We start from the raw sequence: 56,210 nt of genomic DNA on the forward strand, positions 1-56,210 counted from the left end.
GTAATTAAATATCTCCTTTCAGACTTTTATTTCTAAATGCAATACGAAATATTAAGATCTATTTTTAAATAGCTTCTCAGAAAAAAAAGTATTTTTATACGATTATAACTATGGATTTGAACTAAAGGACTTAATAGAAAGCGATAAATCAATTAAAGTATTAACTGAGAATAACGAAAAAATCGCTTATTATTATTTTGATAATGCATGGATTCATTTTTTTTATTTAAATAAAAATGGAACAATTTCATTGAGATTAAACTACGTAAATGATCATCTTGAGTTATACTATAAACTTATTGAAATTGCGAAAAAATTAGATCTCTGTTTAATTGGTGAAGAAGTATTATTATTCGTACCTGATTATGGTATTTTATATGATCCGGAAGACCCTGAAGAATCAATTTCATACGAAATTTTGGTTGATGAGTTGGAGGAGAAGTTAAACAATGGTTACAATTCAATTGTTGAAATTATAAATTCAATTATTGAAGATAAAAAAGCTGAAGAGTTAAATACTAATCAGTTTAAAGGTAGAATTGAAAATTTTAATTCAAGTTACACACCGAAAACTAAAAAAGATGAAATGAATTATACAAAACATATTGTCATTTTTGGAATTGTATTACTCATTACATATTTCTTTGTAATATAATTTGTCACTATAAAACACTATACTATAATTAGGTCTAAGCTTGGTCCTCAGACCCAAAAATTAAGCCCAAGTTGAACAAAGGTGTTGATAATCATGCATTGCTAATTTGGAAATTATGAGGAACTTTTCGATTACTCGGAAGGTTTTTTGTTGTAGATTTTTTCTCCATTAACATCAAAAAACACTAGCAAAAGCTTATCGAAGAATTCAATCGGTAAGCCTTATGAGGGAAAGCTATAGAGAAATAATCAATTTTATGAAGAGTTATATTTTTATTAAAACCCATTAATTTCTCCGATTAATCCCTATTTAATATAAAATTAAGGCCCGTAAATAATTTTGATACCAAACAAAATAGGAAATGAATTGAATTAATAATTCGATCGAAAACTATACGAAATGAGTATGAACTATTTACTACTTAATTTACAAACTAGAAGGGTTAAACTTCTCTTTTTATGCTGTGTATTGATCACCAATATTGGTTTTGGTCAAAACATTTTCCAACATCTATCCACTCATGATACATCAACAATTAAAGTGGATGAAACCAATTTTGTAACAGAATGGATCGATTTGTCTGGAAACGAAAACCATGCTATACCGTATTTCGGTAGTGCCATTTACCCTTCCGCTAACGCCTCTTTTTCCAATCAATATGGGATTGATTTTGGAGCCTACGTTAATCCTGAAATTGATAAAGACCGTTCGGGTTTACAATTACTACCCGTTGAAAAGGGAGCGGAACTTTTTGATTTTATAGGAGCTGCAAGTGCCAAAACAGGTTTTAGTGTTTTGGTCTCTTTTGAAGTCAACAAATACCACAACAATTGGAGTGATTTGATCGGTAATACTTCCAATAATAGCAATAATGGTTTTGGAATCCGTTACGGTGAGCAAGGAGAATTTCAGATTTATTTAGGTGGTCAGACTTTGAATGTACCAGGTGCAAAAGCATTACTCAACCATTCGGTAGTGGTGGCTTGTAATTATGACGCAGAGAGTGGAATACTTACTTTCTGGGATTCCCAAAACCTACTGTCTCACACGTTGACTGTACCAAAAGATAACTTCAATTTTGATCATTTATACTTGGGTACATTTACCAATGGCAACCGACAAGTCAATGGAATGGTGGGAGAAGTGAAAATTTTTGACGAAGCACTTTCTACTGAAGAATTTATATACGAATACACTAAAATGCGTGACCTATGGCATCGTTTTATCTTGCCTGTGGAAGTTATTGGTGCAGAAAACTTGGTGGAACTGCGTTCTTTTACACTCACTCAAAATGAAGTGGACGCCACGCAAAAGTTATGGATGCAGATCAATAATTTGAGCTATGAAAATAAAGTTTCCATCAAAGTAAATGATAGAGCATGGTACGACTTGAATCATGCATCTGTAGAAATGCCAATTCAAGAGAAGGCAAGAGGAGGCATGCAACATGGTGGTTACAATACCATCAGAGTGGCCATTCCAGCGGTAGGCTTCAAGGCAGGTGTCAATACAGTGTATTTTAGGTTTAATCATTCCGATGCGATTTCAAATGGCTTTCGTGTAGTGAAATTCAATTTATTAGATGAGTTTAAAGAAAATATTCTTTCAGAGGATTTCTTTTATGATGATGACCCTGAATTGTGGGTAGGGCCGTATACTGATGATAAATCTATCAAAGAAGGTGAAGAATTATGGAGGGAAGGAGCTTTGTGGTCCAATTACTTAAAAGAAGATACAAAAGGTTTTTGGTACGGTTACGAGTTGTTGCCACATGCTCCAATTCAAGCCAAATGTGCAGATTGCCATACACAAGATGGTAGAGATTTAGAGCTGTTTTCTTATTCCAATAAATCGATTATTGAGCGATCAGTTTTTCATAATTTAACGGAAGATGAAGGACGAAAAGTAGCATCTTATATCCGATCATTAAAAGATAAATACGAAAATGTAAACCGTCATGGACGACCTTGGAATCCGCCGTATCAGCCTGGACCAGCCTTGAAAGACAAACCCATTGAATATTGGGCGGCAGGAGCTGGACTAGAAGCGGTATTAGAAAAAGACGAAGACATGCTACCTTATATGTTTCCGAATGGCGTAAATGAGGAGACAGTTAAGGACTATTTTGACCAAGATAAAGGAGAAGACCGTACAGTTTTACCTTTAGCACTTCAGTTTCCGGATTGGAAGCATTGGCTTCCAATGGTACACCCTAAAGATGCTTTCACAAAAGGGACTTTTTATGAAGAAACTTATAAAGATAGAACGCCATATAAAAACAGTCAGGAAAGTCTGCTAAACCCTGAAAAAGGAATTGAAATCATCAGAGATAAAATTGCCGAATTACCAAAAAAAAGTGATGGTGTTACAGTGGATATGAATGTGCTTACGGAAGAACAATTGGCTGATTTTCGTTATGCTCACGAAGTTTTTCGTTATAATTTCCGTTTCTTCCAATCACAAGGGGGCGGACAAACTAAACACTGGCGATCAACAAAAGGAAATGGATTAGACGCCTTAGATGATAATGTGGCACAAGAGTTTGCAGGTACAAGTTTAGCCCGTTTGATGGCGGTTAAAAACTTTGAAATCATGCAGGAATTCAATCTACAAGATCAAGCAGAAGATTATATTTTAGGAGAAGATCACCCAACATCAAGACAGTGGTTTCATGGACTTTCAAAACACGTTTTTGAGGTGCCCGCACATATTACAGGCTGTGTAGATGGGAACTGTCAAACGTTTGGTGATCAACCCGAAGAAACGGGACAATATGAATCGACAGTTTGGTATCATCTTCAAGCCGTTCTGGCAGGGGGTGAAGGACAACAATGGTGGAATGGTCCGGTGGATTATAACTATCAACCTATGTTCATACTTCGCAGTTCTCAGTCCTCTAATTTATATCAACCTTTAAGATACTATCACTCGTTGAGTACTTTGTACAAAACAAAAACGTGGTCAGGTGATCTTACACCTAACGATGGGATGGGCTTTAGAATCAGAGTACAGGGGCCTTGGTATTTCTTTGGAAAAGAAGGAGATGGTGGAAAGAATAACTTCCATGGTTTTGAATCGGGATTTTGGCCTGGTTTACTGGATGATATTCAGCCGGGTATGACTAAACTCTTTTTAGATGCCCAATTGAGAGAATTTTTAAAAGCCGTTAGAAAACATGATATCGCAACTTGGGATCGATGGGAAGAAGGAATGAACGGTTCGAATGTGTTGGACCCTATCGAAAAGTCTGAAGTTTGGGATGTCACCTTATCCAATGATGAACTCTCTGATGGTAGTGAAGACGAAATAGGTGCTCCACTTTGGGCAGATCATATGTATTGGGTGATTGGGGAGTCGATCAAGTTTGGGGTAGATTGTGAAATCATCAGAGATTTAATCGCATGGAGTGAAGAAGCTTGGCCAAATATTGATTGGTCATTTGAAATTAAGCCTCAATTGAAATTAAAACTCAATGATAATGCAACTTTTTTCAGTGAGGTACAATACATAGAAGCTATTGTTTCCACCGAAGGAGAAACAGCCTCACAATTTGAGTGGTGGATCAATGGAGAAATTATATCTGAGACGACTTCAAAGTTAGAAACTACACTATTATCTCCAGGAGATGTCGTAGTTTGTAAGGCTATATCTTCTTCAGAATGTCTTGATTTTTATACTGCTTCAGATACATTGGGATTGCCGGGTGATTTAAATATTCAGATGAGAATCAATGAGGAAGAGTGGCAAACTCCTCAAGATATTTGGGCTTGTGAAGGAGATCAATTAGAGATGAAAATCGGACTTGAAATTGCTCCAATCATGTGGTTAGATGCTGCAGCAATAGAGGAGTTAAAGGAAGGAGATAGAATTACAACATGGAAAGACCAATCTCAAAATGGCAATGATGCTATTGCTATCAATAGTAGTATTGCCCCTGTTTACAGCAGCAACGCCATGAATGGTTTGCCTGCTCTGGCTTTTGGAAAAGAAGAAAACGAAACCAACAGCCTACGATTATTCCCATCGAGTAAAACGACTTTCTTGGAAGAGGATTTTACGGTCATAATGGTCCATCAAATTGATCCTGTAAGTGTGTGGACCAATACTATTTGTAATAAAAACAGTACTGATGGAGATGGTATTTATTTTAGAGTTTCCGATTCTGGCAAATTTGCCATTGGCGGAGGAAGCAAAACACTTTCAAGCTCAGCTTATGGTTTACCTTACAGCAGCATCAGTACTTTTACCCGAAAAGAGGACGTTATGGCAATGTATACAAATGGGGCAAAAGAATTTGATTTACAGTTGGAAGCCAATGAGAAATTGAGCAATAATGACGATTTATTTTTAGGGCAATACAGTAGTTCTCCGAATCAAAATAGACACCACAAAGGGTATATTGCTGAGATCATTGTTTTTGATAAAAAGTTGTCTCAAAGCGAACAAGAATTAATCGAGGGCTATTTGGCCCATAAGTGGGGATTGGTGGAGCAGCTTACTTCCGTAAGTAACTTCAAGTTTTCGTCTCCTCTTGAAATGACAGTTCAATCCCCTACAGGACAAGATTATTTTTTCAATCAGTTAAAGAGAACATTTTCTTATCCATTAAACAACGAAGAAAGCTTTGGAACATTTAAAATGATTTCAGAATTCAGTAGTAATGAAGGAGTTGATTTCAATATCAATTGGTCAAATAATTATTTTGAACAATACGAAGCCTCTTATAAAATAGATGCTGATTTGGTACAATTAGGAAATACAATTGAGGTGACTGAGGGAAGTGATATTACTTTAATGCCAAATAGTAGTACATCGGAAGATTATTTTTGGACCTCTCCTTCAGGGGTTCGTTACCCGAGTAATGAAAACCCAGTTTGGACTGCATCTTTAGAACACGAAAATAATGGCATTTGGACATTAGAGGTTCTAGGTGATTTTTGTGAAAATGTAGAGAATACTGTTCAAATCACAGTCACTACAGTAGAGAAAATAGATGATAATAACGGTAATGTAACTGCTGTAGATATTGACGAAACAAATATCACAGTGTATCCTAATCCATCTGATCAAGCGTTTACCGTCAAATCTTCAGCATTAAACATCAAAAAAATTCAAGTAAATAACTATCTTGGATTACCACTCAAAACATTTGATGTCAATAATAAGTCCATAACCATAGACTTAAAGGAATTGAATAGTGGTATTTTCTTGCTGAAGATAGAGTTGGATAATGGTACAATTCTGTATCATAAAATCATTAAACAGTAATAATTTTTCATAGACCAAGCCCTCATTTTTCTTAATAGAAGGCTATTAAGGTACAATTAATATATAATTAGCCTACTTCTTACACTTTTGTAAAGGCATCAAGCACTTCTTCAATGTGCAAGGAAAACATTGAAGAAGTGTTGCTTTCAAAAACGATTTTTTAAAGAATAATTAGAGATGAAAAGAATTATAATAACGATCTTAACTTACCTCGTTGGTGTTACGTTTGTAAGTGCTTCTTCCAATCCCGAAGAAAATAAAAGCAACGCAAAGAAAAAGAAACCCAACATTGTCATTTTCTTTACGGATGATTTGGGCTACGGAGACTTATCAGTCAACGGAGGTTTAACGCCAACACCCAACATTGATAAAATATTTAATACAGGTACCACTTTCACCAATTACAATACACATTGTGTTTGCTCTCCTTCAAGAGCAGGAATGTTGACGGCGAAGCATTATGTGAAGACCAACTCAGGCCCTAAAACAGGCGGAGAATTGTCTACAGATGAAGTGACAATGCCGGAGACTTTACAGGAAAATGGCTATGTTACTGGTGCATTTGGTAAATGGCATAATGGAGCACCCACTTCTTATGGCGGAAATGAGAAGAAAGGAAGCAAGAAATTTCAATTAGGAGCAGGTGTAAATGCTCATGGTTTTGACCGTTTCGTAGGTTACTACGGAGGTGGTGGTAATTACTTCACACGTATGTCGAATGTATATGCACAAGTATCATGGTACCATGACAAAACCAACCGTCCGGATGAAAAGGGCTATACTACGGATCTGATTACAAAATATGCTTTAGAGTTTATTGAGAAGAATAAAGACGAACAATTCTTATGTTATATTCCTCACGAAGCCATGCACAATCCTTTAAACGCAAAGTACGAGGACATATTAAGAGTACCCGAAGCAGTGAAGCAAGGAACAGCTTTATTGTCAGAAGAAAAGTATAAAAACTATTTTAAAGGAAGTAAGGCTTGGATGAAAATGTCCGATGAGCAAAAACAAATTGTACGTTCAGCTATGTTGCTCAGTTTGGATGATGCCGTAGGAGAAGTAGTGGCTTACCTTGAAAAAGAAGGTCTATTGGACAATACGATTGTTATTTTCACCTCTGATAACGGAGCTACTCCAGAGGGAAATAACTTACCATTTAGAGGTCATAAACATACAATTTATGAAGGTGGTATCCACGTACCTATGGGTATGATGTGGGAAAATGGAGGAATGAACAAAGGTGAAAAATATACGGGAGATTTCAATTATCTTGATATTTATCCTACACTTACGGCAATGGTTGGAGCGAAGCGTGATCAATCAGTAGAGATTGATGGACGAGATTTGTCGAAAGAAATCATGGGAAATAAAGCACATGATAATATGGTGCAACAGTGGGTTTGGACTGGTGAAGGGGCCGTAAAAGAAGGTAATTGGAAATTGATTTATAATCCATTGGAAATCCAACTATACGATTTAAGTACTGACTTAAAAGAAGAAAATAATCTTGCAGAGAAGCACCCTGAGAAAGTTGAAAAAATGAAGCAGTTGCACCTCGACTTTTTGAGAGCAAACAATATTAATCCTTCTTACTTACCTCCTTCATACCTTCCTAGTGCATCACAAAAAGCTGCTCCACAAGGTGAAGTATTAGAGTTTTACGTAGATCAGGCAGTGCCAATTAAAAGCGGAAAAGATGTGATGCGTTTTGCATTTGCCAACGGTTATGACAAAATGAAATATACTATTGAGCCAGGAGATGTTGTGGAATACGATATTATGGTGGCAGAAGATGGACTCAATGAAGGCTTCTTCTATTCACCAACCAGCACATGGAAATTGCTTTTTGCAAAATCAGGCTATGACCAATATGGAAGATACCAAAAGAAAGGACCGGGAGTAAAAGAAGGAAAAGGTGTTTGGGAGCATAGAGTAGTAGGAATCGGTGAAGCAACACCTCAGAAATTGTCCTACAACATGATGTCATTTATGGGAAGAAAAACAGGCGTTTACCATTTTTACATTGACAACCTTATTGCGAGAAAAGCAGATGGTACAGTAATAGAGCTTTGGACGAGTGGAAAACATACCATCAAAAGATGGAAAGAAGCTCCTTTTATGAAAAACTATAAAGAAAACATCTTTAAAAAAGTAGAAATCAAAACGGTAAAATTAGACCAGATCTAATAAGTTTTACATTCGCCCATGCTCAAAACATGGACGAATGATGAAGAAATACCCTTCACAAATATCGTATATTATATTGCTTAGAACAGTCAGGAACGGCTTCGAAACGGAGTCTGCCTTGGCTGTTTTTTTGGCATTTATTTGCAGACGTTTTTCGCTAAAGTTTTTTGAAGAGAAACAACATCTACTCCGCTGCTCAACTCATATTGAAGAGGTTCACCTTGACCCGATAACCAAATTTTAAGCTCAGCATCGGAATCAAAATTACCTGCAGTTTCTACCAAAAATTGAGTGATAGATTTATAAGGAATAGAATGATACTCTTTTTTCTTGCCTGTTAAACCTTGTACATCCAAGACGATTAGTCTTTTGTTGGTAAATACCCACTTGTCTCTAAAGATTTTGAAAGCCGCTTCTACGGTCTCCCCATCATATATTACATCTGCGAAGTCAGCTTCTAGATCTTCAGCATTAAGTTCAGAGGCGTTGCCTGTTAAATTGGAGAAAAATCCCATTGTATTTAATAGTTAAAATTTGCATTAAAAAAACAGATAGCAAAACACTACGATTTACGATCTGTATTTAAATATACTAAAAGTATGATATTATAAATTAAATGATCCAATGTTTTAACCTAGAAAACCAGTATGGTATTCTCCTGTTTTTCACAATTATCTACCAAAAACTAAAATTTAATTTCATCTCTTTTTTAGTCCTAACCCCCTTAATAAGGCAGGATTAAGGATTAATTAATGATTAATTAGTGTATACCATACATTTTTGTATCAAGTACTTCTACAAATACAAGGAGTCATTTTTTAATAGAAATTCAACAGAAGTAGTTGACTGATAGGGTTGATTTGGAAAGGAATGAAATAAGTGAATTGACCGACATCAAACACATAGAGCAATTTTTTTGAATCGTCAAATGATCAATTATTTCTGAGTAAAACAATATGTAATGATATGAAAAAACTTAGTACTTTACTCTTGGTTTTCTTTGTCATGATGCAAGCATCTTGGGCAAAAGATATTTATGTAAAGAGCACCGGAAACGATGATACGAATGACGGTAGTTCGGTAGAAACAGCAGTGCTTACGGTGAATAAAGCCTATGCTTTGGCAGAGTATGGAGATGTGATTATTATAGATGGAACAGTAGTAATTACGGAATCATTTGCCATCTCAAAAAGCATTACGCTAAAAGGTATCAATAACGGTACAATTGATGCTCAATCCACTACGAAGCATTTCAATATTGCCCTTTCTGATGTAGACGAAAGTCCTTATTTCAGAATGGAAAATATCAGCCTTATCAATGGTAATGGTGAGTACAACACACCCGGATCTTACAATATCGGTGGTGCCATCACTATAGCAGGTGGAACAGATGTACCAATAGAAATTGTGGATTGTGTTTTTGACAACAACTCTACACTGAATAATGGCGGTGCTGTAGCGGTAGACGGAGGTAAAGTAAACTTCATTGGTTGTCGCTTTACTAACAATAAGACATTGGGTGTATTGGATGATAGTAATATGGGTGGTGCCATTGCTTTGAGCCAAGATGCTGATGTGATGATCTCCAATTCTACATTCGAGAACAATACAAGTACGTGTGATGGTGGTGCTATTTTCTACAACTCCAACAATGCAATCATTAGTTTGAAAATCGCGAGATCTTATTTTTCTGGAAACACAGCTCAAAATAATGGTGGTGCCATTGGTTTTATTGCCAATAAAAATAACAGCTCTAGCGTTGAGATCATCAACTCTACTTTATATAACAACTCTGCTGATAATAATGGTGGAGCGATCAGTGTAGCTTCAAAAGGTGTGGGTACGTTGGTATTGACTAATACAACGGTATACAGCAACATTACAACGAAGAGTTTTGGTACAGCTGGTGGTATCAGAGTAAACGATGCAAACTTTGCAACAACACTCAATAACTCGTTGATTTTTGACAACTATTTCCCAAGTGGAGAAGATAAGATTGAATCAGATTTACAGGTGATTTCAGGAGTGACGGTCAATGCTTCAATTATTGGAGTGGTAAACGTTAATGAAGTAGATCTGTATACAATTGATGAAGTCTCGTTAGTAGGAAATAACAATAGCGGAAACAACATTAAAGATAAGGCAGAGCTCGCATTGATGCTTGATATGGAAAAAAAGGTAGTTACATTTGCGGATGATGCTGTAGCTGTTGGACTTGGTAAAGCAGAATACTTAACGGCAGATGCCAACGGTTATATTTTTGATCAATTAGGAAATATAAGACCTGTTTCAGATGGTAAAATTGATGTGGGAGCGTATCAAGTAAATGGAGTAAAGGTGACGGACCCTCTAGTGCCTGAAATTTCATCATCTAATATAACGGCGACTAGCTTTGATGTATCTTGGACAAGTGCTACAGATTTATTGAAGAACTATACGATCTATTTAGATGATGAATTTGAAGCAGAAACTTCAGAATTATCTTACCAGTTTTCAGGGTTAAATCCTTATCAAAATTATACTGTAAAAGTTGTAGCGACAGATGTTTTTGACAAAAGTACAGAAGCAACAAAGGAGGTAATGACAATTGACAATGTGAAACCAACTTTTACAGGTGAACTGTTATCGTCTGCCATTGGTGAAAATGCTTTTACAGTAACATGGCCTGTTGCAGTTGACAATGAATCAGGTTTGAAAGGCTATAAAGTGACATTGGGTGAGGAGAGTATGGAAGTGAGTGCTGCTACACAAATGTATACTTTCGAGGAATTAGAAGTGATGACAGGTTATATTGTAGTAGTAAGTGCTGTTGATAATTCAGGAAACGAAAGTGATGCACTTACATTGATGGTAACTACTATTGATGAGACTGCTCCTACTATTCCTACTGATGTTGCTGTAAACCAAATTGAATCCTACAGTGCAGTGGCTTCTTGGACAGCATCAATGGACAACCATTTAGTGGATCATTATATTATCAAATTGGGTGATCAAGATATTGTGACAGAGACAGCGGCCACAACATTTAAATTTGAGGAGTTGAGCCATTCTACAACGTATAAATTTACTGTAAGTGCCGTGGATGTCGCAGGTAATTTTTCTACTCCAAGTGAAGAAGTGACTTTCCAAACTATTATCCCAGTACCAAGTATTCCTGATGGAGTGAGTGTTGATGCTTCAGAAACATCAGCAGTAGTGACTTGGAATGCATCGAATCATATCTCAGCAGTAAGTTATGTAGTCCTGTTAGGTGAAGAAGAGTTCGAACCTACTTCTGAAACAACATTGACATTAACAGGATTGGATGAGAATACAGATTATGCAGTGAAAGTGAAAGCAATAGACGAAAGTGATGTTAGCTCTGAATATAGTGCTGAAGTTGCCTTTACTACATTATACTTTGCTCCAGATGTTCCTACAAGTGTTGCCGTAAGTCAAGTTGACAATACATCGGCAGTTGTGACTTGGGATGCCGTAGAACATGTAGTAGGTGTAAGCTATAGTGTGATGTTGGGAGATGAGGAATTCGAAACAACATCGACAACTTATACTTTGACAGACTTAACACCGAATACAGATTATGAGGTGAAAGTTAAAACAGTAGATGTGAATGATATGGCATCCGATTACAGTGATGCAACTTCTTTTACAACAACTTATGATGCACCAACTGCACCATCAAATATTTCGGTTAGTAATGTGATGAAGACTTCAGCAGTGCTATCATGGGATGCATTGGTTCATGAAGTAGGGGTAAGTTATACGGTGATGTTAGGAGATGATACATTTGAAACTTCTGCAACGACATTGACTTTATCAGACTTAACAGAAAACACGGCTTACGAAGTAAAAGTAAAATCAGTAGATATAAATGATAAGACCTCTGAATACAGTGATGCTGTGAGTTTTACAACTGACTATTCTGCACCTGCAGCCCCTCAGGATGTTACAGTAACTGAAATTGAAGAGACCACCGCAAAAGTAACTTGGACTGCTGTAGAACATTTCTTTGATGTAGTATACATTGTCATGCTAGGTGATGATGAGTTCGAAACTGAAAATACCACACTCACACTTTCCGATTTAACAGAGTATACTGATTATGCAGTAAGTGTGAAAGTGAAGGATGCGAATGATAAGTATTCTGAAATGAGTGAATCAAAAGCATTCAAAACTTCCTATTTTGCTCCAGAAATTCCATCAAATGTTGCCATTTCTAATGTAACAACAACTTCAGCGGAGGTATCATGGGACGCTGTAAATCATGTAGTCGGTGTCAGCTATAAAGTGATGCTAGGTGGTGAAATATTCGAAACTTCATCTACAACATTGACCTTATCTGACTTATCAGAAAATACCGCTTATGAGGTAAAAGTAATGACAGTAGATGAAAATGATATGACTTCTGATGAAAGTGATGCTGTGAGTTTCACTACAGATTACACTGCACCTGCTGCTCCTCAAAATGTAACGATTAGTGAAATCAAAGAAACTTTAGCAACAGTAACTTGGGAAACTGTAACTCATATTTTTGATGTAAAGTATATCGTTAAGTTAGGTGATGAAGAATTTGAAACTGAAAACACCACACTCACGCTTTCCGATTTAGCTGAGTATACTGATTATACAGTAAGTGTGAAAGTGAAGGATGCGAATGATAAGTATTCTGAAATGAGCGAATCAAAAGCATTTAAAACTTCTTATTTTGCCCCAGTAGCACCTTCAGATATCTTGGTTTCAGAGGTGACTCCAACATCAGCTACCGTATCTTGGACGGCAGTGTCACATGCTTTAGATGTCACTTATATTATCACGATTGGTGATAAAACGTTGACAACATCTTCGACTTCGTTCGTTTTAGAAGATTTATCTGAGGGTACATTGTATACTTTCACGGTGAAAACTATGAATAGCGAGGATGTGGGGTCAGAAGAAAGTGAGGAAAATTCTTTTACAACAGGAACTACCCCTCCAACAAGCGTTGATGGAGCATTAAGTGAATTTGTAAAAGCATTCCCAAATCCATCAAGTTCAGTGATGCAAATTCAATTACCTCAGGTGATGGAAGGAGAGTACTTTGTAAGCGACTTGAATGGTAAAAAAGTGCAAACAGGAAAAATTAATTCTAACCAATTCACTTTATCTCTTCCGTCAGGAATTTATATCCTGAATATCCTATCTAATGATCAATACCTTGTCAAAAAGGTCAGCTTTAGATAAAAATGAGTGAAGAAGGATAAAAAAGGGTTGAGGGGAAAAGGAATTAGAAATGTAGTAATCATTATGAAGACCTTTTAGTTCTCAACACTATCCATCTCAGTACAAAAAGTAATTATAGACTTCTGTAAAATATAATTATGGTTGGTGGTTCAAACTTAGTTTAAAGTGTAGCAATTACTTAATAGTACTTGAGTTAATAACATGGGTATTTTATCCTTCTTTCTCTTCATTCAAAATAATATTGTGGTGTGTGTAATTCTTTATGATAGTAATAAAAGCTATTCATTTTAAAAGAGCGATGTATCAATATCAGTTTTAAGCTCTATTTTTTACATAGTAATTGAGTATTTCAAGCGGTTATTTTGAAGACTTTATTACTAGGAATACCTGTTGAATGTTGATGAGAATCTAGTTGACAGTATACCGAATAGCTTACTATCATTTTTTTAGATTAAATGATATGAAGATTGACAAAAAAGTTATTGTTAATGGAATTCTATTTCTAACAATGCTTAGTTTTTTAAGCCTAAGCTTTCAAAATCAAAAAGAAGAAGACTTTGTAGATTATATTGACCCTACCATCGGAAATGTAGCTCCCTTTTTGGTACCTACGTATCCAACCTCCCATTTGCCTAACCAAATGCTCCGTACTTTTCCAATCAGAAAAGATTATTTATCAGACGAAATTAAAGCCTTTCCAATGCATGTTTTTATGCATAGAAATGCTGGTTTATTTCAAATTAAAGTAGGAAAATATACAGATGATTTTTCACTGCAAAATAAGGCAATGATTGTTGATCATGATTTAGAAAAATATCAGCCATGGCATTTCACATCTTATTTAATTGATGAAGATATCCGAGTAAGTTTTACACCCTCAAAAAAGTCAGGTATTTACAAGGTAGATTTTCCAAAGGGAAGTAATCAGTTGGTAATTAAAGGGAAAGGGGTTTTAAAAGTTGAGCAGATAGATGAAAATACTTACTACCTTCAAGAATCTATCACGAATAAACAAAGAGGAATTGGAGCTCAAAAATTGACAATGCAAGTGTATGCATACTTGAAAATTGTCAATCAAAAAAATCAACCCCAACCGCTCGAAAATATTGATACGGATGATGCTTTCTTATTGTTAAAATCAGAAAGCCCAAAAAAGAAAACGGTATACCTTAAATATGCTGTTTCTTATGTAAGTAAAGCTCAAGCCAAAGAAAACTTCGACCAAGAAATCAGTGCTAAAAGTTTTGATGAAGTGGTACAGGATGCTAAGTTGGAATGGCAGAAAGTCATCAACCAAATCAAGGTAAAAGGTGGAACGAAAGCCCAAAAAAGAACCTTTTATACTTCTCTTTACCGCACCTATGAAAGGATGGTGGACATCAATGAATATGGTACCTATTTTAATATCTACGATGGTAAATCACACTCTACTAATAGACCCTATTACGTTGACGATTGGGTGTGGGATACTTATAGAGCAACTCATCCTTTACGCACGATTCTAAATCCTAGACAGCAAGGTGATATGGTGAATTCCTATGTGAAAATGTATGAACACAGTGGTTGGATGCCTACTTTTCCTCAGGTTTTTGGTAATCACATGTGTATGAATTCCTATCATTCGTCATCCATTATTTTAGATGCGGTCAACAAAGGGATTGATAATTTTGATCATGAAAAAGCTTATGAAGGGATCAAGAAAAACCTTACTGAAGGTACTTTCTTACCTTGGAGGCAGGGACATCAGAAGGGGTATATTGATGATTTTTTCCTTACAAAAGGTTATTATCCAGCCTTGAAAATTGGAGAAAAAGATACCATTAAAAATGTAGATGATTTTGAAAAAAGACAACCTGTAGCAGTGACTTTGGGAGTGTCATTTGATTTTTGGGCTTTAGCAGGAATCGCAGAAAACTTGGGGAAAGAAAAAGAAGCTAAATACTTTTATGCTATATCAAAGAATTATAAGAATTTATGGAATGATCAATTGAAGCTCTTTATGCCCAAAGACAGTGATGGAAATTGGGTGAATATTGATCCTAAAAATGGAGGAGGACTAGGTTACAGAAATTATTTTGATGAAAATAATGCATGGACCTACGCTTGGGATGTACAACAGGATATTTCAGGTTTGATTGGTTTATTGGGAGGAAAAGAGAAAGCTGAAGCTCGCTTAGACCAACTATTCAGAGAGCCTTTAGGAATGCGAAAAGCCTCATTTTATCTCAACGGAGCCAACTCTACAGGAATGGTTGGTCAGTTTTCTATGGGAAATGAACCCTCTTTTCATATTCCTTACCTTTACAATCATTTCGGAGCCCCTTGGAAAACACAAAAGAAAACAAGGTTCCTGTTAGATACATGGTTCAAGGACAATATTTTTGGAATTCCTGGCGATGAAGATGGGGGAGGAATGACTGCTTTTGTGGTGATGACTTCTTTGGGCATTTACCCCGTTACACCAGGTTTACCATATTACGATATTACAAGCCCTATTTTCGAAAAATCATCCATAGAGCTACAAAATGGAAATACTTTTGTGATCATAGCCAAAGGAGCAAGTAAAGAAAATAAATACATTCAAAAAGCGTTTTTAAATGGAAAAGAGTTACGTAATCCTTTTATAAAACATGAAGATATAATGAAAGGAGGGAAATTGGAGTTGGTTTTAGATAAATTACCCAACAAAAAATGGGGTACCCAATGGAGTGGTTTGATGTAACGGAATCAGTACATTTCGGATGATCAGTGAGACATGAATGACACTTACGTTTAACATTCGTGCCAGTAGGATTTCTATCCAATTAGTTTGGTAATATGCCCTCGGCCTTGAAGGGGAAAGCGTTAAGAATTTCATGTATTGAGCCGTTAAAAATGATTTTGCTGTTTGAGCTTTAGCGAGTTTAAAATCATTTAGGCGAGAGAAATGGAATTTAGCTTTTGACTTCTAAGCCTAGATTTTTTGCTTCGTTTTTCATCAATGGAAAAATGAAGAAGAAGGAAGCTTGAAAGTAGATCCTATAAATGCTTACAGAAAGGCCTATTGAAAGTTGAAGATAATTTAGTTTACAATGCAGTACTATTCTAATCAATCTTATCATTGATTGACCACTTTTGAATTAAAAAATGCTTATTTTGATGTACATTACTTTTTTAATCAGAAATGCTCTCAAGCATATTTTTTAATAGAAATGGAGCGAATCAGCTTCAATTAACCCCAAATTAATGCTGTATTAGTGAAAATTTTGAGATGAAATTCAACTTTATACTCATTAATTGTACGTGATGAAATGAACTTAAAAACAGAAATTATTTTATGAAACGAAATATACTATTACTGTTCACTATGTTGCTCTCTTTCACGCATCTTTACGCTACAAAGGTCTACGTGAAGAGCGATGGAGATAACACAAACGACGGGACTACTTTAGCAACAGCGGTAGCGGATCTAAATACAGCCTATGATTTATCTTCCAATGAAGATTCTATTATTGTAGATGGAGCTTTGATGCATACACAAGCCTTTACCATAGAGAAAAATTTATATATCATTGGTCAAAATGATGCTGTTATAGATGCTGCCGGAGCCACGAAGTTTTTTAATTATAACAATACAGTAGAAGGGGCATTTCTCGAGGTGAAAAATATTACGTTCAGAAATGGTAATGGCCTTTTCATAGATCAAGAACAAGATGGAGGAGCAGTATTAATTGAAGGTACAGGAAGCGTAACAATAGAGCAATGTATTTTTGAGAATAACACCACGACAGCTGATGGTGGAGCGATTGCCGTAGCAATTGAAGGAAAAGCCAGTATTGTATCATGTCATCTAATAGGAAATGAAGGGTTTGGAGGAAAGAGTAACGGAGGTGCTTTGGTTGCCGGAAACGGTGGGAATACCTCCACTCTCAATATTTATGAGACACTTATCAAAGACAATAAATGTGATAGACACGGCGGAGCTATTTTCTTAAATGGCAAGGTCTTTTCTCATCTTAGAAATACTACAATTTATGGTAATAGAGCCGCTCTTCATGCCGGAGCTATTAATGTAGTTTCGGAAGAAATTTCATCAACACGTTTTGACAATGTAACGATTACCGCCAATGGCAACGTCAAATCAGTCACAAACGGAGGGGGTTTGAAGAGTACCAACTTCAACCATGATTTTATCATCAACAACTCTATAATTTTTGGAAATGTCAGTAAAGTGGATGCAGATGGAAATGGAGATCCGTCAGATATTAATTTTATAGATTATAATAAAGTAGAAATTAACTCCTCTATCATAGGGTATTTTGTGAGTGGAATGACAGAAGATGTTGTTACTGACAATAGAGTATTATATGGTGGGGAAGGATTAGATACTCCTCAATTACTATTAAATGAGATAGATGAGCGAGGTGTAGTCACTTTTGAAGCATCAAGTTTAGCGGCAGGTTATGGAGATCCATCATTATATTTACCTCACGAAGAACATGACTATATTATAGATCAGCTTGGAATGTTACGCTCAAAACTATCAACTTCCATTGACTTGGGTGCTTATCAACTCGATGGAAAGGTAAGTATTGAGCAAATCATGAATGACACAAATGCCCCAGAGGTCCCAGAGAATATACGTTTTAGTGAAGTCTTGGATATTGCATTGGAATTAGAATGGGATGCATCTATTGATGATGGAGGTATAGAATATTATACCGTTACAATTGACGATCAAGAACCAATCATTACCACTCTCACAAGCTATCGTTTTACAGGGTTACAGATGGACACGGAGTATAAATTCACCATTGTAGCTTACGATTATTCTGGTAAATCCTCGACTCCAGTTGAAATACTTCAAGCAACAGAAGGCCCCATTGTACCCCTTATTCCCTACAATCTAAAGGTCAATAATATCACTTCTACTTCTGCAACAATTTCATGGGAAATTGAAAAGCATAAAGGGCTAATTTATGAGATAAACGTATTTGGTCGTTGGTATCAAACGGAAGACTTGTCTTTTGACTTAGTGGGGTTATTACCTGAAAAAGAATACATCGTTGAGGTAAGGTCAATCACCAAAGAAGATCAGTTATCGTCAGAATACAGTGAGATTTTTACATTTACCACTTCATCAGGAATAATTGCTTCATTATCAGATGACGGTATTAGCATTAATGCCTACCCTAACCCTACATTTCAGACGATGAAAATTGAACTAGGCGTTAACGCCAACTCTTATGTAGTGTATAACCTGCTAGGTAATATTGTAAAGGAAAGCAAGGTGTTGGGTACATCTTTTGATCTGACCTTACCAAAGGGAATGTATGTTATTCAAGTCAATGCAGAAGGAAAGAGCCTTTCGAAGAAACTGATCTTCAACTAAAGAAACATTAAATCATCTGTACTATAATGCATAAGCCCCTGTAATAGTAAATAGCTATTATGGGGGTTCTTTTATGCCCTTAATAATGTAGATTCTTCTCCATATTTTGCATTCATAATGAGCCTTTCAATGGTCTCAATATCGCTCCACTCCCTAGAAGAGATCTTAAACTGTTTCTTCTTATCATCTGATTGGTAACATCTCAGAATCAAAGAATAATAAGTTCTACTCATTTTAACCTTATCGATATCAAAAGAATATTTTTGAGTCACGAATAATTTTTTCTTTTCAAAGATGAGTTGATCATTCTGAATTGAAATTTGACTCAAGTATATATATTTCTTTTTTATTAAATAAGAGGAAAGTAAAGAACCTCCAATAATACAAATTAAGAAATATGTAATTATTGAACTAAAAATTATATTAAAAACAAAAATTCCAACAATATTCATACCTGCAAGAAATGAACAAAGAAGATCTATGTTTTTAACATCATGGTTTGAATTTCGTTTGAAAACGTCCATAACTATTAAAAGTATATTTGTAGTAGAGTAAAAAATTCTGTTCTTTTATTTAGTGCTAACAGACTAAAAAGTAATCACTTTATGTCACCGTACTGATGGTCGCAAATTTACAAATAAAAAGATAATAACTTTAAATTGTACAATAATTAAATGCAATATTGCTATTTAATTTTTCAAAAATTAAGATTAACAATACGTACATCACTTTATTTGTATTATATAATTAAATCAACTACAGTGACCCTATCACTTTTACTTTATCACTATTATTTCAACTAGAGCGGTTCAACACCTTTTTTAGTTTAAATAGTATTTTGAAAACTCTTCATATTAAACATATTTTATAGATACATTAGCCTAACTTTATTTTATATTCATACTCTTACAATACATGCTGTCATCAGTCTAAATCATCATGCAAGAGAAAATTATATTTTTAAAAAAATAGGTGTAAAGCGAGTTCTTTACACCTATATTAAGGTAGTCACATCTAAACCTGTTTACAATTTAGTTGTTAAAATAAATCAGTCGAATTATAAGGCATAAACACCACAACGTTGTGATATACCATCACTTTTACTTTAATTATATGATAAATGTGAATTCGTTTTAGTCTTTGTTAATTGCTATTTTAATTACACAATCTAAAGGTCGTTTTTTTGTTTAACATTGTTAAGAACATAACAGTCAAATACTGTTACTTTTTGTTTTGTGACTTATTTTGAACAGTTATTGGCTGATTTGTACAATTTTTTATGCTTAAAAGGAGTAAATAGTTGTTTTTTGTCAAATATTGTTGGCTAATTTATTTCAAATAAAATTTGAGGGCGATTTTATATTTTTATAATAAAACGGTCTTTATTGTAATAATAGGCTACTCAATATAATGGATAAGTACAATTATTGTGTCACTTGTTCTCAAAAATGTTAAACTAAGTTTGCGAATTTTTATAGCATTTTTTGTCTGGGCAAAGCGAGTTTAAAATCTCTCTTTTATAATAGTGCAATTTGATATTTCAAAATATACACCCCAATACAAAATATTTGTATTAGAAACAGTGTGATAAAATCATTTGAATATTTTATATTAACGTTTTCAATTCTTTCATGGGCTTGAAAGAATAAATATATATTTCATTCAAACAAACATTTACCAAGTACTTTTTTCAACTACACTCTTTGTAGACTAAATGCTCTTCTTGTGAGTTCTTCTCTAAATTGAAGTAATTATGATAACTAACATCAAAGTAGGTAAACTATTCTTTTTCATATTATTTTATCTGTTCGTTATTAAAACTGTCTCTGCTCAAATTACGATTGATGGAACCGTAAAAGGAGAAGGAGGAGTATCGATTCCTGGTGTCAATATCAAGGTAAAGGGAGCACCCGAAGGAACAATATCTGGTTTTGATGGAAAATATAAAATTAAAGTGACGAATAGTAAAGACGTTCTGATCTATTCGTTCATTGGTTATAAAACACAAGAAATTCAGGTTGGAAACCAAACTACAATTAATGTACAGCTGCTTACTGACAATACCACATTGGAGGAAGTGGAAGTCGTAGCGATTGGGTATGGTGCAAAAGTCAAAAAGAAAGATCTTACCGGAGCTGTAGGTTCGGTACATGGTGAGGAAATCACTAAAAGTAAGGCGACTTCTTTTATGGAAGCAATGCAAGGAAGAGCCTCCGGAGTACAAATAGTCTCTCAATCGGGAGAACCGGGAGCAGGAGTGAATATAAATATCAGAGGAAAAAACTCCTTGAGTATGAACTCTCAACCATTGTATGTAGTGGATGGCGTACAGATTGAAGTCAACGATGGAGAAGTGGCTTCGGGTGATTTCGGTTCGACCCAATCTTACAATCCTTTGTCATCCATTAACCCAAGTGATATACTTTCAGTTGAAGTGTTGAAAGATGCATCTGCAACCGCAATTTATGGATCGAGGGGAGCAAATGGTGTTATGATCATCACTACCAAAAAAGGGCAAGAGGGTAAGTTTAATATCAATTTAGATGTATCACATGGCGTATCACATGCCTCCAAAAGGCTGAATGTTTTAGATGGAAATACTTATGCTGCTATGCGTTTTGAACGGAATCCTAATTCCACTTTATACGGAGAAGAGATTGATGGAATAAGAGTGCCGAGAACATTTCCCGACTCCATGATGGTCAATTGGCAAGATGAGGCATTTGTTCAAGCTCCTATTCAAAATTATAATATCTCTTTTAATGGAGGAGGAAAAGGATTTAATTATGCTTCCTCCTTTTCTTATTTAGACCAACAAGGAATTATTAAAGGGACAGGGTATGATAGAATTACAGGGCGTATTAATGTTCATCAAAAAGCCAATAAATCCGTGCAGTTAGGAGGGAATCTCCAATTTTCAAATTCCAATAATAATGGAGCCGCACTGAATGGAGGGAACGGTGATTTTAATGGAATCACACAAGCGATCGTTCTCTTAAATCCCATTTTAATTGACCCTAGTTTAGATCTTGAAGGATATGAAACGGGTGGCTTAACTTCTCCTTATACTATGCTGACCGATGCCTACAAAAACGTGGAAATGAACCGCTTTTTAGCCACGGCTTACATGCAACTGAATTTCACAAAGAAATTACGTTTAAGAGCGACTGTCGGTACCAATAGAGTACTCTCTGAAGGAAGGGAATTTTATGGTAAAAATACGAGTTGGGGTAGAGTGGCGAATGGAAAGGGAATCATAAGAAATAACAATGCAGCCTCTACTTTTCTCAGAAATATACTGACTTACAATAATAATTTTAGAAGGAAACATAACGTCAATGCACAAGCGGCATTTGATATAGAACAATACGAATTTAAAAGTAGCTTAATCAAAACTTCTGGCTATGTCAATGAAGTGGTAGGTGTAGATGACTTAGGTTTTGCCCAAAATGTAGAAACGCCGTATTCCAATAGACAAGTCAATACGAGAATGTCCGCTTTAGGAAGATTAAATTATACGTTCAATAAAAAATATCTTTTTACACTTTCTTATAGAGCAGACGGATCTTCAAAATTCTTGAATCATAAGTGGGGCTTTTTTCCTTCAGCAGCATTGGCTTGGCAATTGGGAGAGGAGGCATTTATGAAAAATATTAATACCGTTATCAGCACTGCCAAATTGAGAGTAAGTACAGGGGCAACAGGCAATGACCGTATTCCCACCGATGTCGCCTATAGTTATGCATCATCTGCAGACTATGGCAATGGAGGAACAATTGACAAAGGTTTTGCACCACTTTATGAGGCTTCTTCAGATCTCAAATGGGAAACAACTTGGCAGCATGACGTTGGGGTAGATTTGGGCTTTTTAGAAGATCGAATTAACATTACTGCAGATGTTTACTATAAGAAAACTTCAGATTTGTTGTTGTACGCTAATGTTACAGGTGTCAGTGGTCAAGCTAAGCAGTGGCAAAACATCGGTGCAGTGGAAAATAAAGGGCTTGAATTGTCTCTGAATACGATCAATATCGACAAGAAAAAATTCCAATGGAGTTCGAATATCAATATCACTTTTAACCAAAATAAAATATTGGACTTAGGTGGAGTTGATGAAATTCCTTTTCTTATTCCCGGAGGTTATATGACTGATATGGGAAGGTTGATTGTGGGCGAATCCATCGGTACAGCTTATGGTTATGTGTTTGATGGTGTTTATCAGACGGATGATTTTACTTCCGATGGAGCTTTAAAAGAAGGGGTGGTCAGTATGGCAGGAAGAAATGTTCAACCCGGAGATTTCAAATACAAAGATTTGGATGGTGATGGTGTGGTGAATTCCAGCAATGATAAAACAGTGATTTCCCAAAGTGTTCCCCAACATTATGGAGGTTTTTCAAATACTTTTAAGTACGGAGGATTTGACTTGAGCCTTCTTTTCCGATGGTCTTATGGAAATGATGTTTACAATGCAGGACGGTTTCGATATGAAGGTGGTTTAGGTGTACAACACATCAATAATGTGACGCAGGAATATTGGGAAAACAGATGGACGGAAGATAATGCGTCCAATACCCACGGAAAGCTAGGCAATGCAGGTGCAAAAGATATTTCGTCTTATTATGTGGAGGATGCTTCCTTTATTCGATTACAAAATATCTCATTGGGTTATACTTTTAGCGGTCCATTTTTGGAGACGATGAATGTAAAAAATATAAGGGTTTACGGGGTAGCTGATAACCTTTTTGTATGGACGGAGTATTCGGGTTATGATCCTGAAGTGAGTTTTAATAATACAGTCATGACGGGATTGGATAGAATTGGCTACCCAAGAGCAACCACAATCACTTTAGGCGTCAACGTAAATCTATAAAGCAGCAAACAATGAAACAGAAGATACTTATAAACGTCAATACCTTCACTTCATTCCTATTTGGATTTACATTTTTGTTGTGTATGACTTCATGTAATGATTTTTTAGAAGTGCCTCCAAAATCTAAAATTGACCCTGAGTTTTTAATTGTTGATTCATTGAGTGCAGAAACGGCTTTGACGGGAATTTACAATATTCTGAATGCGAGTGATGTAAATGGCGAAGGAAATGCGGCTACTTTCAGAAGAAACATGCTGTATTTATTGAATGGTGGAACGGATGAGACGGTGCCTAACTCCAATCAAGTTTTGTTTCAGCCTTATTTGACGTACACTTACAATGATTCAGACGTTATGGGGAGGGAAGCATGGCTTTTCTTTTATGCGGGAATCAAAAGAGCTAATTTCTTTTTAGCTAAAATTGAAGCTATAGAATTTGAGGGGGAGATAAGAAAGACAGAACAAATTGCAGAAGCACGATTTCTCAGAGGAATTTATTATCAATATCTAGCTTGGCTGTACGGAGGAGTTCCGATTATTAAATCTTCTAATGGAAGTGATGCTGATTCATTAAGTAGAGCGTCATTGGAAGAAGTGTATTCTCAAATTGAAGAAGATCTACTTTTTGCCTATCAAAATTTACCGCTTCAAAATGCTAAAGCGGGTAGAGCCGATAAATGGTCGGCGGCAGGGTACCTTTCTAAAATGTACTTGTACCTTGCTTCCGCAAAAGAAAACAATATTGATCGCTATCATTCTACGGAAATCAACACATTGGATTGGGTAGAAAGCGAGAGGTACTATCAAAAAGGGTATGAGATCAATTCAGCAATTATTGGTCAGAAACAGTTGGTAGAAAACTATATCCACTTGTTTAGGGCGGAAACCAATCAAGAAACGTATGGAGAAGTGTTGTTTGGAGTGGAAGCAACGAATAACCAAGATGTCATCATGATTTATGTGAATGGGTTCATTCCCCAAGGTAATATTAATACAAATGGAGGAGGGTATGGCATTGTTCGACCAAGCGTAGAATTAATCAATCAATACCATTCAAAAGACGGTCGTTTTCAAAACAACGTGACTGGCAATATCACAAATCAATCGACAAAAGAGAATTTCTTTGGAGTGGAATACTTTATGCCTACTCCAATTAATCCATCCAAAACCAATATCAGTGTGGGGAAATGGAGACAGCCAGTTCCGGGTTCTTATCCGCTTGAACCTTGGGCAAGCCCTTGCAATTTCCAATTGATACGATATGCAGATATTTTATTGATGCAGGCAGAATATGAAGTAAAGGTTAACGCTAATGAAACGATTGCTCGAAACTACCTGAGAGAGGTGAGAAGGAGAGCGGCAAACGGTGATGAACAACTAACCAATGAACTGACTTTTACTTATAAAAAGTATGATGTCATGGAAGAAATTAGAGCAGAACGTTCCCGTGAATTATGCTATGAGGGATGGAGAAAGCTGGACTTGATTCGATGGGGAATTATGGAAGAGACTATTAATGGTTTAACATTGGAAGGGAGTGGTTTTCAATCACAAATGCAGCTATTGAAAAGTAATTTCTCCACTTATAAAATTTGGCTGCCAATACCTTCCACGGAATTAATACTAAATACTAATCTGACTCAAAATTCGGGCTATTAAGCAAAGGGCTCGTTCTATTTTGACCAACTATTACAAGACATTTAAATGAAACTATTACAAAAATTTATAGGCATTTTGATTTTGTTAATTCCACTGAAAGGAATGGCACAAAGCGATCCTATTATTCAGCTATTATTTGATCAAGCTACGCCTAATAACACTGGAACGGAAACCAACATTATTTTTAACGATTTGGGTGGTTTCACTTATCAGCAATCGGATGAACAAAGGGCAGCTTTTGTGAATGTTGTGTCGAGTAATCAGGGAATTACATTCAAGACTTTAGAAGGCACAAATTATCCTATTGCTAATGGTAATGCTGCTCGATCATTTTCTTTTTGGATCAAACCTAAAGTACTTACAGGAACCCAAAGCCTCATTTATACGGGTGCTGGAAGTGGAACTATTTTTACATTGCAATTGACCAATCAAGGTAAAATTAAACTGGCTGATAATGGAGGGAACTGGGTGGCCGCACAAACTATATTGGAAGTGGATCAATGGGCTCATGTTACGGTTACTTTAAAAGAAGCGATAGGCATTCATGATGTTGAATTTTATATCAATGGAATGCCTACTACCGTAGGCACTAGTGGGACCAACAATATCATCAATACCAATACCGGTGTTTTTAAGATTTTTGGCACTTTGACAGCTGATATAGCAGACTTTAGGTACTATGATAAGCATTTAGATTTTGTCGAGGTATTTAATGTTTTTGGTCAAAAGGAACTACTGCTTGATGTAGTCACAAATGAATCAGTTTTGTCTGATAGAAGCTCTAACGATTATGCCTTTTCGGTGCTTTCCGGAGTACCTACTATCGGTTTTGATGATGTGGATTTGGGGAGTGTGCTATCTGCAGATGGTGCTGTAATTACAGCCTCAGGTTTTAGAGGAGTGGAAGGTGTAACGCCAAGAACAATCTTATTTTGGTACAAACAAAAAGAGGATGCTGGTACTACAGACAAACTAAGCTATTATGGGGCTGAAAATAATAAGTTTGATCTTCAGATTAGAAATAACAACTCTTTCAGATTCTATAATTTTTACAGTTCCGAACAAGGAGGTAGCTACTTAGCTGTCAATGAGGAGATCGACTTTTCAGTATGGAGGCACATCGCTATAATCACTAACGGGGAGACAGTTGATGATGTGAAAATATATATTGATGGAGTTGAAAAAGACATTGATCTAACAAATGCCACTGTAACAGCGATTAATACTACTTTGGCGGGTGATTTTAGAATTACAAATGCAACCCAAGGCTATTTTAATAGTTATAAAGTATACAAAGGAGCACTGTCAGAGGAAGAAGTAAAGGCTGATTTTGAAGAAGTTAAATTCAATCAAACCATCACTTTTGAGGCTCTTCCTACCGTTGATACACGAACAGAAAGCATTGAACTATCTGCTACAACAAGCTCTGGATTGGAGGTGACTTTTGAAAGTTCAAACCCTGATGTAGGGATAGTAGAGGGTTCAACATTGACAATAGTAGGAGCTGGAGAAACAGTGATAAAAGCATCCCAATTGGGGAATGATAGGTATAAAGAAGCCATTGAAGTCACAAGGGAACTCTTGGTTACTCAATATATTCCGGAGGTCGATCCTCTGCTTGATTTTTCTTTTTCAGAAGAGAATGAAGCTACATCATTTATCAATACAGGTGTACTTTCAGAAGTGAGTTTATTCGCTAATACATCAGGTGGAGCAGGAATCACTTTAGGTGCATTTGATGAAGATAAAGGTCAAGTGTTAGGTGTGAGTATGGAGCAAGGAACCGGAAGTCTTATTTTTAAAGAAAACGGAGGGAATTATTCGGGAGTAACCGGAACAGATGCAAGAACCTATTCCGCTTGGATTAAACCTAATGATTTGTCTGAGTTGAATACTATCTTTTATGCCGGTATTGAAGAAGGAGAGAAGACCTCTTTAAGTGTTCAAGTATTACCGACAGGTACTATAAAATTAGTTGCAGGAGGAAATATAGTTACAACCGAAGCGTATCATTTTATTGAAAATCAATGGAATCATATTGTGGTTTCTATCCCTAATGAAGCAATGTTGTCTGACATTCAGCTGTATATTAATGGAACGCTCGCCGAAACGGAGGTAACCAATGATCGTGTTTTAAATACAGCCCCTGCAACGTTTGCAATCGCCAATAAATTCTGGGGATTATTCAGTGATTTCAAATATTACGAACGAGCGATAAGTGAAGAGGAAGCAGTGGATTTATATGCTTCAACAATCTTTACTCATCGTATTAATTTCAATTTGCCAAGTACGTTGGCCGTTAGAGAAACGGTTGATTTTATGATCAGCACTTCCTCCAATTTGGAGGTTGAATATAGTATTTCAGACCCTACAAAAATAAAAATTGAAGAAGGGAAATTGACTGCTTTAGAAGAAGGTGAAGTGATCATTGAAGCGACTTCTTTTGGGGTAACTTCCTCTCATCAACTGACAATCACACCTTATATTCCAGAACAGGAACCGTTGTTGGATTTCGCTTTTTCAGAAAATGTTTATGACCCTACTTTTATCAATACAGGTGTACTTTCAGAAGTGAGTTTATTCGCTAATACATCAGGTGGAGCAGGAATCACTTTAGGTGCATTTGATGAAGATAAAGGTCAAGTGTTAGGTGTGAGTATGGAGCAAGGAACCGGAAGTCTTATTTTTAAAGAAAACGGAGGGAATTATTCGGGAGTAACCGGAACAGATGCAAGAACCTATTCCGCTTGGATTAAACCTAATGATTTGTCTGAGTTGAATACTATCTTTTATGCCGGTATTGAAGAAGGGGAGAAAACCCCTTTAAGTGTTCAAGTATTACCGACAGGTGCTGTAAAATTAGTTGCAGGAGGAAATATCATCACAACCGAAGCGTATCATTTTATTGAAAATCAATGGAATCACATTGTGGTTTCTATTCCTAATGAAGTGATGTTGTCTGACATTCAGATGTACATTAATGGAACGCTCGCCGAAACGGAGGTAACCAATGATCGTGTTTTAAATACAGCCCCTGCAACGTTTGCAATTGCCAATAAATTCTGGGGATTATTCAGTGATTTCAAATATTACGAACGAGCGATAAGTGAAGAGGAAGCAATCGATTTATATGCTTCAACAATCTTTACTCATCGTATTAATTTCAATTTGCCAAGTACGTTGGCCGTTAGAGAAACGGTTGATTTTATGATCAGCACTTCCTCCAATTTGGAGGTTGAATATAGTATTTCAGACCCTACAAAAATAAAAATTGAAGAAGGGAAATTGACTGCTTTAGAAGAAGGTGAAGTGATCATTGAAGCGACTTCTTTTGGGGTAACTTCCTCTCATCAACTGACAATCACACCTTATATTCCAGAACAGGAACCGTTGTTGGATTTCGCTTTTTCAGAAAATGTTTATGACCCTACTTTTATCAATACAGGTGTCCTTTCAGAAGTGAGTTTATCAGCCAATACATCAGGTGGAGCAGGAATCACTTTAGGTGCTTTCGATGAAGATAAAGGTCAAGTGTTGGGGGTGAGTATGGAGCAAGGAACCGGAAGTCTCATTTTTAAAAAAAATGGAGGAAATTATTCTGGAGTGACGGGAACAGATGCAAGAACCTATTCCGCTTGGATAAAACCTAATGATTTGTCTGAGTTTAATACTATCTTTTATGCCGGTATTGAAGAAGGAGAGAAGACCTCTTTAAGTGTTCAAGTATTACCGATAGGTGTTATAAAGTTAGTTGCTGGAGGAAATATAGTCACAACCGAAGAGTATCATTTTATTGAAAATCAATGGAATCATATTGTGGTTTCTATTCCTGATGAAGCGATGTTGTCTGACATTCAGCTATACATTAATGGAACACTCGCCGAAACGATTGTAACCAATGATCGCCTATTAAATACAGCCCCTGCAACGTTTGCAATCGCCAATAAATTCTGGGGATTATTTAGTGATTTCAAATATTACGAACGAGCGATAAGTGAAGAGGAAGCAATCGATTTGTATGCTTCGACGGTTTTCATGCATCGTATTAATTTCAATTTGCCAAGCACGTTGGCCGTTAGAGAAACGGTTGATTTTATGATCAGTACTTCTTCCAATTTAGAGGTTGAATATAGTATTTCGGATCCTACAAAAATAAAAATTGAGGAAGGAAACTTGACTGCTTTAGAAGAAGGTGAAGTGATCATTGAAGCGACTTCTTTTGGAGTAACCTCCTCTCATCAACTGACAATCACACCTTACATACCAGAAGAGGAACCGTTGTTGGATTTCGCTTTTTCAGAAAATGTATATGACCCCACTTTTATCAATACAGGTGTACTTTCAGAAGTGAGTTTATTCGCCAATGAATCAGGCGGAGCAGAGATTGCTTTAGGTGTTTTTGATGAAGATAAAGGTCAAGTGTTGGGTGTGAGTATGGAGCAAGGGACCGGAAGTCTTATTTTTAAAGAAAACGGAGGAAATTATTCGGGAGTAACCGGAACAGATGCAAGAACCTACTCCGTTTGGATTAAACCTAATGATTTATCTGAATTTAATACAATCTTTTATGCCGGTATCGACGAAGGAGAAAAGACCTCTTTAAGTGTTCAAGTATTACCGACAGGTACTATAAAATTAGTTGCTGGAGGAAATATCGTCACAACCGAAGCGTATCATTTTATTGAAAATCAATGGAATCATATTGTGGTTTCTATTCCTAATGAAGCGATGTTGTCTGACATTCAGCTATACATTAATGGAACGCTCGCCGAAACGGAGGTAACCAATGATCGTGTTTTAAATACAGCCCCTGCAACATTTGCAATTGCCAATAAATTCTGGGGATTATTCAGTGATTTCAAATATTACGAACGAGCGATAAGTGAAGAGGAAGCAATCAATTTATATGCTTCAACGGTTTTTATGCACCATATTGTTTTTGAAATGCCATCAGAGATTAATGTGGGAGAATCTATTGATATTAATGTGTCAACAAGCTCGAACTTACCTGTTGATTATTCAATCGATAAAGAAGAGGTTGCCTTTTTATTGGAAGGGCAACTAATGGGCATGATGGAAGGAGAGGTTATCTTAACGGCTTCTTCATTTGGAGTGGTGGAAGAGAAGGTAATTCTTGTAAAAGAAGCCATTAAGGAGATTGCCCCTGCGGAAGAACCAATTTTATGGTTTGCTTTCGATGAGGCACAAGGAGAAAACACTTTTACAAACCAAGGTTTGCTGAAAGAAGTCTCATTGGAGGTTGAAGTAGAAGAAGTAGCGATTGTACAGATTGGTGCCAATGATGAAGAAAGAGAGAATGTCTTGTTTACTGATATTCCAATTCAAAGTGGAAGTTTGATGTTTAAGGAAGGCGATACCAATTTTCCGGGTGTAGTAGGAACTGCAGCCCGAACTTACTCCATGTGGATCAAACCTACAGATTTAACAGAACAAAAAACACTTCTCTATCAGGGCATCACAATCGAAGAGGAAGAGGCTACAAATATTTCATTACAAGTGCTACCTACTGGTCAAGTCAAGTTTGTCGCTGGAGGAAATATTACGACCTCCGTTTATGATCAAATTCAAGAAAATCAGTGGAATCTCCTTCAAGTCGTGATAGAAGAGAATAGTACTTTAGAAGAGGTGAAAATTTACATTAATACAGACCTCGCCACAACTACTTTGTCAGGAAATAATAATCTTATCAATACAGGGGCAGCAACTTTTTCTTTAGCGAATAAATATACGGGTTATTATAGCGATTTTAGGCTTTATAATAGAGCTTTGGATGATGAAGAGATAAAATTTTTTATTCCGAAACAAGAGCAGTGGATTACTTTTCAACCTATTGAAGATAAGACTTATGGAGAACCTGAATTTCGATTAGAAGCCACTTCCACTTCTGGTTTGGAAGTTAGTTTTAAGTCGTCAGATGAAGGTATTATTCAGATTGATGGGAGCATTGCAAAGATTGTAGGATATGGAAAAGTAAGCATTACAGCAACACAATGGGGCGATTTGAATTACAACCCGGCAGCGCCAGTTTCTATACATTTTATTGTAGACATTGGGAAGTATAAGGAAAAACCTGAGCTACAAGTCAATTACCGATTTGATGAACCTGCTGATTTACCGGGAGACCCTTATGATTATTCGGATTACCATAGGACAGCAATTATGAGAGGTTCTTATTCCAAAGGTTATGTGGATCAAGAAAGAGGGGAAGTAATGAATTTTAAAGTGGGCACTTTAGAAATAGAAGATTACGAAGGGGTTTTAGGAAGTCAAAAACGTTCGATGACGACTTGGTTCAAAGCCAATGAAACAAAGCAATCTATTTTAACGAGCTATGGAGAGGCTGGAGCGGGACAGTTCAATATCGTTTATAGGGCCAATAATAAAATTAGAGTCTCTTTATTTTACAATAGTTATGAAGATGCGGATGGAAGTCCTGTTTATGAATCAAGTTATGTGGAGACGGAGAAAGCTTTTGATTTTATAAGTGAGTGGCATCACGTTGCAGTGGTCACTGAAGGAGAGACATTGAATGATATAAAAATATACATTGATGGTAAGCCTGAAAATGTAATTATTTCCCCATGGGAAGGATTTGAAAGTGTGAATACAGTAAAGGGGGCAAACTTCAAAGTAGCACTCAATGCTGACCTCAAGATGAGTGATTACAGGTGGTTTACAGGAGCACTTAATGCTCAAGAAGTGATAGATATTTTTGAAGGAAATAAAAGTGTAGAAGAGGAAATAGTAGTAGAGGACAGAGTCATGACGGGTGGGTTTGGAACTGCTTTTATTGAGATGTCTGACTTTTTTACAATTGAAAATCAGGGCTTAATTTATAATGTGACTTCTAGCAATATCAACGTTGTCAAAGCACAAGTAGAAGGATCAATTTTACTATTAAATGAAGTAGGAAATGGCGTTTCAGAAATTACGGTCGAAGTGTATTCAAATGAGTATGAACTTTTAGGAACACAAAAATTTAAAGTAACCATAAGCGGTTCATCAGAGGAGTCCCCCAGTGATACATTTACTTTCAGAGATTTACCTGAATTTTTTAGAAAAAAACGAAACAAACCACTCCTTTCATTCTCAACGGTTACTACCATTGATGTTGTAGATTTTGGAGCACAAGCAGATGATGATCGTAATGATTTTGAAGCAATCAATGAAGCTTTAAAAACTGCTGTAGCAGTCGCTTCAGCAGATAATCCTGTCAGAGTCAAATTTGGTAAGGGAACGTATGACCTCCTGCCTGAAAATGAAGAAGCAGTTCATCTTTTTAACCTCTCTGATCTGTCTCATATTATCCTTGATGGAACTGGTACAAAGATCAATATTTTATCCCCAACAGTAGGTTTTATTGCATTGAGAAACGCTCGCAATGTTGTAGTTCAAGGTTTTGAAGTAGACTATGAAATTTTACCTTTTGCTCAGGGAAAAGTAATCACAATTGCCGATGACCATATTGAAATTGAGATGGATAAAGGGTTCCCATCATTAATGGAATATTTTATGAAAAACGCCACTCAATCTTGGGGATATATAAGAAATGAAGAGGGCCTTATGAAAGAGGGGGTTGATAATTTGATTAAAACAGACCTCAATGGTTGGAATGCTTTGGGCAATTCTATTTACTCAATTACGATGTCTTCTTCTCAAATCGATAATTTTGAGATCGGTGATTATTTCATACAAATGGCTCGGAATAATGGGAAAACGATTACTAAAACAACGGAATGTAAAGATGTAACCTTCTTAAATATGACGATTTATGCGAGTCCCGCAGGAGCCTATAGTATGTCTAAAAATGAAGAAGTGAATTTGATCAATTGTCGAGTATTACTTAAAGAAGGTAGAGTACACAGTACAAATGCCGATGTGATTCATGTTGTAGGAAGTAAAGTGGGACCTTGGGTGCAGGGTTGTGTTTTTGAAGGATATGCAGATGATGCAGTCAATATGAAGCACGGTCGAGCCAATATTTTAGAAGTATTGAGTCCAATTGAATTGAAAGTAAATTCACAATTTGAGGTCGGGAATCATTTAGTGGCTTTTAATCCGAGAGAAGGAAAAGTGATAGAAAGAGTGACTATTCTCTCTATGAATGACAATGATGACGGTACTTATAACATCACACTTTCTAACCCTATCAATGTTCAAAAGACAGGAATACATCAAAGTGCAGATCATTTATACAATGAAGATTTTGCCACGGAATCCTTTATTTTTAGAGACAATATTTTTAGAAATGCGAGAAGATATGGAATGCTGATTCAAAGTGCATTTGGCGTTGTTGAAAACAATAGTTTTGAAGACCTTTCAACGGGTGGTATAGTAATGGAAAATGCAGTAGATTGGGGAGAAGGTTTCTTAGCACATGATATTCTGATTCAACAAAATATCTTTGCGAATTGTGGGTTTGATAAGACTTTTATTGAGGATGATTACGCTGCAACTATTAAAATGTTAGTCATGAAATTGGCCAAAGAAAACTGTAATGAAAATGATGAATGGTGTGGAACTTTGCCGGCAGATTGTGCTGCTCAAGGCTTGAAAAATATTTGGTTAAAACAAAATACAATCCATTACAATAAGGTGGGAATTTTGGCGAATTGCGTCGAGGAAGGGAGCATCATAGATAACCAAATCCTACACAATGAATATGATCCAACCTTAAAAGAAGGAGAAAAAGGAGAGGCCATGAATATTCTACAATCCACTTTTGATTTTAATGAAGTGTTGTCCATTGATAATGAATTTATTCATTCAGATTGGGAGGTGACTATTTCGAAAAAAGGCCTTCAGGTTCAATATAAGGGTGCAGGATTGCCTATTGCAAGCTTAACACTTTATGATGCAATGGCAAGACAACTATTGACCGCCAATATTAACCAACACCAATCCACAATTTCCACATCAACTTATAAAAACCAATTGTATATCATTCGAATTGTAGATCAAAAAGGAAATGTATTTACAAGGAAACTAATGTATTTATAAAATGAGACCACTACTACTACTAACGCTCCTGTTCCTTCCTTTGCTTATGAAGGGACAAGGGTTTCATCAACCTGATTTTTTTAGAAAAAAACGACAATTACCTTTTATAGAGCTAAAGGATAGAAAAGTGCTACCTCTTTCTAAATTTGGAGCTCACCCTAATGATGGGGAAGATGATTTAAAAGCCTTCAGAAAAGCATTTGCAAAAGCAGCTTCTATGGCTGATGCAGGAAAAAATATAGAAATCCTTTTTGAAAAAGGAATTTACGACTTGTGGGGGAAATCAGATGGTACACATGCTTTGACGCTCTTTAGAAATAAGAACCTTTTGATTAATGGGAATGGTGCAACTATCATTATGCATTCTCCAATGTTGGGTTTTTTGAAAATGATGAATGTTAAAAATGTCATTATCAAAGATCTTTATATTGATTACGATCCTTTACCTTTTACACAAGGAAAAATAATCGCCTTAAATCCAGAATCGAATACATTTGACCTACAAATAGACGAAGGATTCCCTGAACTATCCGCTCCTTATTTTACGGCATCAGCTGAAAGGTGGGGTATGTTGATGGATAATAATATCCCTGGTAAATTAAAAGATGGCGTAGGACATCTCTACCCTTACAAAGGTTGGGAAAAGATAGGTGAAAGAACCTATAGAATTCAGCAGCCTCAGCAACGTTTTATTGATGACATGGAAGTTGGAGATGTCTTTGTTCAGATTGCGAGAAACAATGGAAAAACCATCTTTACCTCTTTTGGAGGTGAGAATTTGACGTTTATGAATATCACAAGTTATGCTTCTCCAGCCGGAACTTATGCCGCTTTTGGACACAAGGAATGGAATATCTTGAATTGTAATGTCAGGTTGAAAAAAGGAAGATATCATTCTGCAAATGCGGATTGTATTCATGTGAGTGGTTCTATGTTTGGACCTTGGGTTGAGGATTGTTTGTTTGAAGGGGCCTCAGATGATGCTGTAAACCTTAAAGCTGTTAAGAAATACATCCTTGAGCAACCTCAAAAAAATCAAATTTTAACCGTTGGTAATGGCGTTTTAAAAGGTGATGTATTCCGATTTTACAATCCGAGGGAAGGAGTGTTATTAGATGAAGCTTATGTGATCAACATTGAGCGACAGAAAGAGAAAAACTTTCTAATTACTTTCAATAAAGAGATACAGGGGCTTAGGAGTTTTGGAAGTGATAAAAGGAACGATATTGCCTATATTGATACTCAAGCTTGTGAATCCTTTATTTTTAGAAATAATACATTTAGAAACGCAAGAAGATTTGGAATGCTCTTGCAAAGCAATTACGGAATAATAGAAAATAATACTTTCGAGAACCTAAGCCAATGTGCCATTTCGATGAACAATGGAGCGGATTGGGGGGAGGGTTTTGTTGCTCATGATGTTTTGATCAAAAATAACCTATTCAAAAACATTGGTTACGACAAAACTTTCCTCTCACAATATAATGCAGCATCAATTCGAATGTGGGTGACAAAGTTGAAAAACCCTGAGGCAAAAGGGAAATGGTGTGGTATTGCCGCAACGAAGTGGCAAGGATTAAATACAATTGCCATAGAAGGGAATCATTTTATTTATAATAAGAGAGCCCTTTCCATTGAGTGTGCACAAAATATATTCATCAATAAAAATACCTTCATAAGAAATCCCAACGATCCCTTTTCCGAAGAACTAGATCCCGTCTTTCAGGACAATGTAAGCAACGTATTATCAGAATAAGAATGTTGTAAATTGAGTACATTATAAACTAAATTTTCGTTAATTAATACAATTTCTTGTATGAAGGATAAATGGTAGTGTATTGTGGTTCGTGAGGACGTTGCAATGCAACGACCCTACAGAACTGCATTTTAGAAGATTTATTATAAAATCTTTTTCGTTTGATAAGTAATCAGACCATCATTTAGTAGTACTTCCCTCGGCCTTGAAGGGAAAAGCGTGAAGAATTTCATGTATTGAGCCGTTAAAAATGATTTTGCTGTTTGAGCGCAGCGAGTTTAAAATCATTTAGGCGAAAGGAATGGAATTTAGCTTTTGACTTCTAAGCCTTGAATTTTTTGCTTCGTTTTTGTTTCAAGACAAAAATGAAGAAGAAGGAAGCTTGAAAGTAAGTCCTATAAAATCTAGTAGAAATACGGATTGGAAGTTAACCGTAACTTCGTTTACAGTATATTGAGTAAGTACTTCTATCTAATGTTTTGCAATTATTTCCTTCAAAAAAGAAGAGCATGTTTAAGATTTTCTTTTTCCCACAAAAAGAAGAATCTCAACATGCTCAAATATAGCAATAAGAAATAGTCGCTTGTAAACTCTAATTAGAAGAAATGATTAGTTTTTCTAGTTTATCCAAATTCTTCCATTTGGAAGAAGACAATTTAAATTTTCTTGTTTTGTAACCTACTCCAGGCTTATAACATCTTACAATTAAAGAATAATATGTCCTAGTAGCTTGTATATGTTCTACCTTACAAATGTATTTGTGAGATAGAAACAGAAAGTTCGTCTTAAAAACGAGGTTACAATTTTCAATGGTAATTTCTTTCAAGTAGAAGATCTTTTTCCTCAAACTGATGATGCATAAAAGAGTACCACCTATAAGACATAGGAAGAGGTATTGATTTATTGCATTAAACATTACCGTAAGACTTATGATACCCATTACATTCATCCCCGCAAGAAATGTAAAAAAGATATCTACACTTTTAATATCGTGATCTGAGTTCCTGATGAAAGTTTTCATTGTCGTCTGTTTTTTTGAGATAGCTTTAGTTACTGCCTCCCTAGAAATTTGTAACAATGCTATGTTCCGTCTTTTTTCAAAGGTAGTGGGTCAAAAACGAAATTAAAATCTATTTTTTTGAAAGAAAGCTTTTGTCACTTTTTATAAAAATGATCATTTATTCAATAAAGGCTAACCAAATTTAATGTACTATAAATAATAGGTTAAAAAATTGATACAAATGTGTCTATTTATTGTAATTATGGTGTTTTTAGAGTTGCAAATAGTGACATTAAGGGGTAGAAATGTAATGTTTTACCCATTAATATGAACATGTTTATAATGATTTGATCAAATTGTATAGAAAAAGAGTAAAAAAATTATTGTCATTTAAATAATGCACCTAAACTAACTTTTCGCTTACTTTCAATCCTTCTTGTCCATCAAACCCTGTCTTACAGATCATCAGAAATCTTTTGAATTCTCATAATCACATATCTCCGAAAACTGGGTTTGCCATGTAATAGCAAGATGTTTCACTTTCTTTTATTCAGACTGTTTCAATTATGTAATTTCTCATGTACTTTTGAAGTTTAAATTCAATTACATTAAAACCAAAATGATCAATCACAAGTTATTTACTTTCATCCAATTTATAGCGATAGTATTCATCTTATTTTTCCTTAAAACCAATACAGTCAACGCACAACTATTACATCATAATCATCAACATTTTACAGAGCAAGATACACTGAGAGGAAGTATCACTCCTGAAAGGGCTTGGTGGGATTTGAAATATTATCATCTAGCAATTGAGGTCGTACCAGAAAAGAAATTTATTAAAGGCTCAAATACCATTGAGTACACCGTCTTGGAGGAATACCAAGTGTTGCAAGTGGACTTACAGGAACCTTTGATGATTACAAAGGTGACGCAAGAAGATGAAGATTTGAAGTTTGAAAGAAATGGCAATGCATTTTTTATTCAACTCTCCAAAAAACAAATCGTAGGAGCAACAAATAGTATTGTGGTCTTCTATGAAGGACATCCTAAAGAAGCAGTAAAAGCACCTTGGGATGGTGGTTTTACTTGGTCGAAAGATGAGAATGGTACTGATTTTATTGCAACTTCCTGCCAAGGTTTAGGGGCAAGTGTTTGGTGGCCTTTGAAAGATCATATGTATGATGAGGTAAACTCTATGAAAATTTCAGTGGAAGTTCCTCAACATTTAATGGATGTCTCTAATGGGCGTTTGATTAAAGTCGAAAAGAATAGAAAGAAGAAGACGAAGACATTTCATTGGTATGTGGACAACCCTATTAATAACTATGGTGTGAACGTCAACATTGGAGATTACGCTCATTTTGATGACAGCTATGATGGAAAAAAGGGCAAGCTCACTTTGGATTACTATGTTTTGAAGCCAAATGTCGAAACAGCAAAAGTTCAGTTTCAGCAAACGAAACAAATGCTAGAAGCTTTTGAACATTGGTTTGGACCTTATCCATTTTATGAAGATGGTTTTAAGTTGGTGGAGGTACCGTATTTAGGGATGGAACATCAAAGTTCGGTAACGTATGGCAACAAATTCCAAAACGGATATTTAGGGAGAGATTTAAGCCAAACAGGTTGGGGTTTAAAGTTTGATTTTATCATTGTACATGAGGCAGGGCACGAGTGGTTTGCCAATAATATCACAGATAAAGACATAGCAGATATGTGGATTCATGAGAGTTTTACAGCTTATTCTGAATCTCTTTTCCTAGACTATTTTTATGGGAAAGAAGCAGGGCAGGAATATGTAAGAGGGACTCGTTCAAACATCCAAAATGATATTCCTATTATTGGTATTTATGATGTAAATTCAGAAGGTTCAGGTGATATGTATTACAAGGGATCAAATATGTTGAATATGATCCGACAGATTGTCAATAATGATACTTTATGGTTAGAAATGATGAAAGGGTTGAACAAAACATTCTATCATAAAACAGTAGATACCAAAGAAATTGAGGATTATATGATCGAGAAACTAAAGAAGAATTTATCTCCAATTTTTGATCAATATTTAAGAACTAACATAATCCCTACTTTTGAATATAGAGTTTTTGAGGACCGTATGATGTATCGTTTTACAAATTGTAATACTGATTTTGAAATGGAATTGGATATTAAAATCAACGGAAAACCTCAACGTATATTAGTAAAAAATAAATGGCAGGGAATGCCTTTGGAAATGGATTTTGAAGGGTTAGAAGTGAATCCCAATTATTATATCTCAATAATGGAAATAAAATAGGATAGAAAATACTTGAACGTACTTCTCATACGTTCACCTGATCTAAGTTTGTAGACGTTAAGGAATACAAGAAAAAAAAGATCAGTAGATGAGATGCTCTGTCATGCAGAGCATCTCTTTTTTTCTATTTTCCCTTTTTCAAAACTGCCACACCATAAAATCTATTAACACTATCTCCTAATTTACTAGTGACTACATCATTAAAAGATTGAATGCTTTCCACATGTAAATTCGTATTAGCCACTAAATTTCGAATAGCCTGATCATCATACAGTGTGAATTTATCCCTTACGAAAGGTAGTTTTTCCATAAAACTTTTCTGAGCAAAACTGATGATACAACTTCCCCCAACTTTCAGCACCTTTTCAATTTCTTTGATAAAAGTGAAGGGTTTAGTCCAGAAATAGACATTATTGACACTCAATACAAAGTCAAATTGGTTCTCTTCAAAAGGAATTTTCTGCCCTTCATAGAGTAAAAATGAAGCAGTAGTATCAGTGTAATTTTCCTTACAATATTGCCACATTGTTTCAGAAATCTCTAAACCTGTATACTCTACATCTTCTGCTTTCTTTAGAATTTTGTATAAATGACCACAGTTTCCATGCCCGAGTTCTAGTATTTTATCTTGATTTTGAACATCCATCGCTTCAATACCACTTAGCGTCATATTGATATTGGACTCATTCATGATATTGCCAACATTGATTCCGTTGTCTCCTTCAGGACAGCTGAGTTGTTTTTCGAGTTCTTGTAACTCTTCTTCCGTTAGTTTTTCCATTATTATTTATAAAGTTTGAGAGTTTACTGTTACCAAAAATTTTTATCGTTGGATAACAAGATCAATTTAAAAAGAGTAATGTAAAGCTATGGGATTATTTTGATTTGTGTATTTATACAATGTTAAAAGAGGCTTTCTCATGTGTTTATTGTTAATACAAATGAATGAAGTTTCTAATTTAGGAAACTAAATATCATATTTGTATCATCAGTTTCCGAAAGAGGAAACAAATAGATTTGAAATATTAATTTTAGTTGAAAAAAATTGCAATGTATATGATCACTTGATATTGAGTTAGTTTTAATATTAGTGAAAATGACGTTGATTATAAGGGTTGTATTATTTATTGATTCTTCATGTTAATGCAGTTGATATTTTTTTTAATTATGAAATAAAGATGTTAATGAATTTTATTAAGTTTCTTTATCAGGAAACTAATTATCATCTTTGCATTGTTATGTTACTTCATCGGAAGTGAAATTTTTATTTCAAGAATTAAAAAGTTGGTATAAAAATTAAAATTGTGATTTAATCGTATTATTTTTGTTTCTGAAATTGGAAACTAATTTAACCTTAAATCAATAAAGAAATTAGAATGGATAAAAAAGTAGCATTAGAACAGTTTGTGGCAGCACATAAATTTGACGGGTTACCGCCATTGGCCGTTAGAATTATCGGAGTATTTTATATCTCAAATGAAAAGTACCTGACATTTGATGATATCATTGAGTTGGCAGATTCTTCAAAAGGTGCGGTGAGTAAAATGCTTAAAGTGTTGATTGCTGTTCGAAGAGTGAACTTTATCCAAGACCCAGCTTCATCACGTAAGCGTTTGTTTTATTTGGATGCTCACGGAGTAGAAGAGTACATTAAACTTGTTGTAAATGGCTTGATGGATCAAAATACACAAATCAGAAGGTTGAGTGAGTTTAGAACTTCTGAAAGTGATAAAGAAATTGATGAATTGATTGATAAAACAATTCAGTTTAATTCGGATGTAATCACTTCTCTTTTAAAGCTCAATGTTAAACATTATAAAAAGAAATAGTCTTTAAAATTATTAATAATCACTTGCTGTATCTTTGTGATATCAAATAGAAACGAGACTAAAACTAAAACCAAATGAAAAACGAAATTGTATTTTGGGTAAAACGTTACCTTCCGATGGCTGTAATTTCAATTATTGCCATAGTACTCACAAATTAGTAATAGTATTATTAATAATGTTCTGTGTATCAACAATTCAGTTTTTGATAAGCTGATGATACACAGAGCACCTTAATTCAAAGTTTAGTCATCAAAAATAAAATCTTAATTCTTTTCAACCTCTTTTTGTCTTAACTGAGACATGAAGTGAAAACTTATTGCCTTTTAGTTTCCTGTTTTGGAAACTTAACATTAATCTCTATCATGAAAAATTTACTACTATTCATTTTTATTGTTTGCTACAGTTCCGTTTTAATGGGGCAAGATCAAATCAAAATTGGCGTTTTAGCCGAAAAAGAATCTTTACAGTCAGATGCTTTGGGTATGACCATGAAAGATGAAATTTTGTCGCTTTTAGGACATCAATATCATGTTGTATTTACTGAAGTAGTTTTTAATAGTTATGATCCAACGCTTGCAAAGACGCAATATGATAGCCTTGTGGCGGAAGATTGTAATATGATTATCGCTTTTGGTCCTACCAATGCGTTGATGTTTTATGAGGAGAACATTACGTTTGAAATTCCAACGATCTTGGCAGGTTTTGTCAATCAGGATTTTGTAGAATTATCCAGTCAAAACGAAACTTCAGGCATTGATAACTTTACTTACTTTATTACTCCTTTCTCAATGAAAGGTGATGTAGGGTCATTCTATTCGTTATCTCATTATAAGAATTTGGGAGTTGTAGTGGATGATTATCTTATTACTTCTTTTCCAATAGAACAAAAATTGGATGAAATTTTCGCTGAAATGGATGCGGAATATACATTAATTCCAATTCATGAAACGACATCACTTTTAGAAATTCCAGCAGGGGTAGATGCGATTTATTTTAGCAGTTCTTCCCAGTTAGGAGAAGAGGATTACCAAAAGGTCATCAATCAAGTAAACGAGTTACAACTTCCATCTTTATCGGGGTACGGAGTTAGAGATTTAGAGTTGGGTGTGATGGCCACCAATCAGCCGAATATCAATTTTGATCAGATTTTTAGAAGGATAGCATTGACGATTGAAGCGGTAACGAGAGGTCAAAACTTATCAGAATTACCGATAGAAATTGATTATGAAAATGGAATGACAATCAACCTTGATGTAGCGGAGTATGTGGGTATGAATTTCAAGAATAGCGAAATCGTAAAGTACAACTACATGCAATCGAACTTCAAAGGTGAAGAGCACCGCTTCTCATTAAAAAGCTTAATGAACATCATGCTTCATCAAAACTTAGCGTTGCAAGCTGAGCGAAAATCCATTGACATTAAAGGCCAAGAAGTTCGATTGTCGAAGTCGAATTACTTGCCAGAAGTGGGTGTAAATGCAGGTGGTACTTACGTGAATGCGGAGATGGCAGAGTTGTCTTTCGGTCAGAACCCAGAGTATAGTATGACAGGAAATGTACAATTGAAACAGACTATTTACTCGGCGGATGCTTCAGCAAATATTAAAATGGCCCAACTATTATTAGAAGCTCAGAGAGAAGATTTTAATGCTTTAGAATTGGATCAAGTTTTGGAAGTTGGGATGACTTATTACAACACTTTAATCTATGAAGCGAACAAAAGTATTCAATTGAAAAACCTCCAGCTAACCAAAGAAAATTTGAAATTGGCAGAAGAAAATCTTCAAATGGGAGTGGGAGGGAAATCTGATGTATTAAGGTTTCAAAGCCAATTGGCTCAAAATACGCAAGGAATTATTGAAGCCAAGAATACAGTTGCTCAATCGCATCTAGCATTGAATAAATTATTGAACCTGCCAATGGACGAACGCCTAGTTTTGGAAGACAGCTTACTGCTTGGGGTACAAGTACAAAATGAAGCGTATGAGCAATTAATTGAACTGTTGGATCAGCCCAATGAACGCTTTTTATTGACGGAGTTCTTGATCCAAGAGGCGTTGACCAACTCTCCTGAATTGATGAGTTTGCATTACAACAAAGAATCTGTTGAGAGGAACTATAAGTTGAACAAAAATGGTCGCTTTATTCCAACAGTCGCTTTACAAGGACAATACAATCAGTTTTTATTAAGAGAAGGAGCGGGTACAACAATGCCGGTGGGCTTTCCAAGTGTTCCATTGAACAATTACAATGTAGGTTTGAATGTTTCTATTCCAATCTTTCAACAAAATACAAGAAACATCAACCAGCAAAAATCAAAAATTCAGATGGAAAAGTTAACTGTTCAGAAAAATGATTTTGAGCAGGACATGGAAAGAATGGTCTATGACAATATCATTGCTTTGGTTAATGAATTGACCAATATCGAAATCTCAAAAGCCAACAAGGTAGTGGCAGAAGAGAACTTAAAAATCTCTCAGAGTGAATACGCCAACGGCATTATTCCAGTGATTCAGCTGATAGACGCTCAAAATAATCTTTTAGAAAATGAGTTGGCATTTATCACTGCACAATACAACTACTTTATAGTTTCACTCCAAATACAAAGAGCGATCGGTTACTATTTTCTATTAAACTCAGAAGAAAACAACCAAGCCTTTTATGCTCGTGCTACACAATTTATCCAAAATAATTAATCATCCTATATCAATCAAAATCATGAAAAATACTACAATTTTATCTTTGCTATTTGCTGTTTTCATTTTCAATTCAGCTTGTCAAAAAGAAGAAAATCAGAAAGAAGAAACATATAGAAGTGTTCGTTATTTAAAAGTAGGGAATACTACTTTAAGCAATAATACAACCTACAGCGGGAAAGCTTCTGCGGATCAAGAAATGGAGTTGAGTTTTAGGAATAATGGCATTATCGTAAAGAAATTAGTGAAGGTGGGACAAAAGGTGAAGAAGGGAGAATTATTGATGCAATTAGACAATATTCAAGCTCAACTTTCTTACGAGCAGTCATTGGCCTCTTTAAAAGCGGCAAAATCTGAAATGTACACTGCCAAGTCAGAGTATGAAAGAGGCCGAAAATTATATGAACAAGGTAATTATACTTTAAGTAAATATGAGACAGTCAAAAATACTTTCGAAAATGCTTCTAATCAGTTGACATCAGCAGAAAGAAAATTAGCCATCGATCACCAACAAATTCTCAACGGATACATTTATGCTCCAAAAGATGCAGTGGTGGCCGAGGTCAATGCAAATATCAATGAAACGGTAAGTTCTGGCCACAAAGTAATGGTCTTGAATGCAGGAAACGAGATGAATGTGATTGTGGGAGTGTCGGAAAGTACTATCAATGAAGTCAAAAATGGAATGGGTGCGTTTCTCAACTTTAAGTCAATTGCTCAAAAACTAAAAGGTGAAGTGATAGAAGTATCGCCCATTTTAAATCAGGAAAATGCTACTTTCCCCGTGAAAATTAGAATCAATAATCCTACAGCTTCTATCCATCCAGGAATGGCGACGGAAGTGAAATTTGACATGGGAGATTTGGCTTCTGAATATAACATTGTCTTGCCTTTGAGTGCTATTGGTGAAGACGAGCATGGCAACTTTGTCTACACTATTGAAGACCATAGTGATGAATTAGGGGTGATAGGAAAGCAATACATCAAAGTAGGTGAATTGACGGACGAAGGCATCCTTATCAATGAAGGTGTAGAACAAGGTCAGATGATTGTGACTGCCGGCCTGCATACACTGATCAATGGTCAAATCGTAACGCTTTAATCTATTATCCAATCTCAATAATTCATCAGTCAAAATGATAAACTTCGCAAAATTCTCCATCGAAAAGAACCGTATTGTTCTTAGTATTTTAGCCGTGGTCATGATCATGGGAGTCGTCTTCTACCAATCTTTATCAAGAGACAGTATGCCTCCATTTACAGTAAGAGTAGCCACAATTGTTGCTTCTTTTCCAGGGGCTAGTCCAGATAGAGTGGAGGAATTAGTAACGGACAAAATTGAAAAAGTAGCTCAAGAATTACCAGAACTAAAGAAAGTAACAAGTGATTCAAGAACAGGCCTTTCAGTGGTTACGGTAGAGTTGAAAATGGAGGTGACCCCTGAAAATTTACAAGACGTTTGGGATCGTTTGAGAAGAAAATTGGACCGTATGTCAGACCTTCCTTCCAACGTTCATCCACAATTACAAGATGATGGAATTGGCGAGGTATTCGGTATTGCTGTAGGCATCACAAGTGATGGTTTCTCTTATGCTGAAGTCAAAAAATATGCGGATCAACTGAGAAATGACTTGATCAGTTTGGAAGATGCGGCCAAAGTAGAGATCAATGGAGAGCAAGAAGAGAGAGTATTTATCAAGTTTGATAATGCAAAATTGAAAACCTATGGATTGACTTCAAGCAGTTTGGAGCAAATGATTAGTGCTACGAACATTTTGAATACAGGTGGTGAAATCAATGTTCAAAATGAGAGAATTGTGTTAGAACCTTCCGGCAATTTTAATCATGTAAAAGACATTCACAATATGCTGATTCCTGTAGGAAACAACGGCAATGTAATATTGCTATCTGATGTGGCAACAATTGAAAAAGGTTATATCTATCCGCAGAAACAGATTGTAAAAATCAATGGAAAGAAAGGTGTTTCATTACATATTTCATTAAAGGAAGGAAGAAATATTTTGAGCCTAGGAAAAGAAGTAGATCAAGTTTTAGCAGAGTACGAAGAGCAATTACCAATTGGTTTGGAAGTATTGAGATTGTCTTCTTTGGATCATTATATTGATCATAAAGTAACAGATTTTGAAGGCAATTTAATTCAGTCTGTAGTGATTGTTTTAGCCGTGATGTTGATCTTTTTAGGCCTAAGAACAGGGTTAGTGATTGCCAGTTTAATTCCAATGGTGACAATTGCCACATTTATGGTGATGGGTTTATTCGATTTAGGTATCAACCAAATTTCATTGGCGGCATTAATTATGGCTTTAGGGATGATGGTAGACAACGGGATTGTGGTTGCGGAATCCATCATGGTGAAAATGGAAGAAGGAATTGAGGTGAAAAAGGCGGCGATTGATTCCGTACAAGAATTATTTTATCCTTTATTAATCTCCACTTTGACTACATCAGCAGCATTTTTATCTTTCTATATGGCAGAGTCAATCATGGGTGACATTATGGGACCCATCTTCTCTGTTATTTCAATTGCATTGATTTCTTCATGGCTGATTTCATTGAGTATCATCTCCTTGTTATGTGTGTACTTTTTGAAAGTAAAACCAAACGGAGAGCAGAAAAAGAAGTTCTTAGATCGTATGATTGAGGCTTTAAAATCGGGTTATCATCAAGTGATTTTGATCTCTTTGAAATACAAGAAAACAGTTGTAGCAGGAGTTTGTGTGATGTTTGTGGCTTCGATTTTAGGTTTTGGCTTATTGGAAGTATTATTCTTCCCTGATAGCGATAGAAATATGATTACCATTGATATCAATTTACCGCAAGGTTCAAGAATCGAATCTACTCAAGAAGTGATCCAAGAGTTGGAAGGTTTTTTCAGAGAAGAATTAATGGTCAATGATCATAGAAATGAAGGAATTACATCGTGGACTTCATTTATTGGAGAAGGTCCTTCGTCTTATGATTTAGGGTATACTGCAGATGAACCGAACGCCAATTATGCTCACATTTTGGTTAACACTTCAGATCAATTAATCAATAATGCATTAATTAAAAAGATTGACGAATACAGCTTTTTACACTTTCATGATGCTGATGTAAAAGCAGGTTTGTTAGGAGCTGGAAGTGGTGGAGCACCCATCGAAATCAAAGTTTCAGGAAATAATCCAGACCAATTACAGCAAATTGCGACAAGCATCAGAGCAGAGTTATCGAAAGTAGAAGGCACTAAAAACGTAAAAGACGATTGGGGACCGAAAGGTAAAAAGTTTGTAATTGAAATCGATCAAAGTAAGGCACAATCGGCAGGGATGACCAATCAAGATATTGCCGTGTCATTACAAACAATCTTGGACGGTTTTCAGACGGGTGAATTTAGAGAAGATGAGAAGTCAATTCCAATTTTATTGCAGAGTATTGAAAGTTCTGATTTGTCATTGTCTGCTTTAAAAACGGCCAATGTTTACAGCCAAAACACAGGAAAAAGTGTTCCATTAAATCAGGTTGCTGAGATTGTTCCGGTGTGGCAGTATACACAGATCAAAAGAGAGAATTTGAAGCGTACAATTACGGTAGAATGTGAATTGAAAGAAGATGGAAACGCCAATACCATCATGACAGCCATTCAGCCTTGGTTGGATCAGGAACAAAAAAAATGGGGAGCAGGATATTCTTACTCTCTGGGTGGAGATGCTGAAGAAAGTGCAGAGAATATGGGAGCGGTTTTCGTTTACTTACCCTTATCAGCTTTTATCATCGTGATGCTATTGGTGATGCAGTTCAATTCTTTCAGAAAAATGACTATTATTCTTTTGACCATTCCATTGGGTGTTATCGGTATGGTACTCGGCTTGTTGGTTTTCCAAGTTCCATTCGGATTTATGGCTTTCCTTGGGATTATCTCACTGGCAGGAATTGTGATCAACAATGCCATTGTACTGATTGAGAGAATAGAAGTAGAAGAAAAGGAGTTGAAAAAAGCACCTTTACAAGCCGTGATTGATGCATGTTTACAGCGATTCAGACCCATTATTTTAGCCACTTTCACCACGGTACTTGGACTTATTCCATTGTACTTAGGAGGTGGAGTAATCTGGGAACCAATGGCAGTAACCATTATGGTCGGGTTAATGTTTGGAACTATCATCACCTTGATTTTTATCCCCGCTTTGTACAGTATTTTATTTAAAGTGAAGTAATCAAGATACAAACCATACTTTGTGATAATAGGATAATTATACCCAAAAACGGTAGTAAGAGTGAAAATTAGTTATCATGTAAAGCAATTGAGGCACCCTAATCTTTAAGGTGCCTCTTTCTATTATTATTTTATAGCTCTTCAAACTCAATATACTCAGAAACATCAGCAGGTGCTTTTTGTTCATACACATAGTTCATATCGGGTCTTGCCACACTATGGTTATGAAGCGTATATTGATTTTTTAGTTCAGTGATGAGAGGTATAATCAGTTCAACTTTTACAGGATCAATATGAATCATATAGGGCGTGAGTTTTCCTTTTTTCTGTATGATTTCAGTTAAGTTTTTTACCACCTGATCTACGTCTTTATTGACAGAACCAATGATTTCTATTTTATCAAACTTTCCTTTTTCATTTAGGATCATCGAAAGAAAATAATGTCCATTACAATTCTTATCAATACTTTCTTGAACTAAAGAACTATTCTCTATCATATACTTATCAATAATTCTTTGAATAGGAGAAAAATCAAGTTCTTGAATTTGATCCGTATAAGAATAGATTCTTTGATTGTTTTCAACTCTACTCAAAAAGATAAGCTTTTCATAGGAAAACTGAATGTCTGTTTCATTTTTGGTGTATGGGTCAGCGATTGAGAATCGTTGATTTTCAAATTCAACAGGGTTTCCATTTGCATCATTGAGGGCATCAAAAGTAGGGTAGTAGAAATTCTTATGGTATCGTTCTATCATCATTTCTACGATATGATAACTGTAGAATATTTTACTCGATCCTGGATAAAATATATTATAGCTCATTACATTTCCTTTTAAATCATATTTGTACTGGGCTATAAGTTGCTTGTTAGAGTAAAAAGAGGATGTACCTATTTTGGTATACAACTGATCTAGATTAGAACCGTAATTTATGACTGCAATTTTTTCATTATTCTGATAATAAGTAATCGTGAAATAACGGTTATTGAAAGCTGTAACTTTTCCTTTGTAGCTCGTTTTTTCGGAAGTAGGATGCCACGTTTTTGTAAAGTAAAAAGGTTTACTGTTCGTGTAGCTATCATAATAGTTTTTCAATTTAAAAAACCGATGGATCTTATCTGCATTAAACTGATTTCTATTATTTCTTAACTCAAAAGTACTCAACTGACCATGAAAAACAGAATCATCAGCATTGGTGATCGCTCTATCTTCCAATTGATGAGTCGTTAAATTTTTAATCATGCGCCCCCAAAAAGTAGACCTTTGATGATAGCTAAATACAGTTTTTTCATTCACTTCCTGGTATTGATTAATGGTTTCCCATAAGCCTTGCTTTTTGTTGAAGACAAAATTTTGAGGACGTGTCACACCAATACTTTGAGCGTATTCATGTAAATGATCTACTTTACATTTGTAACCCAATACTAAAGGTTTTTGAGTTACTTTTCCTTTCTCAAGAATGGATTTTACCGTAAAAATAGAATCTTGAACTGATACAAGTGTTTTAAAATTATAAGGTATCAATTCAGTTTCAAATTCGGTGGTTAATAGTTTTTTATACTTTATGCTTTTGTTACTGATATAATAAAAAACGGTATCTTGTTTACCACTGTTGTAGGTAAGTATTCCTTTCGTGTAGTTGTAATTTTTTTGTTTTAATAACGTAAGGTTGGTCGCGGAGTAAATAGAATCGTTGATGAAAATATCTTCCAATACTGCTGTATTATAGGTAGACCAATAATTATCAGTCTTTTCCTTATAGAAAAATAATTCTTCGATTCTGCCTGACCGATTGACGATTTGCTCACCAAAAGCGAAATTGCCATAATTCATACTGGAAAGAATTGAATATTTTCTTTTCGTCATTTTACCTTTCACATAGGCACTATAGACGATTTTTGTAGAATCTTGTCCTATGGTTACACTATTGATTTGTCTTCCACTAATAACATTGACTTCTATATCATCAACATTCTTTTTAAAGTGAAAATTACCATTGATATTTTTGATATATCCTGATAAAACACTTTCATCCTTTAGGCGTATTTTCCCTTTTGCAAAATCTTGGATTTCTGTTTTAAGAATTAACTTTTTCTTTGGAGCAAAGTTAAAGTCCATAATAACCCCATTGAGCGGTAATCCATTGACATCCGTTTTTATCCCCATAGGGTTTTGAGAATAAGAATGTACATTTAAAACAAGTAGAACACTTAGTAAATTAAAAAATCGTAGTCGCATAACATGTTAAATAATAGTACACATTTCTAGTATCGTAATCAATAATAGTAGAATTATAGATGGGTGGTAGTAGAAGTGTGTTTCAGTAAATTAGTTAGAGATAATGGCAAAAATAGTGATATTTTAAGAATATTTATGAAAATAGTGCCGATTAATTATTGAATTCCATACTCTGATTAAGTTATCTGCCATAAAATGAAAGATTTCGAACACTTACAAACTAAATTATCATCAACTTTCAATTGGTATTTATACAAGCTTTTTTATTTTCTACTTTCAAACTTCCTTCTTCTTCATTTTTCCATTGATGAAAAACGAAGCAAAAAATCTAGGCTTAGAAGTCAAAAGCTAAATTCCATTCCTCTCGCCTAAATGATTTTAAACTCGCTAAAGCTCAAACAAGAAAATCATTTTTAACGGCTCACTTCATGAAACTCTTGACGCTTTTCCCTTCAAGGCCGAGGGAAGAAGTAGCAAATGAAAATTGGGTAGTAAGTCCACTGGCGCGAATGTTAAGCGATAGCGTCATTCGTGTCCTACAGATCAGCAGAAATCTCCTGATTTCTAAACACCGTAAATATTCGAAAACATAGTTTACAATTTAATAAGGTGTATCACCCAAAATCAACTAAACTTCTCGACCATCCAAAATATAGTCTCATCAATTATATTGCTTTTTGGCTTTGTAAATCAAAAGAATAACGTTTAGAAAGCACTTTTTGAATCAAAATGAAGTTTTATTGTTAATGAATTTATTTAAGTTTCCTTTTAAGGAAACAAAGTATCATATTTGTATTGTCAAGTTACAACAACGAAATCAAATATTATATTTAGAACCTTTGCAATAAAGTGAATTTAGTATTTGGTCGAAGTATAAATTATTAGTTTCCATTTATAGAAATATAATTTAATTTAGAATAACATTGACGAACCAAAAGATAGATTTTTGAAATTTATTTTTACTGAAAATCATAATAAAAAATTGCTATAACCAATTGGTTTCCTGAGTGGGAAACTATTAAAAATTTGCCTTATGAAAAATGAAATAATACTTCGAATAAAGCGATACGTTCAGTTAATAATTACTTGGGTGATATCGATAACCATTACAAGTTAATGGAAGTAATAGCGAACCTTTTTATCATTTAACTTAACCTGCTCATGTTATTTAAAACACATGAAGTAGAAACCTATTATCAAATTGTTTCCTATTTTGGAAACCAAGTCAATCTAAATCATGAAAAATATACTACTAGTCGTTTTTATTGTTTTTTATAGTCTTGTGTTAATGACACAAGATCAAACCAAGGCGGGCTTCCAAATTATAAGGGAGACCATTGAGGAACACTCATTAGAAAACAAATTAGATCAAGAAAATAATAAGTCTTTTATAGAATTACTTTTCGAAGTCAAAGACACTGTTGATTAACTGAAAAAACCTTCAAAAAATTTAATTGCTACCCTTATGTCAATCATCGTTATACAAGCCATTGCTTCTGCTATATCTATTCCAACTGAAATGGACAATATCAATCTTCACCTAAAAGATGAACAAGTGGTCTCGATTACTAAGAAAGAATGGAAAAGAGGAAAACGGTTTAGTGATGCGTCTACTTTTGTGTATATGCGTGATAAAAAGCTTCATGTCATCGATGTAGAGGATATAGAATCGATACGCTATGAGTCAGTGGAGACCTACAACAAGACTGTAAATTTTATGGAGGAATACGCTAAAATTCAACCATTAAAAGAAGAAACCAAACAGTATTACCATACAAAAAGGCACAAAAGAGGTCGGTTCTCTCAAGTGTTAGGAGTTGGTGCTGTATGTGTAGGGGCCACAGTGGCACCATTGGTATTAGTGGTCTCGCCAATTCCGCTGGTGCAGGCTGTCAATCGATTAAAAAAAGTGGATTATCAATACTGCCTTAAAGGAAAAGAATGGAAGAAATTGAAATCCTATCACAAAGCACAAATCAAATATTTTAAACAAAAAGCGACAATCTAAAAATCAGAAAATAATGAAACTTAAATCAATTTATCTATCGTCATTAATGTTGTTTTTGACACTGATCTCTTATGCTGAAACGAAAGAAAAGGAACCCGCTTATGACCGAGGTATCACAAATAGAACCTTCATACCCAAAGGGCAATGGATGGTTGGTGCCTCCTTCAATTACTCTCAGCATTTCAATGATAATTACCAGTTTTTGGTTTTGAATGAATGGGATGGAAGCGGTTATAATTTAAGAATAAGTCCATTTTTTGGCTATTTTGTAAAGGATGATTTAGCTATAGGTGGGCGTGTGACCTATGCTAGAAAAGGATTGAACATCGATAATTTACAACTGGATCTTGGAGACGATATTAATTTATCTGTAGAAGGAATGAGTGATGTTTCCCATATGGTGTACACTACATTCTTTATGAGGAATTATATCAGTTTGGGAAAGGGAAACCGATTCGGCTTGTTCAATGAAGTGAGTTTATCTTATGGTTATGGGCAATCTAAAAGCCTGAATATGGAAAACGGTCCTCATGATATTGTGGGTGTTCACTCTACTTTGCATGAGTTGAATATTGGAATTTCTCCAGGTATGGTGGCTTTCATCAACAATAACCTGGCCTTGGAAGTAAAAATGGATGTAATCGGCTTCAATTTTAAGAATACAGAACAGGTCGAAAATCAAGTCAATACGGGTTCTAGAACGACGAGCAGTGCCAACTTCGACTTGGATATTTTCTCTTTAAACATTGGTCTAACTTTATTTATCTAAACACATGAAAAAGATTATATTATTATTAACGGTTACTTTAGGTCTAGGTGCTTGTATCAAAAATGACATTCCATATCCCTATGTTTTTGGCAAAATCATATCTTTTCAGTTGGAAGGACAAAGTGGCAATGCCATTATTTCAGAAGAGGATCAAAGTGTAGAAATAAGGGTACCTTTTGGAACGGATCGATCAGCACTGCATGTTACCGGTATTGAATTGACGGAAGAAGCAACCATAACTCCTGATCCATTTGAGGTTACAGATTATACGGAAGATGTGAAGTTTGTGATTTCAACTTATCAGGAGTACGAATGGACAATTTCGGTTATTGAAGATGATTTTGATATTGTATTCCATCATTTTGAAATCGAAGGGCAAATATCTGCAGACATTAATCAAAGTAATTATACAATTGATGTGGTGATTGAGGACAATGCAGATATTAAAAACCTAACCATTAAAACCTTTCATTACGCTCCTGAAGATGTAACGGTAGTTCCTTATCCGTATGATGTTCGTGATTTTTCTGAGGGTGTAGTCTTTATTTTTGATGAGATTGAATGGACCATCAATGTGACTTTCCAAGATGGTGATACGGAAAGAATTGGCGATCAAATTTTATACTCAGATTTTATGACTTGGTATTATGGAGGTCGTAAATCCAATGAATCCAATAGCAGCAGAAAGTTCTACATTCCTGGAGAAGATTTTGAAGGAACACCTTGGAGAACCGGAGATGTAGGAGCGGCGGATTTGATCATTCCAACAGGAGTAAGAACGGTGTACCCTTCATCCTCAGAAGAGGAATACGAATACACTACTTTAAAAACCACTTCAGCTTTGGGCGTTGTGGCGGCAGGTTCTCTTTTTGTGGGAGAGATCCAAGGAAGTGGACTCACCAATGTGAGAACAGATTTCGGTATCCCATTTACAGATCAGCCTAAAAGTTTTGAAACAGACATTCAATATATACCAGCACCTTACAATGGAAATATGGACCAATGTGATGTCTACGTTCTATTGCAAGTCAGAGAAGGAACTGGAGATGATGAAAAACGTTACCGTCTAGCGACTGCTTGGTTTAGATCAGACGAAAAGATGGAAGATTTTGAGAATATCAACCTTCCTTTCCTTTATGGTAATCATAACGATTTAGCACCTTTTATGATGCCTTCTTCCTCTAATGAGCGAATGCCCGAACATGGTTTTGCTAGCTTAGATCAGTCACCTACGCATATTATTGTAGTGTATTCGTCAAGTTTTGATGGAGCCAATTTTAGAGGTGGAGTAGGAAGTGAACTACGAGTGAAAGATTTTCAATTGAAGTATTGATAAAAAATGAGGAGTCATTCTTAGTTTAAGAATGACTCCTTTAAGCAGTTGTACAATTAAAATCGTAAGTTTTAGATTTTCTTTTTTAGCCTACTCTGCGTTAGAATATCATCACGTAGCTTCGGCTATGCTCTTCTATTCTACCTTGAATAGACTAAAAATAATAATAATCCAACCTCTACCAATTTCAAATGTGCAACTGCTTAAAATAGGTAAAGATGATCTATCGAGGTTAGAATATCATTTTCATTTCTGAGCATTCATCCTTATAAATATACATCACCAATGCCTTCATAGCTTCTTCCTTACTTTGCGCTTTGGCAAGCATTTCAACTCTTTTGTAAGCGGAATCTACTGTCCAAACCTCTTTTTTATTATACCATATAAAAGTTACTCCCTTAATAGTGAAATATGATTCTCCATCCTTACTTTTTGAATGGAGGCTGTTGTTTTCACTTTCAAAACGATTCCCCTTTGGTGCTGTAACTCTTGTGATTACGCTGCCTGTGTTTGGGTTTGAATATACTTCACAAGTACATTTCCCTTGAAATTGTTCCTCTTCTAGAACAGTTACATTAAATTCTAGAATTGACCATTTTCCTTTTTGAGCCACAAAAGTTGCAGTAATAAACTCCGAACCTTTAGATAATACTCTTCTATTATCATCACTGATTAGGTTGTATTTTAATGCAAAAGTACAGACACCCAAATTGCCCTGCATTTTAGTAGAGAAAATTTCTAAGTCCGATTCTCTATGTACATTTTGTTCCAACTGATTATTTAAAGCTGTTTTATAGCCTTCTTTTCCCATTGAAAAATGACGGCGTTTCCCATCAACAGATGTTCTTGTCACTTTAATGGTAAGATCAGGATGCAGATACTGCATCAATTGTTCTACATTTTCTTTATTATACCCTTTTTTATTTTTCTCGACCATCTTTGTAATGATCTCTTTCATCTCATTTTCTGTCTGAGCAAAAGTGGAAGAGAGTGTCAATACTACGGTAAGAAAAGCAATAATTGTAGGTAGAAATATTTTTCTCATAGTTTTGGATTTATTATAATTTTATAGCAAATAATGATCTTGAAATCAGTGTTTTTGGTCTGACGGTCAGTTGAAAGTATAAGAGTTTTTGAGCTTGAAATGTTTATCTTTGATTTTCAGATTAAGAACATTTCTTGATCAAACTCCTTTTAGCTTCTGAACTATTTTCGTCTATTAGAAAGTTAATGATGATGCAAATGAAAACAAAATGTATTACTATGAATTCTTTAAAAAATTGATACTATTTTGAAGGCTAGTTAAAAGAGCTCATAAATGATGAAGTTTTCAACCTTTGCCTTTATCTATATATGAAGACCTTAGAAAATTCTTTCTCTTCTATTGGACATATATATTAATTAAGTAGATTGTAAACTAAATTACCGTCAACTTTCAATCGAACTTTCTACAAGTTTGCAAAGATCTTCTTTCAAACTTCCCTCTTCTTCGTTTTAGTCTTAACACAAAAACGAAGCAAAAACTCAAGGCTTAGAAGTCAAAAGCTAAATTCCATTTCTCTCGCTTAAATAATTTTAAACTCGCTTTGCTCAAACAAGAAAATCATTTTTAACGGCTCATTTCATTAAATTCTTGACTCTTTTCCCTTCAAGGCCGATTTAGATACTACTAAATGATTACTTGATTACAGATCAAAAGGCGAGGGTTTTATAATTATCTTCTAAAATGTGGTGCTGTAGGGGGCTGTCGCAAAACTAAGATTTGAATAAATAATCATTATGTTTAACTTATAACATAATGATTATTTACT

24 protein-coding genes are annotated in these 56,210 nt (G+C 35.3%); 19 read left to right on the forward strand and 5 right to left on the reverse strand.

Annotated features, from left to right (window positions below; all coding sequences use genetic code 11):
- Nucleotides 1–250: 250 nt before the first annotated feature.
- The 3 genes from IC221_RS23055 (at nucleotide 251) to IC221_RS23065 (ending at nucleotide 8,116) form a co-directional block, all read left to right on the forward strand.
- Nucleotides 251–655 (forward strand): hypothetical protein, encoded by a 405-nt coding sequence (locus IC221_RS23055; RefSeq protein WP_188171205.1) that lies wholly within the window; start codon nucleotides 251–253, stop codon nucleotides 653–655.
- Between the two features lie 405 nt (nucleotides 656–1,060).
- Nucleotides 1,061–5,923 (forward strand): LamG-like jellyroll fold domain-containing protein, encoded by a 4,863-nt coding sequence (locus tag IC221_RS23060; protein ID WP_188171206.1) that lies wholly within the window; start codon nucleotides 1,061–1,063, stop codon nucleotides 5,921–5,923.
- Between the two features lie 177 nt (nucleotides 5,924–6,100).
- Nucleotides 6,101–8,116, forward strand: coding sequence for a sulfatase (locus IC221_RS23065; RefSeq protein WP_188171207.1), 2,016 nt, complete (start codon nucleotides 6,101–6,103; stop codon nucleotides 8,114–8,116).
- Between the two features lie 137 nt (nucleotides 8,117–8,253).
- Here IC221_RS23065 and IC221_RS23070 read toward each other — a convergent pair whose 3' ends face one another.
- Nucleotides 8,254–8,631, reverse strand: a complete 378-nt coding sequence (locus IC221_RS23070) for a PH domain-containing protein (RefSeq protein ID WP_188171208.1) — start codon at nucleotides 8,629–8,631, stop codon at nucleotides 8,254–8,256.
- Between the two features lie 451 nt (nucleotides 8,632–9,082).
- Here IC221_RS23070 and IC221_RS23075 point away from each other — a divergent pair, with 451 nt between their 5' ends.
- The 3 genes from IC221_RS23075 to IC221_RS23085 all read left to right on the forward strand — a co-directional run bounded on the left by IC221_RS23075 (nucleotide 9,083) and on the right by IC221_RS23085 (nucleotide 18,707).
- A complete protein-coding gene (locus IC221_RS23075; protein WP_188171209.1) occupies nucleotides 9,083–13,336 on the forward strand; it encodes a fibronectin type III domain-containing protein in 4,254 nt (1,417 codons plus the stop codon).
- A gap of 460 nt (nucleotides 13,337–13,796) precedes the next feature.
- The gene (locus IC221_RS23080) at nucleotides 13,797–16,058 is read left to right on the forward strand and encodes a GH92 family glycosyl hydrolase (RefSeq protein ID WP_188171210.1); all 2,262 of its coding nucleotides are present in this window, start codon (nucleotides 13,797–13,799) and stop codon (nucleotides 16,056–16,058) included.
- Between the two features lie 594 nt (nucleotides 16,059–16,652).
- A complete protein-coding gene (locus tag IC221_RS23085) occupies nucleotides 16,653–18,707 on the forward strand; it encodes a fibronectin type III domain-containing protein (RefSeq protein ID WP_188171211.1) in 2,055 nt (684 codons plus the stop codon).
- A 71-nt stretch (nucleotides 18,708–18,778) separates the two neighbouring features.
- On the opposite strand, the gene IC221_RS23090 is transcribed toward IC221_RS23085, so the two are convergent.
- The gene (locus IC221_RS23090; protein WP_188171212.1) at nucleotides 18,779–19,036 is read right to left on the reverse strand and encodes a hypothetical protein; all 258 of its coding nucleotides are present in this window, start codon (nucleotides 19,034–19,036) and stop codon (nucleotides 18,779–18,781) included.
- Between the two features lie 1,424 nt (nucleotides 19,037–20,460).
- Here IC221_RS23090 and IC221_RS23095 point away from each other — a divergent pair.
- The 5 genes from IC221_RS23095 to IC221_RS23115 all read left to right on the forward strand — a co-directional run bounded on the left by IC221_RS23095 (nucleotide 20,461) and on the right by IC221_RS23115 (nucleotide 39,314).
- A complete protein-coding gene (locus IC221_RS23095) occupies nucleotides 20,461–23,580 on the forward strand; it encodes a TonB-dependent receptor (protein ID WP_188171213.1) in 3,120 nt (1,039 codons plus the stop codon).
- Nucleotides 23,581–23,591: 11 nt separating this feature from the next.
- Nucleotides 23,592–25,238, forward strand: a complete 1,647-nt coding sequence (locus tag IC221_RS23100; protein ID WP_188171214.1) for a RagB/SusD family nutrient uptake outer membrane protein — start codon at nucleotides 23,592–23,594, stop codon at nucleotides 25,236–25,238.
- 45 nt (nucleotides 25,239–25,283) lie between these two features.
- Complete coding sequence (locus IC221_RS23105) at nucleotides 25,284–34,259, forward strand: laminin G domain-containing protein (protein WP_188171215.1); 8,976 nt, start codon at nucleotides 25,284–25,286, stop codon at nucleotides 34,257–34,259.
- Between the two features lies 1 nt (nucleotide 34,260).
- Entirely contained in the window at nucleotides 34,261–36,015 is a 1,755-nt protein-coding gene (locus IC221_RS23110; protein WP_188171216.1) for a right-handed parallel beta-helix repeat-containing protein, read from the forward strand.
- 1,619 nt (nucleotides 36,016–37,634) lie between these two features.
- Nucleotides 37,635–39,314 (forward strand): M1 family metallopeptidase, encoded by a 1,680-nt coding sequence (locus IC221_RS23115; protein ID WP_188171217.1) that lies wholly within the window; start codon nucleotides 37,635–37,637, stop codon nucleotides 39,312–39,314.
- A gap of 124 nt (nucleotides 39,315–39,438) precedes the next feature.
- Here IC221_RS23115 and IC221_RS23120 read toward each other — a convergent pair whose 3' ends face one another.
- Nucleotides 39,439–40,095, reverse strand: a complete 657-nt coding sequence (locus IC221_RS23120) for a class I SAM-dependent methyltransferase (RefSeq protein ID WP_188171218.1) — start codon at nucleotides 40,093–40,095, stop codon at nucleotides 39,439–39,441.
- A gap of 595 nt (nucleotides 40,096–40,690) precedes the next feature.
- Here IC221_RS23120 and IC221_RS23125 point away from each other — a divergent pair.
- The 4 genes from IC221_RS23125 (at nucleotide 40,691) to IC221_RS23140 (ending at nucleotide 48,053) form a co-directional block, all read left to right on the forward strand.
- Nucleotides 40,691–41,143: a MarR family transcriptional regulator gene (locus IC221_RS23125; RefSeq protein ID WP_188171219.1), complete on the forward strand. Its 453-nt coding sequence runs from the start codon at nucleotides 40,691–40,693 to the stop codon at nucleotides 41,141–41,143.
- 362 nt (nucleotides 41,144–41,505) lie between these two features.
- Nucleotides 41,506–43,839, forward strand: coding sequence for a TolC family protein (locus IC221_RS23130; RefSeq protein ID WP_188171220.1), 2,334 nt, complete (start codon nucleotides 41,506–41,508; stop codon nucleotides 43,837–43,839).
- Nucleotides 43,840–43,861: 22 nt separating this feature from the next.
- Nucleotides 43,862–44,941: an efflux RND transporter periplasmic adaptor subunit gene (locus IC221_RS23135; protein ID WP_188171221.1), complete on the forward strand. Its 1,080-nt coding sequence runs from the start codon at nucleotides 43,862–43,864 to the stop codon at nucleotides 44,939–44,941.
- A gap of 34 nt (nucleotides 44,942–44,975) precedes the next feature.
- Nucleotides 44,976–48,053 carry an efflux RND transporter permease subunit gene (locus tag IC221_RS23140; RefSeq protein ID WP_223241465.1) on the forward strand — a complete coding sequence of 1,026 codons (3,078 nt, stop codon included), beginning with the start codon at nucleotides 44,976–44,978 and terminating at the stop codon, nucleotides 48,051–48,053.
- 130 nt (nucleotides 48,054–48,183) lie between these two features.
- Here the strand turns inward: IC221_RS23140 and IC221_RS23145 are convergent, their stop codons facing one another.
- On the reverse strand, nucleotides 48,184–50,289 hold the full coding sequence (locus IC221_RS23145; protein ID WP_188171222.1) for a hypothetical protein: 2,106 nt from the start codon (nucleotides 50,287–50,289) through the stop codon (nucleotides 48,184–48,186).
- 1,237 nt (nucleotides 50,290–51,526) lie between these two features.
- Between IC221_RS23145 and IC221_RS23150 the strand changes: the two genes are divergently transcribed.
- From IC221_RS23150 to IC221_RS23165, 4 genes are read left to right on the forward strand one after another with little or no spacing between them, the layout of a single operon-like run.
- A complete protein-coding gene (locus tag IC221_RS23150; protein WP_188171223.1) occupies nucleotides 51,527–51,718 on the forward strand; it encodes a hypothetical protein in 192 nt (63 codons plus the stop codon).
- 36 nt (nucleotides 51,719–51,754) lie between these two features.
- A complete protein-coding gene (locus IC221_RS23155) occupies nucleotides 51,755–52,297 on the forward strand; it encodes a hypothetical protein (RefSeq protein ID WP_188171224.1) in 543 nt (180 codons plus the stop codon).
- Between the two features lie 13 nt (nucleotides 52,298–52,310).
- Nucleotides 52,311–53,066: a hypothetical protein gene (locus IC221_RS23160; protein WP_156152551.1), complete on the forward strand. Its 756-nt coding sequence runs from the start codon at nucleotides 52,311–52,313 to the stop codon at nucleotides 53,064–53,066.
- 4 nt (nucleotides 53,067–53,070) lie between these two features.
- Nucleotides 53,071–54,399 (forward strand): PCMD domain-containing protein, encoded by a 1,329-nt coding sequence (locus IC221_RS23165; RefSeq protein ID WP_188171225.1) that lies wholly within the window; start codon nucleotides 53,071–53,073, stop codon nucleotides 54,397–54,399.
- A 232-nt stretch (nucleotides 54,400–54,631) separates the two neighbouring features.
- Here the strand turns inward: IC221_RS23165 and IC221_RS23170 are convergent, their stop codons facing one another.
- Nucleotides 54,632–55,444 (reverse strand): hypothetical protein, encoded by an 813-nt coding sequence (locus IC221_RS23170; protein WP_188171226.1) that lies wholly within the window; start codon nucleotides 55,442–55,444, stop codon nucleotides 54,632–54,634.
- Nucleotides 55,445–56,210: the final 766 nt, after the last annotated feature.

This window comes from Flammeovirga sp. EKP202 (assembly GCF_014534745.1).
In the GTDB taxonomy this organism is placed as follows: domain Bacteria; phylum Bacteroidota; class Bacteroidia; order Cytophagales; family Flammeovirgaceae; genus Flammeovirga.

Bases quoted from the DNA above. Each gene is read 5' to 3' on its own strand.
- IC221_RS23120 (WP_188171218.1), bottom strand. From the start codon at position 40,095: ATGGAAAAACTAACGGAAGAAGAGTTACAAGAACTCGAAAAACAACTC.
- IC221_RS23160 (WP_156152551.1), top strand. From the start codon at position 52,311: ATGAAACTTAAATCAATTTATCTATCGTCATTAATGTTGTTTTTGACA.
- IC221_RS23080 (WP_188171210.1), top strand. From the start codon at position 13,797: ATGAAGATTGACAAAAAAGTTATTGTTAATGGAATTCTATTTCTAACA.
- IC221_RS23085 (WP_188171211.1), top strand. From the start codon at position 16,653: ATGAAACGAAATATACTATTACTGTTCACTATGTTGCTCTCTTTCACG.
- IC221_RS23100 (WP_188171214.1), top strand. From the start codon at position 23,592: ATGAAACAGAAGATACTTATAAACGTCAATACCTTCACTTCATTCCTA.
- IC221_RS23095 (WP_188171213.1), top strand. From the start codon at position 20,461: ATGATAACTAACATCAAAGTAGGTAAACTATTCTTTTTCATATTATTT.
- IC221_RS23125 (WP_188171219.1), top strand. From the start codon at position 40,691: ATGGATAAAAAAGTAGCATTAGAACAGTTTGTGGCAGCACATAAATTT.
- IC221_RS23065 (WP_188171207.1), top strand. From the start codon at position 6,101: ATGAAAAGAATTATAATAACGATCTTAACTTACCTCGTTGGTGTTACG.
- IC221_RS23165 (WP_188171225.1), top strand. From the start codon at position 53,071: ATGAAAAAGATTATATTATTATTAACGGTTACTTTAGGTCTAGGTGCT.
- IC221_RS23150 (WP_188171223.1), top strand. From the start codon at position 51,527: ATGAAAAATATACTACTAGTCGTTTTTATTGTTTTTTATAGTCTTGTG.
- IC221_RS23155 (WP_188171224.1), top strand. From the start codon at position 51,755: ATGTCAATCATCGTTATACAAGCCATTGCTTCTGCTATATCTATTCCA.
- IC221_RS23105 (WP_188171215.1), top strand. From the start codon at position 25,284: ATGAAACTATTACAAAAATTTATAGGCATTTTGATTTTGTTAATTCCA.
- IC221_RS23070 (WP_188171208.1), bottom strand. From the start codon at position 8,631: ATGGGATTTTTCTCCAATTTAACAGGCAACGCCTCTGAACTTAATGCT.
- IC221_RS23130 (WP_188171220.1), top strand. From the start codon at position 41,506: ATGAAAAATTTACTACTATTCATTTTTATTGTTTGCTACAGTTCCGTT.
- IC221_RS23060 (WP_188171206.1), top strand. From the start codon at position 1,061: ATGAACTATTTACTACTTAATTTACAAACTAGAAGGGTTAAACTTCTC.
- IC221_RS23115 (WP_188171217.1), top strand. From the start codon at position 37,635: ATGATCAATCACAAGTTATTTACTTTCATCCAATTTATAGCGATAGTA.
- IC221_RS23135 (WP_188171221.1), top strand. From the start codon at position 43,862: ATGAAAAATACTACAATTTTATCTTTGCTATTTGCTGTTTTCATTTTC.
- IC221_RS23110 (WP_188171216.1), top strand. From the start codon at position 34,261: ATGAGACCACTACTACTACTAACGCTCCTGTTCCTTCCTTTGCTTATG.
- IC221_RS23145 (WP_188171222.1), bottom strand. From the start codon at position 50,289: ATGCGACTACGATTTTTTAATTTACTAAGTGTTCTACTTGTTTTAAAT.
- IC221_RS23075 (WP_188171209.1), top strand. From the start codon at position 9,083: ATGAAAAAACTTAGTACTTTACTCTTGGTTTTCTTTGTCATGATGCAA.
- IC221_RS23140 (WP_223241465.1), top strand. From the start codon at position 44,976: ATGATAAACTTCGCAAAATTCTCCATCGAAAAGAACCGTATTGTTCTT.
- IC221_RS23170 (WP_188171226.1), bottom strand. From the start codon at position 55,444: ATGAGAAAAATATTTCTACCTACAATTATTGCTTTTCTTACCGTAGTA.